The 51,216-nt window shown below is 53.4% G+C and carries 54 protein-coding genes, 1 tRNA gene and 1 pseudogene; 41 read left to right on the forward strand and 15 right to left on the reverse strand.

The features are described 5' to 3' along the window. From GX030_02860 to GX030_02940, 17 genes are all read left to right on the forward strand, one after another. Positions 1-1,379: tryptophanase (locus tag GX030_02860; GenBank protein NLV91321.1), on the forward strand; the 1,379-nt coding region annotated here is incomplete at its 5' end. Positions 1,380-1,694: 315 nt separating this feature from the next. Beyond that, positions 1,695-2,249 (forward strand): hypothetical protein, encoded by a 555-nt coding sequence (locus GX030_02865; protein NLV91322.1) that lies wholly within the window; start codon positions 1,695-1,697, stop codon positions 2,247-2,249. 22 nt (positions 2,250-2,271) lie between these two features. After that, positions 2,272-3,477, forward strand: a complete 1,206-nt coding sequence (locus GX030_02870) for a secretin (GenBank protein ID NLV91323.1) — start codon at positions 2,272-2,274, stop codon at positions 3,475-3,477. Between the two features lie 14 nt (positions 3,478-3,491). After that, positions 3,492-4,832, forward strand: a complete 1,341-nt coding sequence (locus GX030_02875) for a hypothetical protein (protein NLV91324.1) — start codon at positions 3,492-3,494, stop codon at positions 4,830-4,832. Positions 4,833-4,881: 49 nt separating this feature from the next. Further along, a complete protein-coding gene (locus GX030_02880) occupies positions 4,882-6,132 on the forward strand; it encodes a hypothetical protein (protein ID NLV91325.1) in 1,251 nt (416 codons plus the stop codon). Between the two features lie 17 nt (positions 6,133-6,149). Beyond that, on the forward strand, positions 6,150-6,701 hold the full coding sequence (locus tag GX030_02885) for a hypothetical protein (GenBank protein NLV91326.1): 552 nt from the start codon (positions 6,150-6,152) through the stop codon (positions 6,699-6,701). 34 nt (positions 6,702-6,735) lie between these two features. Next, entirely contained in the window at positions 6,736-8,292 is a 1,557-nt protein-coding gene (locus GX030_02890; protein NLV91327.1) for a hypothetical protein, read from the forward strand. A 78-nt stretch (positions 8,293-8,370) separates the two neighbouring features. Further along, positions 8,371-8,907, forward strand: a complete 537-nt coding sequence (locus GX030_02895) for a hypothetical protein (protein ID NLV91328.1) — start codon at positions 8,371-8,373, stop codon at positions 8,905-8,907. An 809-nt stretch (positions 8,908-9,716) separates the two neighbouring features. Continuing rightward, entirely contained in the window at positions 9,717-10,331 is a 615-nt protein-coding gene (locus GX030_02900) for a hypothetical protein (protein NLV91329.1), read from the forward strand. Positions 10,332-10,653: 322 nt separating this feature from the next. Beyond that, positions 10,654-11,187 carry a hypothetical protein gene (locus tag GX030_02905; protein ID NLV91330.1) on the forward strand — a complete coding sequence of 178 codons (534 nt, stop codon included), beginning with the start codon at positions 10,654-10,656 and terminating at the stop codon, positions 11,185-11,187. 487 nt (positions 11,188-11,674) lie between these two features. Continuing rightward, positions 11,675-12,175 carry a hypothetical protein gene (locus GX030_02910; GenBank protein ID NLV91331.1) on the forward strand — a complete coding sequence of 167 codons (501 nt, stop codon included), beginning with the start codon at positions 11,675-11,677 and terminating at the stop codon, positions 12,173-12,175. A gap of 366 nt (positions 12,176-12,541) precedes the next feature. Further along, on the forward strand, positions 12,542-12,877 hold the full coding sequence (locus GX030_02915; protein NLV91332.1) for a winged helix-turn-helix transcriptional regulator: 336 nt from the start codon (positions 12,542-12,544) through the stop codon (positions 12,875-12,877). A 15-nt stretch (positions 12,878-12,892) separates the two neighbouring features. Beyond that, positions 12,893-13,315, forward strand: a complete 423-nt coding sequence (gene arsC / locus GX030_02920; GenBank protein ID NLV91333.1) for an arsenate reductase (thioredoxin) — start codon at positions 12,893-12,895, stop codon at positions 13,313-13,315. 68 nt (positions 13,316-13,383) lie between these two features. Next, a complete protein-coding gene (locus GX030_02925; protein ID NLV91334.1) occupies positions 13,384-13,617 on the forward strand; it encodes a thioredoxin family protein in 234 nt (77 codons plus the stop codon). A 90-nt stretch (positions 13,618-13,707) separates the two neighbouring features. Beyond that, complete coding sequence (locus GX030_02930; GenBank protein NLV91335.1) at positions 13,708-14,727, forward strand: permease; 1,020 nt, start codon at positions 13,708-13,710, stop codon at positions 14,725-14,727. A 251-nt stretch (positions 14,728-14,978) separates the two neighbouring features. Continuing rightward, the gene (locus tag GX030_02935) at positions 14,979-16,184 is read left to right on the forward strand and encodes a glutamate--cysteine ligase (protein NLV91336.1); all 1,206 of its coding nucleotides are present in this window, start codon (positions 14,979-14,981) and stop codon (positions 16,182-16,184) included. Positions 16,185-16,300: 116 nt separating this feature from the next. After that, positions 16,301-17,662 carry a circularly permuted type 2 ATP-grasp protein gene (locus tag GX030_02940; protein ID NLV91337.1) on the forward strand — a complete coding sequence of 454 codons (1,362 nt, stop codon included), beginning with the start codon at positions 16,301-16,303 and terminating at the stop codon, positions 17,660-17,662. Positions 17,663-17,775: 113 nt separating this feature from the next. On the opposite strand, the gene GX030_02945 is transcribed toward GX030_02940, so the two are convergent. Then, positions 17,776-18,015, reverse strand: coding sequence for a hypothetical protein (locus GX030_02945; GenBank protein ID NLV91338.1), 240 nt, complete (start codon positions 18,013-18,015; stop codon positions 17,776-17,778). Positions 18,016-18,278: 263 nt separating this feature from the next. Between GX030_02945 and GX030_02950 the strand changes: the two genes are divergently transcribed. The 4 genes from GX030_02950 (at position 18,279) to GX030_02965 (ending at position 21,736) form a co-directional block, all read left to right on the forward strand. Next, a complete protein-coding gene (locus GX030_02950; GenBank protein ID NLV91339.1) occupies positions 18,279-19,277 on the forward strand; it encodes an ATP-binding cassette domain-containing protein in 999 nt (332 codons plus the stop codon). After that, positions 19,274-20,074: an ABC transporter permease gene (locus tag GX030_02955; protein NLV91340.1), complete on the forward strand. Its 801-nt coding sequence runs from the start codon at positions 19,274-19,276 to the stop codon at positions 20,072-20,074. Before GX030_02950 ends, GX030_02955 begins: the two co-directional genes overlap by 4 nt. Positions 20,075-20,077: 3 nt before the next feature. Next, positions 20,078-20,881: an ABC transporter permease gene (locus GX030_02960; protein ID NLV91341.1), complete on the forward strand. Its 804-nt coding sequence runs from the start codon at positions 20,078-20,080 to the stop codon at positions 20,879-20,881. Between the two features lie 150 nt (positions 20,882-21,031). Then, complete coding sequence (locus GX030_02965; GenBank protein NLV91342.1) at positions 21,032-21,736, forward strand: Crp/Fnr family transcriptional regulator; 705 nt, start codon at positions 21,032-21,034, stop codon at positions 21,734-21,736. Positions 21,737-21,806: 70 nt separating this feature from the next. On the opposite strand, the gene GX030_02970 is transcribed toward GX030_02965, so the two are convergent. From GX030_02970 to GX030_02995, 6 genes are all read right to left on the reverse strand, one after another. Then, positions 21,807-22,472, reverse strand: a complete 666-nt coding sequence (locus GX030_02970) for a hypothetical protein (protein ID NLV91343.1) — start codon at positions 22,470-22,472, stop codon at positions 21,807-21,809. An 80-nt stretch (positions 22,473-22,552) separates the two neighbouring features. Then, positions 22,553-23,026 (reverse strand): transcriptional regulator MntR, encoded by a 474-nt coding sequence (gene mntR / locus GX030_02975; GenBank protein ID NLV91344.1) that lies wholly within the window; start codon positions 23,024-23,026, stop codon positions 22,553-22,555. 17 nt (positions 23,027-23,043) lie between these two features. Then, positions 23,044-24,399, reverse strand: a complete 1,356-nt coding sequence (locus GX030_02980; protein NLV91345.1) for a ferrous iron transporter B — start codon at positions 24,397-24,399, stop codon at positions 23,044-23,046. A gap of 89 nt (positions 24,400-24,488) precedes the next feature. After that, positions 24,489-25,232 carry an iron transporter FeoB gene (locus GX030_02985; protein NLV91346.1) on the reverse strand — a complete coding sequence of 248 codons (744 nt, stop codon included), beginning with the start codon at positions 25,230-25,232 and terminating at the stop codon, positions 24,489-24,491. A 7-nt stretch (positions 25,233-25,239) separates the two neighbouring features. Further along, positions 25,240-25,485: a ferrous iron transport protein A gene (locus GX030_02990; GenBank protein NLV91347.1), complete on the reverse strand. Its 246-nt coding sequence runs from the start codon at positions 25,483-25,485 to the stop codon at positions 25,240-25,242. A gap of 171 nt (positions 25,486-25,656) precedes the next feature. Beyond that, positions 25,657-26,877: a GNAT family N-acetyltransferase gene (locus GX030_02995; GenBank protein ID NLV91348.1), complete on the reverse strand. Its 1,221-nt coding sequence runs from the start codon at positions 26,875-26,877 to the stop codon at positions 25,657-25,659. A 545-nt stretch (positions 26,878-27,422) separates the two neighbouring features. Between GX030_02995 and GX030_03000 the strand changes: the two are divergent. Then, a pseudogene (locus GX030_03000) lies at positions 27,423-29,236 on the forward strand (ABC transporter ATP-binding protein). A 38-nt stretch (positions 29,237-29,274) separates the two neighbouring features. On the opposite strand, the gene GX030_03005 reads toward GX030_03000, so the two are convergent. After that, a complete protein-coding gene (locus GX030_03005; GenBank protein ID NLV91349.1) occupies positions 29,275-29,868 on the reverse strand; it encodes a DUF2179 domain-containing protein in 594 nt (197 codons plus the stop codon). A 115-nt stretch (positions 29,869-29,983) separates the two neighbouring features. Here GX030_03005 and GX030_03010 point away from each other — a divergent pair, with 115 nt between their 5' ends. Both GX030_03010 and GX030_03015 read left to right on the forward strand, forming a co-directional pair. Then, complete coding sequence (locus GX030_03010; protein ID NLV91350.1) at positions 29,984-30,727, forward strand: ZIP family metal transporter; 744 nt, start codon at positions 29,984-29,986, stop codon at positions 30,725-30,727. A 123-nt stretch (positions 30,728-30,850) separates the two neighbouring features. After that, positions 30,851-32,041 carry a Gfo/Idh/MocA family oxidoreductase gene (locus tag GX030_03015; GenBank protein NLV91351.1) on the forward strand — a complete coding sequence of 397 codons (1,191 nt, stop codon included), beginning with the start codon at positions 30,851-30,853 and terminating at the stop codon, positions 32,039-32,041. A gap of 136 nt (positions 32,042-32,177) precedes the next feature. Here the strand turns inward: GX030_03015 and GX030_03020 are convergent, their stop codons facing one another. Continuing rightward, positions 32,178-32,948, reverse strand: a complete 771-nt coding sequence (locus GX030_03020) for a trehalose utilization protein ThuA (protein NLV91352.1) — start codon at positions 32,946-32,948, stop codon at positions 32,178-32,180. Between the two features lie 348 nt (positions 32,949-33,296). Between GX030_03020 and GX030_03025 the strand changes: the two genes are divergently transcribed. Then, the gene (locus GX030_03025) at positions 33,297-33,992 is read left to right on the forward strand and encodes a class I SAM-dependent methyltransferase (GenBank protein NLV91353.1); all 696 of its coding nucleotides are present in this window, start codon (positions 33,297-33,299) and stop codon (positions 33,990-33,992) included. Positions 33,993-33,998: 6 nt separating this feature from the next. Here the strand turns inward: GX030_03025 and GX030_03030 are convergent, their stop codons facing one another. After that, positions 33,999-34,175 (reverse strand): hypothetical protein, encoded by a 177-nt coding sequence (locus GX030_03030; protein ID NLV91354.1) that lies wholly within the window; start codon positions 34,173-34,175, stop codon positions 33,999-34,001. A 297-nt stretch (positions 34,176-34,472) separates the two neighbouring features. On the opposite strand from GX030_03030, the gene GX030_03035 reads away from it, so the two are divergent. The 10 genes from GX030_03035 to GX030_03080 all read left to right on the forward strand — a co-directional run bounded on the left by GX030_03035 (position 34,473) and on the right by GX030_03080 (position 39,690). Continuing rightward, positions 34,473-34,712: a winged helix-turn-helix transcriptional regulator gene (locus tag GX030_03035; protein ID NLV91355.1), complete on the forward strand. Its 240-nt coding sequence runs from the start codon at positions 34,473-34,475 to the stop codon at positions 34,710-34,712. A gap of 151 nt (positions 34,713-34,863) precedes the next feature. Then, positions 34,864-35,010 carry a hypothetical protein gene (locus GX030_03040; GenBank protein NLV91356.1) on the forward strand — a complete coding sequence of 49 codons (147 nt, stop codon included), beginning with the start codon at positions 34,864-34,866 and terminating at the stop codon, positions 35,008-35,010. 188 nt (positions 35,011-35,198) lie between these two features. Further along, on the forward strand, positions 35,199-35,342 hold the full coding sequence (locus GX030_03045; GenBank protein ID NLV91357.1) for a hypothetical protein: 144 nt from the start codon (positions 35,199-35,201) through the stop codon (positions 35,340-35,342). Between the two features lie 285 nt (positions 35,343-35,627). Next, entirely contained in the window at positions 35,628-36,500 is an 873-nt protein-coding gene (locus GX030_03050; GenBank protein NLV91358.1) for a zinc ABC transporter solute-binding protein, read from the forward strand. A gap of 20 nt (positions 36,501-36,520) precedes the next feature. Then, a complete protein-coding gene (locus GX030_03055) occupies positions 36,521-37,264 on the forward strand; it encodes an ABC transporter ATP-binding protein (GenBank protein ID NLV91359.1) in 744 nt (247 codons plus the stop codon). A 26-nt stretch (positions 37,265-37,290) separates the two neighbouring features. Further along, on the forward strand, positions 37,291-38,139 hold the full coding sequence (locus GX030_03060; protein ID NLV91360.1) for a metal ABC transporter permease: 849 nt from the start codon (positions 37,291-37,293) through the stop codon (positions 38,137-38,139). 371 nt (positions 38,140-38,510) lie between these two features. After that, complete coding sequence (locus tag GX030_03065) at positions 38,511-38,771, forward strand: hypothetical protein (GenBank protein ID NLV91361.1); 261 nt, start codon at positions 38,511-38,513, stop codon at positions 38,769-38,771. Continuing rightward, a complete protein-coding gene (locus tag GX030_03070; protein NLV91362.1) occupies positions 38,764-39,096 on the forward strand; it encodes a monovalent cation/H(+) antiporter subunit G in 333 nt (110 codons plus the stop codon). The genes GX030_03065 and GX030_03070 overlap by 8 nt, the downstream gene beginning before the upstream one ends. After that, the gene (locus tag GX030_03075) at positions 39,089-39,334 is read left to right on the forward strand and encodes a DUF4040 domain-containing protein (GenBank protein ID NLV91363.1); all 246 of its coding nucleotides are present in this window, start codon (positions 39,089-39,091) and stop codon (positions 39,332-39,334) included. Before GX030_03070 ends, GX030_03075 begins: the two co-directional genes overlap by 8 nt. A gap of 17 nt (positions 39,335-39,351) precedes the next feature. Next, entirely contained in the window at positions 39,352-39,690 is a 339-nt protein-coding gene (locus GX030_03080) for a cation:proton antiporter (GenBank protein NLV91364.1), read from the forward strand. 175 nt (positions 39,691-39,865) lie between these two features. Here the strand turns inward: GX030_03080 and GX030_03085 are convergent, their stop codons facing one another. Beyond that, positions 39,866-40,639 carry a LysM peptidoglycan-binding domain-containing protein gene (locus tag GX030_03085; protein ID NLV91365.1) on the reverse strand — a complete coding sequence of 258 codons (774 nt, stop codon included), beginning with the start codon at positions 40,637-40,639 and terminating at the stop codon, positions 39,866-39,868. A 221-nt stretch (positions 40,640-40,860) separates the two neighbouring features. On the opposite strand from GX030_03085, the gene GX030_03090 reads away from it, so the two are divergent. The 4 genes from GX030_03090 (at position 40,861) to GX030_03105 (ending at position 46,495) form a co-directional block, all read left to right on the forward strand. Next, positions 40,861-42,945 (forward strand): ribonucleoside triphosphate reductase, encoded by a 2,085-nt coding sequence (locus tag GX030_03090; GenBank protein NLV91366.1) that lies wholly within the window; start codon positions 40,861-40,863, stop codon positions 42,943-42,945. A 5-nt stretch (positions 42,946-42,950) separates the two neighbouring features. Continuing rightward, on the forward strand, positions 42,951-43,673 hold the full coding sequence (locus tag GX030_03095; GenBank protein ID NLV91367.1) for an anaerobic ribonucleoside-triphosphate reductase activating protein: 723 nt from the start codon (positions 42,951-42,953) through the stop codon (positions 43,671-43,673). A gap of 76 nt (positions 43,674-43,749) precedes the next feature. Further along, a complete protein-coding gene (locus GX030_03100; GenBank protein ID NLV91368.1) occupies positions 43,750-45,144 on the forward strand; it encodes a TldD/PmbA family protein in 1,395 nt (464 codons plus the stop codon). Position 45,145: 1 nt separating this feature from the next. Further along, entirely contained in the window at positions 45,146-46,495 is a 1,350-nt protein-coding gene (locus GX030_03105) for a TldD/PmbA family protein (protein ID NLV91369.1), read from the forward strand. Positions 46,496-46,587: 92 nt separating this feature from the next. Here the strand turns inward: GX030_03105 and GX030_03110 are convergent, their stop codons facing one another. Genes GX030_03110 through GX030_03120 form a run of 3 tightly spaced genes read right to left on the reverse strand, consistent with a single transcriptional unit; the run spans position 46,588 to position 48,197 of the window. Next, positions 46,588-46,926: a hypothetical protein gene (locus GX030_03110; protein ID NLV91370.1), complete on the reverse strand. Its 339-nt coding sequence runs from the start codon at positions 46,924-46,926 to the stop codon at positions 46,588-46,590. A 47-nt stretch (positions 46,927-46,973) separates the two neighbouring features. Beyond that, positions 46,974-47,453, reverse strand: a complete 480-nt coding sequence (locus GX030_03115; GenBank protein ID NLV91371.1) for a nitroreductase — start codon at positions 47,451-47,453, stop codon at positions 46,974-46,976. A 27-nt stretch (positions 47,454-47,480) separates the two neighbouring features. Then, entirely contained in the window at positions 47,481-48,197 is a 717-nt protein-coding gene (locus tag GX030_03120) for a phosphohydrolase (protein NLV91372.1), read from the reverse strand. A gap of 158 nt (positions 48,198-48,355) precedes the next feature. Between GX030_03120 and GX030_03125 the strand changes: the two genes are divergently transcribed. Then, a complete protein-coding gene (locus GX030_03125; protein ID NLV91373.1) occupies positions 48,356-49,561 on the forward strand; it encodes an adenylate kinase in 1,206 nt (401 codons plus the stop codon). 60 nt (positions 49,562-49,621) lie between these two features. On the opposite strand, the gene GX030_03130 is transcribed toward GX030_03125, so the two are convergent. Continuing rightward, the gene (locus tag GX030_03130) at positions 49,622-50,746 is read right to left on the reverse strand and encodes a hypothetical protein (GenBank protein NLV91374.1); all 1,125 of its coding nucleotides are present in this window, start codon (positions 50,744-50,746) and stop codon (positions 49,622-49,624) included. A 346-nt stretch (positions 50,747-51,092) separates the two neighbouring features. Between GX030_03130 and GX030_03135 the strand changes: the two genes are divergently transcribed. Further along, positions 51,093-51,168 (forward strand) — tRNA-Trp (locus tag GX030_03135). Positions 51,169-51,216: the final 48 nt, after the last annotated feature.

A 51,216-nucleotide genomic window follows, 5' to 3' on the forward strand; every position in this document is an offset into this window, starting at 1 on the left:
AGAAATTGAACCTTCCGCCCATCGAAAGGCGCTGGGAAGCTATTACCGAAGCTGGGAACAACACCTTTCTACTGAGGAACCGGGATATCTTCTTAGATATGCTGACCGACAGCGGTGTCAATGCCATGAGCGACAAGCAACTGGCAGCGATGATGGACGTGGACGACAGCTACGCCGGTTCAGAGACCTATACTGAGTTTGAAGAGAAGATCGAAGAAATCTTTGGGATGAAGTATGTACTCCCGGCTCACCAGGGCAGAGCCTGCGAGAACTTGCTGGCTCAGGCCTTTGTCCGTCCGGGAATGGTAGTGCCCATGAACTATCACTTTACCACCTCGAAGGCCCACATTACCTTAAATGGCGGACGGGTGGAGGAATTAATCATCGATGAAGGTCTCAAGGTCAACAGCGATCACCCCTTCAAGGGCAATATGGATATTGCCAAGCTGAAGGCAACAATCGACCACTACGGTGACCAGATTGCCTTCGTGCGGATGGAGGCAGGGACCAACCTCATCGGTGGCCAACCCTTCTCCCTCCAGAACCTCCGGGAAGTTTCGGAAGTCTGCCGGGAAGCGGGGATCCTATTGGTGATGGACGCCAGTCTCCTGGCCGACAATCTCTACTTTATTAAGACCCGGGAAGAAAGTTGTCGGTCCATGAGTATTCGGGAAATCACCAGGGCGATGGCCGAGCTGACTGATATCATTTACTTCTCCGCCCGGAAACTGGGCTGTGCCCGGGGGGGAGGGCTCTGCACCAATAACGAAGAGGCATATATTAAGTTGCGGGAACTGGTTACTTTATACGAAGGCTTTCTCACCTATGGCGGAATGTCCATGCGGGAAATCGGTGCCATTACCGTCGGGTTGGAGGAGACCATGGATGAAGAGATGATTAACCAGGGGCCGCAGTTTATCGCTTATATGACCGAGGAACTGCTGAAGAAGGGTGTGCCGGTGGTAACTCCTGCCGGTGGACTGGGCTGCCACATCAATGCCATGGATTTTGTGGATCACATCCCCCAAAGTCAGTACCCCGCCGGTGCCCTGGCCGCTGCCCTGTACCTGGTCAGTGGTGTGCGGGGAATGGAACGAGGAACGTTGTCGGAGCAGCGGGATGAAGAGGGTAATGAGGTTTTTGCTGATATGGAATTGGTCCGGCTGGCTATGCCTCGGCGGGTCTTTACCCTGTCTCAAGTCAATTACGCCGTCGATAGACTAGGCTGGCTGTATGAAAATCGTCACTTAATCGGTGGCCTTAAGTTTGTAGAAGAGCCCACCATCCTGCGATTCTTCTTCGGTAAGCTAGAGCCCGTTGGCGATTGGCAGCAGCGGTTAGTAGAGAAGTTTAAGCAAGACTTCGGCGACAGCCTCTAAGCTCCGAGCAAGACGGGAAAGCACCAGATGATAAAAGCACAGCTTCAATAAATACATTCCGATGAGGACATCTACTGAGATGGCCGCCCGATGAGGGCGGCTTTTTTTGTTTGTGCCCATTTCTCCTGTCAAAAAGAGCGAAAATTGCAAAAATTGTCAGTCGGAGGTGTATATTGGTCCAAAATTAGCCAACACTAGTCATGGATTCCACTGGAAAATTTTTGCTGACCTTTAGTCATATCTCAGCAGAGTCCAGATATATATTTACAGATATGTCTTTACAGCCGCGTAGTCTTGGTTATGGGGAGGGTGAAGGTGGAGAGACGGTTTTCCTGGAGGTTGGTCCTGTTTGTCCTTCTGGCTGGTCTTCTTGGCCAGGCAGGAACCGTAGCTGGAGCCAGGACCTTAGATAGCTCTACTGTTCAAATCATTGTGACGGTGCCGATGTGGGTGACCTTGGATACCGACACCGGGCTGCTACTCATCGAAGACCGAGACTTTGTCCTGACCGTGGATGATACGGAATCTGGTACCGAGGGAATTCTTGCCGTCAAGCCCGAGGCCCTGAAGTTAGTTGCTAGAGGCAACGTTGGTTACAGTGTCATGGTTTCCCTTGAGTCCGATGCCCTGGTCAGTGTTGACGGTGAGTATGAAATACCCGTTTGGGATCTGCGCTGGCGCCGGTCCGAAGGCGATGACGAGTGGTGGCCCCTCTCAACCGAGGATGAACCGGTGATTGTTCAAATGGAACCGGGAGAGAGCATCATCGACATCGACTTTTTGTTGCTGGCCGCCTGGGATGTACCGGCCACAACTTACACCGGAAAGGTGGTCTATACCATCATTGCTCATGAACCAGATCAGCGATAACTATGGAAAGTGGGGGGTTGTTGTGAACAGCCAAAGGATTAAGGTGCTGTTGGTGGTGTTAGTAGGGGTGCTGGTCCTTTGTGGAGGGACGAGCCTAGGCTTGGCCAGTGATGTTGATCCGGAGCCGACGGTTACCATGATGCTCTTTGAGACAGACATTCGGGAAGCCTTGAGTGAGATGGCGCTGCAAACTGGGGTCAACATCATTCCTGACCAGAGTGTTGGCGGAGTGATTACCGCGGACCTAGTGGATGTGCCCCTTGAGAAGGCCCTGAAGATGATCATTATCGGTGGCGGTTATACCTATCGCAAGATCGATGACTTCTATCTAGTGGGACTACCGGATCCCCGCAGCACCACCTTCGGTGAGTTGGTGGAAAGCGAAGTCTATGTCCTGCGGCATGTCGATGCGGCCAAGGTACTGGCGGTCCTGCCGAGCTTTCTGAGAACCTATGTCGCCGGTGGCGATGGTAACCTGTTAACCATCACTGCGCCGCCACTGGAGCTAGAGCGGATTAAGACGCTCCTCCGGCAGCTAGATACACCCAGCAAGCAGGTGGAGGTTAAGGTGGTGGTCACTGAGGTGTCCACCCAGGCGGCTAGGGAGCTGGGGAATACCTTGCTTCGGTACGTTCCCGACGAGGGTACGGAGTTTGCCGATATCAATCTTCCACCCCGTTCCTTTGAGTTCGATGGTGTCGGCAACCTGTTGACCATCAATGCCGATGTCTATGGCACTTTGCTTACTCGGCTGAAGTTATTGCAGGAACAGCGGGAGGCTGAAATCCATGCCGATCCCAAGGTACTGGTGGCCGATGGTGAGACGGCAGCGCTTTTTTCTGGAGAAGAGCAGATTCTGCTGATTCGTTCGGAAGATTCCGTGACCGACAGGGTGGAGCGGATTGAGGTTGGCGTTTCCCTCGATGTCACCGCGGCAGTGGTTGGCGAGGATGAAGTTGTCCTGCGGCTGTCCCCGCAGGTGAGTCACTTTGTAAATCAAGCCAGACCGGATCTGGTGGTGAAACAGAACTCCGTCGAGACCACCATTCGCCTCAAGAGTGGGCAAACGGCAATGCTGGCGGGATTAACGGTACAGGATGATTCCAGCTACAGCCGCAAGGTTCCGATTCTCGGCGACATTCCCCTGATTCGCTGGCTGTTTCGAACCGACAGCACGCAAAAGTCTGACAAAGAGTTACTTATGTTCGTGACCCCTGTCATCCAGTGAAGGTGGGATTCCCCGTGCGGAAACAACTAATGGCCTGGGCCTTGATGGGAATCTGGCTCCTCCTGTTTTCCAGTGTGGGATGGGCAGCGGAAGACTCCCATACCCAGGCGATGGCTTGGACCCCGAAGATAGCGCAGCAGTTGGTAGCTTCAGGCTGGGAGTACAACATCGCTTCGGCAGAGGAGCCAATGGTGGTGTACTCCCTGAGCTTTCTCGAGATTAACTCCCGATTCAGTCAAGTGCTAGATAGTCTCTTGCAGGTGTCGGAATCGGAATTGGAAGAACCGGCCAGATGGCGATTTTCCGCGGATCCCCAGGTGGTCGAGTTAGTGAAAAAATACCCCCTTAGTCTCGTCGCCCAGCTGCAAACGGGAGTTGAAGACCAAGCAGCAGAGACGATGATGGAATCCTGGTTAGTGACGGTGGGTGACAAACCGGTGCGCCTGCGGTTGGAGGACCTCAATTTGCAGCAGGAGCGGGCAGAAGAGCGGGTTCAGTCGCGACTGGAGATTCTCCTCCAGCCCCAGCAAATCGATTGGCAGCGGGAGCAAGTGTTGACCGCCATTGAACTGAGCTATCTTGGTCAGAGGGGTGAAATTGCCGATACGCAGACGACCATCTGGATTGGCCCAGAGCTTGGAGAACCTTTGGCCCTGGTCTCACAGCGGGGGGATGCTTCCCACCAGCAGTGGCGCCGATATTTCGCCATGTATCTGACGGCAACGGTCTTGATGCCCGAGCAGCTGCCCAAGGATGCCGCCTTTGTCAGTGTTGGCGACATCAAGGCTCTGCAGCGTCTGCTGGCAGACAAGGGAGAGGTAGAAGGAACCCCTTCAGAACTGATTCTTTCCCTAGGCATCGCGGGCGAACAATCGGGGGGTCAAGTATCCCTGACCCATTATCTGCCGGGAAACCACTGTCTGGAGCTGGCGGTGGACTTCTTTGGTGACAACTTCAGTTACCAGGGGGCCTTAGGCTGGTATCTAGCCGAGGGACTGCGCTTAGTCAGCAGCATCGAGGAGAGTTGGTTCCAGGATCAGGGACCGGTACTGCGGGTGGGACTATCCGATAGGACAACTATCGGTGAGCATCTATCCTTGGGACTGTCCTACCTGCCGCTGCAGTTGTCCCTAAGGGACAATGAACTGTCTGTCGTGGAGTGTGGTCAATTGCTGGTCAAAGTCCAGGGCGAGGGAGTTGAGGGATGGTATCAGGGTGAGTATTTGGCGGGAGAGTTAAATAATCAAATTGGAGTACGGTTGATGCTATCCTCGGCCTTCGGCATCCAAGGGGCTTGGGATGAACCCGCTACATCCAAGGAGCGAATTTCATTGGGTGTTGTCTATCGGTATTAAAAGGACTGGAGTTGAAGCAAAGGACTCTTGAGGTAGGATGTGAGCAAAAGTGAATGCTTCAATAAGCTTACCGAACAGCAATGCCGCCCAGGATACCAAGGAAAAGCTTCAGATCTCCTTGTTGGGTAATTTTCGCATGCAGATGGGGGATTACCCCATCTCCGTTGCCCGTTGGAAGTCCAAGAAGGCCCTCGCCTTACTGAAATACTTGGTTTCAAAGCATGGGGAAAAGGTTCCCCGGGATGTATTGATTGAGTTGCTGTGGCCCGAGGCCGAGACTGACAAGAGTGCCTTCCACAATCTCCATACAACGATCTATTACCTGCGTCGCAGTTTGAAACCTTACTTAGGCGAGGACCACGATTGCATCAAGTACTCCAACGGCCTCTATTGGATTGAGCTGGGGGATCGCATTTGGGTGGATATCGATGAGTTTGTCGGCAGCTACCGCCAGGGCCGAGAATTGATGGCCACCGATCCCGCCGCTAGCTGGCACCATTTTCAGCAGGCTCTCCTACTATATCGGGACGATTTTCTTGCGGAGGATCTCTATGAGGATTGGGCGGCTGCGGCCAGAGAGTACTATCGGGAGCGATACATCGAGACCACTTTGCTGGCTGCCCAGTTACTAGCCGAGTACAAGCAAGACTATACTTCTGCAGTGAGACTTTGTCGAGACGCATTAGCTCGGGATCCCTACCGGGAAGAACTCTATCAGGCAATTCTTCGGTACTTGATCCAGGCTGGCAGATACAGTGAAGCTGCGGTGCAGTATCAACAGTGTGCAAAAATGCTCCATGATGAATTTGGACTCAGTGTCAGTCCGGAAACCAAGGCGATTTACAACCAAATGAAACAGTTGAGTCCGGTAGAGGAATCGTTGGAGTCGTCGGGGACCGGTTCCTTTGTTTGCGAGCCCCAGATCTTTAATTCCATCGTTGAGCTAGATTTGCGCCGTCAAGGGGAACTGACCACATCTCCGGTGGTGATCCAGATGACCAGACCCGCGGGAGCCTTCACCTATGACCAGTCTCAGTTTCTCTTGACCGTGCTCAATACTGTGTTGGGCCGAGGGGACGTTGTCTGCCAGTGGGAATCTAACCAGATTGCCGTCTGGCTGGAAGACCCTAGAGAAGAGGTGGCTCGATCTGTGGTCCAAAGGATCCAACAGCGTCTGAAGGCCAAGCCAAGGATGATGGGTGAGCTCAGCTGGCGGCTGACTCCCGTTACTCAGCTGAAATGGCCCGCGGGAAACCACAGAGCTCCCCAGCAGAGAGCCTATCGAATTCGGAAAGTCTGAGTAGAGGAGGTATCGACATGAAACGAATTACAGCGGGTCTAGTCCTACTGCTGGTTCTGGTCCTCAGCGGATGGGTCTGGGCCGGAGAAAGAAGCATCAACGTTGATCTGAATATCAAGAGTTTCATGCAAGTGCGAAATCCCGAGGAGATAAGGCTAGAATTGGATTTCACCAAGGCTACCGATGGCAAGGCTCGGGATGAGGACTATGCCATGATCTGGTGGCAGTCCAATGTCCCGGTGGTGATCACTGAAGTCCGCTCGGAGGGGTTCAGACAGCTCAAAGGGGATCGGGCAACTAACGATGTCCTGAACAATTGGGTTAACTATCTTTTTGAGACTACTGGATACGATGTCACACTCCCGGCTGGAAATAGCAAACTCCTAGGCAAAGTCCCCTTGGGGCGATATTCGGGAAACAGCAGCAGAGAGTACGCAGAGTACTCAGAGTGGCACTGGCTGAAGGTCACCGCCCAGCTTGAGGCCCTATTAGAGCAAGCCCATTTAGTTCCTGCCGGGGAGTGGCGGGATGTCATCACTGTGACCTTTATCGATGCCGATGGTGCCTAGGATTACTCTGCAAACCAGAAAGGAAGGGTTGCCGATGCGAACCAAGATCCGGGCTGTCTCGTTACTGCTGGTGACGGCCGCGGTGTTTCTCTGGGCTCAGACCACTGGGGCCGTTGGGGTGCGGCCCCTAGTGGTTGACATCAGTGCTCGACCCGGGGATACCCAAGAATTTGAACTGACTCTAACTCCCAGCGGTGCCCCGGAAACCGTTGCTTTGTCCTTGTATCAGCCGGTGCAGCTGATCACCGGCAGTCTCAGCTTTCAAGAACCGGACTTAGATGCTTTTCCTGTAGTTAAATGGGTCACCTTGGAGGAGACCAGGGTTACCCTGTATCCGGGGCAGGAAAGGACGGTCAAGGGCAAGATTCAGGTTCCCTTTGACGCCGGTGGTTCCCACACTGTGATCGTGATGGTGGAATCGGAGCCGCCGGAGGGGCAAACGGGAATTGTGTTCAAGATCCGGTATGCAGTGCGGGTCAATATTCGGGTGGACCGACCGGGACTGCGGCAAACTGCTAAGCTAGAGGACTTTGGCTTGGTATCCGGCGAGAACAACGAAGCTTTGGTAAAGGCTACGCTGGCGAATACGTCGGCCTGGGACTATCGGGTGTCGGGAGAGGTGACCATCCGTGACTCAGAGCGTCGCCTGGTGGCAAGGCTGCCCTTAAGGAGCATTGCTAATGTAAACTCTAACTCCGATTCACTGCGGATGTATCCCGGAAGCAGGGTGGAGTACTTTGCTGAGGTCACCAAGAGATTGTCACCGGGGGATTATACATTACGGCTGTTCATGCGTTATGGCGATCATGGTCAAATCATCCAATCCCAAACAGTGACAATTGCCGAAGGGGATTTCAACTTCCCCAGCATTGCGGAAGTGGGAGCCTTCTCAGTGGAGCCGGCAGAGCTAGAACTGCAACTTCGTCCTGGACAGCAAAAGACGGAGGTTCTGCAGTTAATGAGTGAGGTTTCCGACACCGTCTATGTATTTATGTCTGGATCTGAAGTCGAACCGCAGTACATGTACTCTCCCCTGGAGTGGATACAACTGCGAACTCCGTCCCAATTTGAACTCTCTGGTCGAGGGCGAAGTCGGGTGATTATGACCATAGCCGCGCCTCGGGACGCAGAATCCGCCAGTTACCATGGGGACATTGTCCTCTCGGCTCTTTCTGAAGATGGGCAGTTGGTAAGTCAGAGGACGGTACCTATCTGCGTAACGGTAGGCGATGTCCAAACCCCTGATGCTGAGGTAAGAAGCTTGGCTGCGGTACCCTCGGATGGTGAGCTGAGCCTATCCCTTGACCTGTATAACTGCGGCAACGTTTTTCTCACTCCCCACGCTTCCATTATGCTAACCGATGCCGAGGGACTTTTTGCCGGTAGGGCCATGCTAACTCTGCCGGAAGGGGTGGACAAGGTTATCCCTCTGAAGAGTCAAGAACTCACGGGCACCATTGAGGATTTGGCTCCTGGAGTCTATACAGCGGGGATTGTCATCGAAAGCAACGGGACCGAGGTGTTAAGTACAGAGCTGCCGCTGGAGATAGGGGGTGTTGGTAACCGATCCGATGTTCCGGCTCTGGAGTGATTTTGGAGATTTGTCTTAGTTGCCTTTGACCGAAGGGGTTTATTCTCAAGGTAGTTAACTTCTAAAGGAGGATATCAGATGAGAAAAAGACGCTTCATGATTCTATCCTTGGCCGTGGTTCTAGTCCTAGGTACAGTGGGCATTGCGGTGGCTGCTAACCTGGACGAAGCGAAAACCAGGGTCCAGTTGATCCTCGAGCCCTATGCCGAAGTGGCCTTTGGTAGCACTGGTCTTCTCTTGCGTGCCAGTATTCCCGAGGGCGGTAGAGGCTCAACGGGGCTTGTGATTAAGACCAACACTCAACTGGATGTGACCATTAGCTCGGGTGGTTTCGGTACAGCAGCCAGCGATAATGACGAGGTGGATCCCTTTGTTAAGTATGAACTAACTCGAAGTGGTCATGACTGGTCTATCGGATTTGGTGCCGGTGAAGCTAGCAGCTTCGTTACTCCAACGGACTATCATCCCAACGGCAAGTACGGAAATGGACTGTTTGACTATGAGCTGCAGGCGGAGTTTGACGCAGCCAATGCCGATGAAGACTGGTGGAAATTCACCTCTGACCTCCACTATTTTGACGACATTGTTATCACAGTGACTAAGAAGGCAGACTAGGTATACAGACTTGAAGGCGGTTGGGTTGATCCAGCCGCCTTTTTGTGTGTCTGGCATGTCTGTTGCGCCGATGGGCTGAAAGAAGCCCTGTCGCCTAACCAGCGGGAAGACAACCCGTAAGCAGACGTTACCGGTGGCGGTAGGGTCTAGAGGAAGCTGAAGGGGTGGCGTGGAACGAAGCGAAAGCGAACCGAATATGGCTCATTAGGTGGATAACCTTGCGAAAAATGGGAAAGCCCAAAAGCTGGATAACCTAGTGAGTTTGAACGGTCGGATTCAAGCCAAGGCAGACTTACCCAGGGAGATACCCGTATCACCCTGGGTAAGTCCGATCAAGCGGAAACGCAAGTGAAAGATGAAGTGGTGCAGGAGGCAGATGAGTCCGTAGTAGTTATGAACCCCCAGCCAAAGAAGGCTGGTAACAGACCGGAGGGTAAGACTGCGGGGACAATAACCGAAGCGTTATTGGGCTGACAGGGCCGAAAGGAGCTGTCGATTGCGAAGGGACAAGGCTAAGGCTGCCCACCTAGCCTTGCTCTACTCGATGTGTGCTCCCAGGCTATTTCCTTCGAGAGAAAGTGAGCGGGGAAACCAGAACTTGAGTGGTGTTTGATATCTTTCTAATTGGTCTTTGAACGGGACTAGCTACTCTATACGTGAAACATCGATCTGAGAGAAGGGCTCGGTTTAACTCGAAGGAGGGACAGTTCGGTATCGTGAGCCCGTAGTGTGTTAGCCTCGAAAACTGAGGCCGACACAGTGAAAGATGTGTGTAATCTAGTCTCAAGAAGAGCAAGGAGGAATTTCCAGTGAGAAAGAGTTTAGTCTTAGCGTTGATGTTAATGATCGTCCTCAGCTTGAGCGTTCTAGCTGCTGCAAAGGAGCATGATTATCCAACTACACCATTGCTTCCCAACTCCCTTGAATCAGACTGGAGTGTTCGGGAAATCGAAGTAGATATCGATGTGTTCTCCTTTGTCTATGTCGCTGAATTCAGCACCGAGCCAATGTTCTTTGACCTAGACTCGCCGGCAGCGATGGGCGAAGCCTATAACATTACCAGACCCGTTGTATTTGGAACCAACACGCCTATTAGGATCACCTTGTCAGAGGACTTTACCGGGAAGTTCCCGGCAACCGAGGCTCTGAACACTGCGATTCTACTGCAGAGACCTAGGAATGGAGCCTTTAATCCGACTTCATCCTGGACGCGAACCGGCCAGCCTGGTACGAGCTCTGCACGAGCCGTATATACATTCGCCCCCGGAAAGCACGTGGGACAACTCAATGTAGGTATTGGATGGTACAACACAGGAGCGACGAGTCAGGATGCCGGTAACTGGGATGATCTTCCTTGGTGGGAAGTGTTAGCTGGAGAGTACAAAGGTACGATTACAATGACTATTGAGGATATGCGTCAATAGACCTTCCTATCCAGAAGGCAGGGCCTCACTCTATTGCGATGGAGTGAGGCCTTGCGTTGTATTACCCCTGAGCAGCGCGCAGCGGCAAATAAGGGGAATAAGCCAATAAAATTAACTTTTGACTCCCTTTTGAGTCCTGTTTGACTGAGATTTGACCGGGACTAGCTATCATATATTCGGCAAAATCGCGCAGTCCGAATAAAGGGGGAATGGCTCGTCTAGTGCGTTGGACAGATGCTTGAGTCGCGTTGATGCTCATATTATTGGCACGGAATTCGGCAGTTTAGAAATGGGCACAAAAAAGCTTGAAAGGAGTACTCAAATGAAAAAGAGTTTGGTTATGGTATTGATGTTGTTGCTGGCTCTCGGGACAACCGCTACGGCCGCCACCCGTGATACCGCTAAGGTAAAGCTTGCCGTAGACGTTCCTGGCCATGTCGAGATTGCAGGTTTGACGAGCGATAGCGTGTTATCCGTCTCCATGAAGGAGCCAGGGGATCAAAGTACAACGAGAATGGCTTCTCTTCGGTTCGAGGTATTGACAAATACCCGTGTGAAATTCGGTTTTGCCAATGACGATAAGTTCCCTCGGTTGACTCTAAGGGATGAGGAAGGCAATGTACTTGCAGGATTCAAAGATCCTGGTAATCCGGAGTGGAGCAATCCCCTAAAATCCGATATTCAAATCAGAGGCGGGGAAGTGTCAGGTACATACAAGTATGTAGATGCCGGGCGACATTACGAATGGCTGGATTTCAGAGTCCACTGGGATAGCAGGGATGAACTTCCCTGGTGGAAGGTTCTTAAAGGGGAGTATGAAGGCGAAATCACGCTGATAGTTCAAGAGGTAGATTAGTCCTTCCCCGTGAAGGGTTCATAGACAAGGTGTTTTGGCCTCACTCTATGCGATGAGTGAGGCTTTTCTTTTGCCTTTGACTAAGCTCTAAGATCTATCTGATTGGATTCTGAATGGGACAGAGTATGCTATGTCTGGTGAGTGAAAAGAGCCGGTTTACAAATAGACAATGGTTCGGTCTTGAAGGGGGGATTAGCCGATCTAGTAATGCGTTCTGCAGTTGCGTTGTGTTGGCTGTCAAAATACTCTGACGTCATGCTAGAAAACACGAAGTCAGAGTAGCATATGACTAGGAGATCAGCATAGGATCTAGAGTATCTGTGGTTTGGGAAATGTCGTAAGCCACGTTGTTGAGTCCAGTATTTACCTGGACCTTCGTAGTCCCGTCGATGTCGTTTCCTCTGGTAGTAAAAACCTAAACGGGCACCTATGGGAGTGGCGTTGAGCTATACGGGATCGCTTCACAAATCAATGAGGAGGAAATGAAATGAAAAAAGTGTTGTTTCTCACCCTAGTATTGGTAGTTGCCTTGGGAGCTGTTGCCATGGCCAAGTCAGCCAGTGATAGCTTTGATGTTAAGCTTAATATTCTACACTATGTTGAATTAGTGCTTCCCGACAGCTTGAATCTTGAGGATATCAACTTTGCGGACGGCTATGGCAGGACCCTGTCCACGACAATGAAGCTCTACACCAATGATGATGTCTATGTACGTTTAGAGTCTGCAGGATTTGTCGATGCTGAGGGCAACGAGAGCCCTACGCTTAATCAGTGGGTTCAATACAGCTGGACTCCTGGTACCGGCCATCCCTTCTTCCTCGGAGCCGGCAAGAGCGTAGGAGGTTGGGGACCCTACGGATACGACTTCACTGGCAGTGTTATTGACATGCCCCTCAAGGTGATTTTCAAGGCGCCCAAAGCCGATTGGTTTGCTGCACGTGCCGGTGACTACAGCGACGTGATCACGGTGACGGTTTTCGCGAAGTAGTCTAGGATAGAGTATAGGGCACCTTATTCTGCAAACCTATGGGGTTTCGTCTGCAGCTTGACAGGAACCCATTCCAATTAGAAATGTAAGACGGCAACTTGTTGGTTTCCGACGGACATTGCGGCGTTAGTGCTCAGCATCTGAGTACTAGCGCTTTTCTTATGCGTTACCTGCGGTGCGTAAAGCCGAGACGACGGCAGACTAGGTTGTCCATGGCTCTCAGTGCCTCTACACGGAAGGGAAAGCAGTTGAGTCAAGATTCGGTTGACCAGGAAAGATAAGCATGTTAGCATATAAGCGAATACTTAATCACAAGGGGTGGTAGTCATCACCGAACTGGTTGAACAGATGAAGGTATTAGGGAACATGACCAGGTTGAAGTTGTTGAAGCTTCTAGCCTATCAGGAGTACTGCGTATGTGAGTTGGCTGCCATCATCGGAATCAGTCAGCCGGGAGTGTCCCAGCATCTGCAAAGACTGAAACAAGTTGGGTTCGTGACGGAACGAAAGGATAGTCAGTGGGTGTACTACAAAGCCGATGAAGGGGCTCTGCATCGGTTTCAACGGGAGTTCGCTGAGTTCCTGGCTGCGGATGTAGGCACCATTCCGGAATTGGAAGCTGAGATGAACCAAGTAGCCGGTTTAGAGCAAAATCCCCTGGTAATTGCCTGTAAGCCTAGGCGTGGGGGAAAGCTAAACTAAGTGGAGGGATCGATGATGGAAAAGCGCCCCATTCGGATCATGTTCTTGTGTACCGGAAACTCTTGTCGCAGTCAGATGGCTGAGGGCTTGGCCAAGGCCTTGGGGGAAGGGAAAGCAGAGGTTTACAGCGCCGGACTGGAGCCCCACGGGATTAATCCCCGAGCTGTTGCGGTGATGAGGGAAATCGGCATCGATATCTCCGCTAACACCTCCGATGTCATCGACCAAGAACTACTTAGCAGCATGGACTATGCCATTACCCTTTGTTCCCATGCTGAGGAATACTGTCCGGTGACACCACCGTCGGTACAAAGACTCCATTGGGCTTTCGAAGATCCCGCCAAGGCTGCAGGTTCCGAGGAGGAAATTATGGAGAAATTCCGCGAAGTGCGGGATTCTATTGCCCGTCGGATCAAGCAGTGGCTTGCTTCAATCTAGCCGGTGAAGGGTCATCTTCCTGCTAGGATAGATCTGCATACTTTAGCCTATGGGAGGAGAAATCGCAGGTGAATATCAAGGTGTTGGGTTCCGGTTGTGCCAAATGTAATCAGTTAGAGGAGCTGGTGCGGGAAGTCGTCAAAGATGAGGGTCTGGATGCTGCCATCGAAAAGGTTACCGATGTGGCCAAGATCATTGGCTACGGGGTGATGAGCACGCCTGCCCTTGTCGTTGATGAAAAGGTGGTTTGCAGCGGCACACTGCCAAGTAAGGGCAAACTGAAAGAGCTGCTGATGCAGTAGGCAGCATTGTGCCTGGACGCAGAATAGTAAGGGGCGCTGCCAGTCGCAGTGCCCTATTGTTCTTGATGCCTTCGTGGGAAGGGGATTTTGATGATCGTACTTCGGTGGCTCAACGACCAAGTGCTCAAGATGGAGTGGTTGGCGGTCCTGGTTGAACGGTTGGTTGTTTCTGTATTTGGTCTTGATGTGACTAGTGGACTTGGGGGCAGTATCCACTTTTTCATCTATGACACGGTGAAGATCTTTCTCCTGTTGTCGGCACTAATCTTTGGAATTTCCTATATTCAAAGCTACTTCCCACCGGAACGAACTCGCAGGATTCTGGGAAGATTCGATGGAATCGGCGCTAACCTGCTTGGAGCCTTAATGGGAACAATTACTCCCTTTTGCTCCTGTTCATCGATTCCGATCTTCATCGGGTTTATCAATGCCGGCTTGCCCATCGGGGTCACCTTTTCTTTTCTCATCTCATCGCCCTTGGTTGACTTGGCCTCAATCCTGTTACTGGCCAGCATTCTCAACTGGAAGATTGCCTCAGCCTATGTGGTAGTTGGTATCCTGTTGGCCGTTACCGGGGGCAGTATCATCAGTAAGCTCAAGCTGGAGAAATATATCGAGCCCTTTGTCTACAACATTGAAGTGGCGGCCACCAGCCCGGCTGATTTCACTCTTTTCAGGATGACTTCCAGGGAACGGATTGAATTTGCCCATGCCCAGGTCAAGGACATTGTACACCGGGTGTGGCTCTACGTCCTCATCGGGGTGGGCGTTGGAGCAGCGATTCACAACTGGATCCCTGAGTCTGCGATCACAGCCCTGTTAGGAGAGAAGAATGCTTTCTCAGTAGTGCTCGCCACTGTGGCAGGGTTACCCATGTATGCAGATATCTTCGGTACTTTGCCAATTGCTGAAGCTTTAGTGGCTAAGGGTGTTGGGATCGGTACGGTTCTAACCTTCATGATGGCGGTGACGGCCACGTCATTGCCGTCGTTGATCCTGTTGAAGAAGGTGGTTAAAGCGAGGCTATTGGCGGTCTTTGTCGGAGTGGTTACCTTCGGGATTATCATCATTGGTTATATCTTTAACGCCCTTGGGTATCGGTTCATTTAGATTGACCCTTAAATTGCAATATTTAACTTCGGTTAGGAGAGCGACGGTCGCGGGCTGTCGCTCTTGTCGTCTCAGGGAACTTGCAGCATCTGGGAGCTGATGGAAAGGTACCGTTTGGGCCAGGTTTTGTTGGTTCCTAGGAAGCGGAGTTGCTCCCTAGCTCATATGCTGCGTGAGCCGATGGCTTTTGGGGTACAAATATGATGGTCGGTTGCGGCCGTAGTCTGAACAAAAGAGATGGGGAGGAAGCCATGGAACGGGCAGCCCAATTGAAGCGGTTCGTTGAGCACTTTAGAGCCGGTGAGAAAGCGCCGGAGGAACAGGCGATAGGGATAGAGCTGGAATACCTAGTCCTTGACGGTGAGAGCCTGGCGGCGGTTCCCTATAGCGGTCAACAGGGGATTGCAGACCTCCTGGGCTGTCTAGTCGCCAAGGGCTGGTCCCCGGTGTGGGAAGAGGGGCACCTGATCGGGGCAGAGAAGGACGGGGTCTCCATTGCCTTGGAACCGGGAGCGCAGTTGGAGGTTAATTTTGCCCCCGAAGAGAGCATCGGGCAGATTGAGGACATCTACCGCAGGGTCCTGGCTGAAATAGTGGAGATCCTAGAGGAGCGGGGTCAAATCCTAGTGGCCTTGGGGTATCAACCGGTGACACCCATTGAGCAGATATCGCTGCTTCCCAGACAGAGATATCGCTGGATGTATACCTATTTGGGGACCAGGGGCCAATCTGCCCATCGGATGATGAAGGGTACCGCAGCAACCCAGGTCTGTGTCGATTATACCGACGAAGAGGATTTCAGGATCAAAAGCCGGGTCATCAGCTTTCTGACGCCCTTTATGTATGCTGTCTTTGACAACGCTTCCCTCTATGAAGGTGAGGTCAACCACCCGGTGGCCCTTCGGTATAGGATCTGGAGTGACTGTGACGATGACCGCTGCGGCTATCCTAAAGGGATTTTCACCGAAGACTACTCCTACGAAAAATACGCGGCGTATATTCTCGATTCCCCGGCCCTGATTGTCCTCAAGGACGGGCAGTTATCCTACGCTGGGGGAGAAAAGCCAGTGAAGGAATATTTTGACCCAGAGACCTTCACTGACGATGAACTAGACTACCTCCTGTCGATGTGTTTTCCCGATGTGAGGGTGCGCAGATACCTAGAGATTCGCATGGCAGACAGTCTACCCTATCCCCTTAACTTCGGCTATGTGGCCCTGTGGAAGGGCTTATTGTACGACCAATTCAATCTGCAGCGGTTGTACACCGAGGCCAGGGAATTTGGCGAGACAGCCCTAGTGGGCCTAAGGGAGCGGGTGCTCCGGGATGGAACTCAGGCAGCTGCGGGAGCCTTCACCGTCCTGGAAAGATTTCAAAACTACCTGGAACTGGCCAAGGGTGCTCTGTCGGCGGCGGAACTACACTATCTGGCCCCCATAGAGGAAATGGTCAGTTAGGGACTGACTCCCCGGGAATTAACGCTGTCTCGGTTGAGTCAGGGTACCCGCACCGCAATTCAATGGTGTGTGCTTTCCCCGGAAACCCTTAATCTCAATCTGCGAGGGCGGGTGTAATGGATTATCGGACAACAAGTGCGCTGGACTTATTCAAGGCCTTTGAGCAGCAGGTGATGGCCGATCCGAAGGCCTTTTACCAAGACTATCTTACCGTTAAGAACCACGTGGAGAACTCCACCGCCATCTACATGGGAAAGCCGGTGGACTTTATCTATCAACCGATGTTCTTTTCCCAGGACGACATCGCGAGATTCCAGCAGCTCACCGATACCCTGACGGGAATCCTCCGCAAAGTGATTGCCCAGTACCGGAAAAGTCCCGATTTTCGCCGGCTGTTTGGTTTTTCACCCCTAGCCGAGGAACTGATCCTCCTGGATCCCGGCTACCGATACAGCTTTCCCGTGGCTCGGTTTGATGTTTTTTACTCCTATGACGGCAGCTTCCAATTCTGTGAACTCAATGCCGATGGCTCCTCGGGGATGAACGAAATCTCGGTACTTCATGACATTTTCTGGAGTGCCAAGGCTTTGGCGGGTTTCCTGGAGCAGTATCACCTGGTGGATTTCGAACTCTTCAATTCCTGGGTTGACAGTATGCTGGAGATTTACCAAGAGTTTGCTGGAAGCAGCGCCGGCAAGCCCAACATTGCCATTGTGGACTTTGATCGGGAAGGGACCATCAGCGAGTTTCAGGTCTTTCAAAACTACTTCCGGGCCCGGGGGTATCAGACGGTGATCTGCGATCCCCGAGATTTTAAGTACCGCTCCGGTCAGCTGTCGGTCAGGGGGATGAAAATCGATCTGGTATACCGTAGAGCCACCACCGCTCGGATTATCGAAGAAGCCGAGGAAATCCAGGATTTTCTCCAGGCCTACCGAGATGGCGCCGTCTGTGTGGTCGGAGGCTTTGTCTCCCAGATTATCCATAACAAAATGATCTTTGCCGTTTTGCACAGCAAGGAGTGCCAGGCCCTTCTCACCCAAGAGGAGATCGCCTTTATCAAGGCCCATGTTCCGGAGACTTTGGTCATTGACGACGATGGTTCCAACCTGCGCCGGCGGATAATCGATGACAAGGATTCTTGGGTGCTGAAACCTCTGGATCTTTACGCCGGGCAGGGTGTCTTTATCGGCAAGAACCACAGTCAGTCAGAGTGGCAAGAGATTGTGGCCGGGATTGCGCCCCAGACCTATTTGGTGCAGGAGTTCTGCCAGGTTCCCCAGCTGAGAATGGCCACCGTTGAGAAGGATGGCTTTCGCTTTGAACCCTACAACTACCTCATCGGACTCTTTATGTACAAAGAGAAGTTCAGCGGCATCTTTACCCGGGCAGGAAGAAAGGCCTTGATTGCCACTGGTGGCGAAAGCGTCAGCCTGCCCACCTTTGTTCTAGGCGGGGCTGCTGGAACGGGCCGCTAAAAACTGTCACCGCCTGATCGCTGTCACGACCCACGGTGGGAACGGCTGCCCTTTCAGGGTTCCCACCGGCCGGTGATAGGATCAGGCGGTAAGGTATGTCGCTGGGGTTGTCGCTAATCGGGATTTTCCTCCTTTGCCTCTCTTTCCTCTTGGCCAGTGGGGAGCGAGATGGAGATGATTTCTCCCTGGCCTGAGGCCAATTGGCTGAGAAGCTGTCCCAGGAAGCTAGTAGACGTGCCCGTTGAAGTGGAGGCTGTGCGCTCCTCCAGCAGATCGACGATCCGTTGGAGAAGTTCAATCATCTTGTCGAGTTTCTGCTCCAACTCTTGGAGTTTTCCGTCAAACCACATCACAGTTTCTACTCCTCCTTCCACGACACCTTAGTATATGTGCTATCCCTTCATCTGGTGCCAGACTTTTGCTGGAAGGTAAAGAGTTTGCTCCAGACATTCTTGCTAGTCCCAGGAAGGCAGGCGAAGAACTATGATGTTCTTCGCCTGCCTTTGCCTTTCCCACCATTGCTGTTCTTGATCAAAACTGGTAAGATAAGAAGGTTCGCCGTAAATATTGAGTAAAATTGTACCGGTCAAGAGGAGAGTGGGAAGGGAGGAGGACAATGGCCCAAATCGTGGTGGAAAACCTAGTAAAAACCTTTAAGGTAGCCATAAGACAAGCCGGCCTTTGGCAGGCCTTTCGGGGATTGGCGAAAAGGGACCACGTCCTGGTTCCGGCCCTCGATGGGATTTCCTTCACCATCGAGGAGGGAGAGTTGGTGGGGTATCTCGGTCCCAACGGTGCCGGGAAGTCAACAACGGTGAAGATCCTCAGTGGGATTCTAGTTCCCGATTCCGGTTTGTGTCAGGTGATGGGAAGGGTGCCGTGGCAGGAACGCATTGCCCACGTCAGGGAGATTGGTGTCGTCTTTGGCCAACGCTCCCAACTTTGGTGGGACCTACCGGTGATTGACTCCTTTGAGCTGCTGCGGGATATCTACCGGCTCTCACCGGGGGACTATCGCCAGGCCAAGGAGGAGTTGGTGGAGATCCTGCAGCTGGAGCCCCTGTTGGAGACTCCGGTGCGACAATTGAGCCTTGGGCAGCGGATGCGCTGTGAACTGGCGGCCTCCTTGCTCCATCGGCCCAAGCTGCTTTTCCTCGATGAGCCTACCATCGGTTTAGATGCAGTCTCCAAGCTGGTGGTGAGGGATTTTGTCAAGAAGATCAATCGAGAACGGGGTACCACAGTTATTTTGACCACCCACGACATGGATGATGTAGAAGCTCTTTGCAGTAGAGTGATGATTATCGGGCGAGGGAAGATCCTATTGCAGGGAAATCTCAAGGACATCCGCCATCAAGTGACCCGGGAAAGGCGTCTCATCGTCGAGCTGGGTCAAGCCTACCCGGAGGAGTACATAGCCGCCAATGTCCAGGGAGCACAACTGGTGAGACTGGAGGGAAACCAGGCTCACTTCAACTTCATCCCAGGGCAGATCACCCCTTCAGAACTGATCACAGAGGTGTCGAAGAAGTTGTCAGTGAGGGATTTGCTCATCGAGGATCCCCCCATCGATGAAGTGATTTCCCGCCTCTATGAGGAGCTGCATATCACATGAAGGTGTATCAGGCGATAATACGGCTGCGGTTCATGTTGTTGGTGCAGTATCGAGTGGCAGCCTTGGCGGGAATGGCTACCCAATTCATGTGGGGATTGGTAATGATTATGGTATTGGAGGCCTTTTACCTGTCAACCTCCCAGCCTCAACCCCTGTCCTTTGCCCAGGCTGTGGGATACACTTGGCTGGGGCAGGCGATGTTGGGGATGCTGCCTTGGAATGGCGATGGAGACATCCAGGAGTTAATTCGCTCCGGTAACGTGGCCTATGAGCTTTGTCGTCCCGTGGATCTTTACAACCAATGGTATGCCCGGGCCATTGCCCTACGGGTTGCCCCTACGTTGCTGCGGGCGGTACCCTTGTTTGCGGTCAGCATTTTCCTCTTGCCGGAGCGGTACTCACTGGCGCTGCCAACCCTGGGCGGCTTCGGCGCTTGGCTGGCGGCTACCTTAGGAGCACTGTTCCTAGGCTGTGCTATAACCAATCTGATGAATATTTCGCTGCTGTGGACCATCTCCGGTGAGGGGATAACCCGCTTACTGCCCGCAGTAGTGACGATTTTTTCCGGGATGGTGATTCCCCTGCCCCTCTTTCCCCCATGGGCACTGAGGATAATGGAGCTTCTTCCCTTTGCGGGATTGGTGGACACTCCGGCGCGGTTCTTCACCGGTCAGCTTCCCCCCAGCCAGCTCTGGGTGTTCTTGGCTCGCCAAGGAGTGTGGACGATTATTCTCGTGCTTTGGGGCCGAAGGCTTTTGACCCGGGGTCTCAGGCGCATCGTGGTCCAGGGAGGGTAGAGGATGAGAGATGGATTGAAGTTATACCTACGCTATGTCGGAGTATCCCTGCGCAGCCAACTGCAGTATCCCGCGTCCTTTGTGATGATGATCCTGGGCAATCTGGTGACTACCGTGATTGATTTCCTGGGAATCTTGGCACTGTTTTCCCGATTTGGCAGCTTAGGGGAGTGGACTCTGCCCCAGGTGGCTGTGTTCTATGGAATGGTGCACGTTGCCTTTGCTTTAGCAGAAGCCGGTGCCCGGGGCTTTGACATCCTGCACCGCCATGTTAGGGCCGGAACCTTTGATCGGATGCTCCTGAGACCGAGGAGTACCGTTCTGCAGGTCATCGGTCTGGAGTTTCAGCTGATGCGCATTGGCCGATTCACCCAAGGATTGATTGTGTTGGGTTGGGGAATGGCCAATTTGGAGTTGACGTTGACCTTGGCGCAAATTCTCCTGGTTATCGCCTCCATTGCCGGTGGAGCCTTTCTCTTTTCCGGCCTGTTTGTGCTCCAGGCTACCCTGTCCTTCTGGTCGGTGGAAAGCCTAGAGGTGGTTAACTTGACTACCTATGGGGGAGTGCAGACCGCTCAGATGCCGATTACCATTTATCAGAAGTGGTTTCGCCGCTTCTTCACGTGGATCATTCCCCTGGCTGCCATCAACTACTTTCCCTTGATGGCCATCCTTGACCATCCCGCCGGTGGAGAGTTCCCTGTCTGGGTATCTTGGGTGTCGCCGGTGGTTGGCCCAGTGTTTTTTCTCCTCTGTCTGCAGGTCTGGAACTTTGGCGTAAGACACTATCACTCGACGGGCAGTTAGGGCAGGGAGCGGTAATAGGAGATAATTAACGCGGTGCGCTTAATCGGATATAATGGGGGAGAGCCAGAGGCAGTAAGGAAACCGGTGCCGGCGAGGGTGCTTAACTAACGGGTAGTTGCTTCTGGCGCCGGCCGGTGGGAGGGAAAGCAAGTGACAAGTAACCGATGCTGTCATTGTACCGAAGGCGAACACCAGGTTCAAATAAGCTGTCTGTCCCTAGTTCCCATCTTTAACCATCTGAGTCCGGAAGAGCTGTGGGAGATTTCTCAGGCTCTTAAAGCAGAAAGCTACCAGCGGGGCGAGATGATTTATCGGGCAGGGGACCCTTCTCAACGTCTTTATATCGTCCATAAGGGGCGGGTGAAGATTTATCGGCTGGCCACATCGGGTAAGGAACAGCTGATTCGAGTGCTGGAGCCCGGGGACTTTACCGGAGAACTGGCACTCTTTAGCGAATCCACCCATGATGCCTTTGCTGAGGCTCTGGAACCCACGGAACTGTGCACCATGGATCGGGAGGTGCTGCAGGAGTTTCTGCTGCAATTTCCGACGATTTCCCTGCGGATCCTGGAGGAGTTCTCGGAACGGCTGGCCAAGAGTGAGCGGCAGACCACCAGCTTGGCAACGGAAAGCGTGGATCGCCGCATCGCCGATTACCTCTTGGAACTGTCGGAGGACAGTGGGTCATTGACGGTAACTTTGCCGGTGTCCCGTAAAGATCTGGCCTCTTATTTGGGAACATCGCCGGAGACTATTAGCCGGCGCCTGGCAGAGTTTGAAGATTCCGGTTGGATTAGTCAAAGGGAACAGCGCCGGATTCAGATCCTGGATCCCGATGCACTGCGTTGGTGGTAAGAGATAGTAGATTATCTAGCGGGAGGGCGCCCTGGGTAATACCGGGACGCCCTCTCTTGGTCTGATCGGATTAGATGGTCCATTGGTTGTGAATCACGCCGACGAGATACCAGGTTCCCTGGTGTTCTTCAAAGGCCAGGCGCAGACTCTGCCAATCTAAGCCTTCGTATTGAGGATCAAATCCGGAGAAGTGATACTCAACGATAATCGCATTGGGGTACACCTCAAATTGATTCTCCAGGGTATTGCCGCTGTGGGCAATCTCGTTATAGCTAACGGTCTCGGCATTGACGAAGTCAGCAGTATAGACAAATTCATCAAAGTATTCCCGGGGAGTAAGTTCAATGGGAAACCCCGTGCCATCGTAGCTGCCCCAGGTGTACCTGGTTTCGTCGGTGCCGAAGACGGCAATCTGCTCCGGCGAAAAGACCAGATCTCCCCCTTCCCCGGTATTGACATGGCCATAGGGAGAAAAGCGGACGCCGGAGGGATGAGCCACTTCTGCTAAAGCTGCAAAATCTCGGTTCTTGATAATTTCCAGAGTTGCCATGGCCCGGTCGGCGATGATTTCCTCGGCTTCCTCCGGGGTGGGCTGAACCTGGGTCGGCGGTGCTTCCACCCTTTGCCGGACAAGGGGCTCCTCTGTGTCCTCTGGGGGTTTAGCCGTTGTGCAAGAGGCTAAGGTGATGGCCAACAGGACGGTAAGTAACAACCAAAGGGGTCTGTGACGCTGCATCGAAACCCTCCTTGCCTTAGTGCAGATGTGTAGCTATCCCTAGTGTAACCGAAAAGAGCACCGGTGAGTACCGGTGCTCTTTAGTCCTGGGCATGGCGAAATTCCCAGGCCCGCAGGTATCTTAGGTCCTCCCCTTCGGGATAGGACTCATTGGGCTGTAGGTTGCGGTATTCTGCCAGGGCTGTGGGATGGGTGCGAAAGTACTGGATCAGGTTGCGAATCAAGGCCATGGTTGTTGGGGTAATGTAATGTTCGATCCCTTCCACCTGCTCGTCGATGCCTGTTTGGGAATTGAGCAGATGCAGGAAGGTTTTCAAGGTGGCATCTCTCCAGACCAGGAATTTACCGTAATGCTCGCCCAGGGGTGTGAGGGCGACGTTGCGGTATTTCTCATAGGAGATGAACCCCGCTTCGTCCAGCTTCTGAATCATCCGAGTGACACTGGAGGATTGCACCTTCAACCGCTCTGCCAGATCAACGGCTCGCACATATCCCTGTTCCTGGACCAAGCGATAGATCATTTCCAGGTAATCCTCCATGCTTTCCGTTAGCATTGGTTCGCCCCCTCCCTTTAAACAAGACCAAGGAATCCAGCTGCCTGGGCGATGACAAAACAGACTGTACTAGCAATGCCCGTTGTGATGGCAAAGGTGAGTGCCGGCCACTTGATGTGACCCGTTTCCCTGCCGATAACCAGCAGCGTTGTGCCGCAGGGAAAGTGGAGCAGGGAAAACAACATGGTGTTCAGCGCGGTGAGCCAGGTCCACCCGTTGGCCAAGAATAGCTGTCGCATCGCTTCAATACTGTCTAGTTCCAACATTGCCCCCGCTCCCAGATAACTCATAATCAGGATGGGGATGACGATCTCATTGGCCGGCAACCCCAACAGGAAGGCCAGAATGATGTAACCATCAAGGCCCAGGGCACGGCCGAAGGGCTCCAGCCAACGGGCTGCATGGGCCAGGACGCTCAGCTCTCCCACATAGGAGTTGGCCAGAATCCAGGTGATGGCCCCCGCGGGTGCCGCGACCATGATCGCCCGCCTAAGGACAAACAACGTGCGATCAAAGATGGAGCGAACCAGCACCCGGCCAATCTGCGGCGGTCGATAGGGTGGCAGTTCCAGGGAAAAGGAGGACGGTACCCCCCGCAGCAGAGTTTTGGACAGTGCCCAGGAAACCAGCAGGGTCACGGTAATTCCCACCAGGACCAGAGCCACTACCACCAAAGAGGCCAGGGCATTGCCGTAGGCCCCAACCACTTGACCGCCCAAAAAGATGGCTGAAAGGGAAATCAGTAGGGGAAATCGGCCGTTACAGGGAACGAAGTTGTTGGTAATGATGGCAATCATTCGCTCCCTCGGAGAGTCGATGATTCTCGCGGCAACCACGCCCGCGGCATTGCAGCCAAACCCCATGGCCATGGTCAAGGCCTGTTTCCCGTGGGTTCCCGCTCGCTTGAAGAAACCATCGAGATTAAAGGCTACCCGAGGCAGATACCCCAAGTCCTCCAGTAAGGTAAAAAGAGGAAAGAAAATGGCCATGGGAGGAAGCATAACCGACACCACCCAGGCCAAACCCCGATAGGTGCCGGAAAGAAGCAGCCCCTGGAGCCATTCCGGCGCGGACAGAGCTCGAAAGACTAGGCTTAGTCTTGCTTCAATGGCAAAGAGGAAGTCCGACAGCAGCTGGGAGGGATAGTTGGCTCCGGTGATGGTCAGCCAGAAGATCCCACCAAGCAATGCTAACATCAAGGGATAGCCAAAGGTGCGGGAAGTGAGGATGTCGTCGATCCGATCATCCCAGCTGGGGCCCTCCTCCTTCGATTGGCTGACTACCTCGGCGGCAATGCTCTCCGCCTGCTGATAGATAGTGGAGACAATTTCGTCTCGGAACTGGTCACCTCTGCTCTTGACGGCACCTTGCATTTGTTCAAGGGTTTCCTGCAAAGTTCGTGGCTCAACGTATGTGGTACCCATATCAACTACCTCCGTAGGGCTCCCTTCGCCAGGACGGCTTAGTTTGCAGCGAGAGAGAGCAAGTTGGGAACAATGGATTCATCTCCCTCCATGATCCGCAGGGCGACCCACCGGGCATTGAGCTCCTGGGGCAGCACCCGCTGCAGATAGGGGACCAGTTGGGCAATCTCTCCCTCCAGTTGATCGGAATAGCGCCAGCGCAGGGGCTGGGGTCTAATCCTACCGGATGCCACTTCATCGATGACAGCCTTGAGCTGGTCGAGGCCTTCGCCTTTGCGGGCTGCACAGGGTACTACGGGAATCCCTAACCTAGTGGCCAGTTTATCGACATCGATGGAAATGTGCTTGCGCTGGGCTTCGTCCACGAGATTGAGGCATAGCACCACCCGTGGGGTAATTTCCAATACCTGAAGGACCAAGTTAAGATTTCGTTCTAAACAGGTGGCATCGGCCACCACCACCGTTGCGTCGGGCTGACCAAAGCAGATGAAGTCCCGGGCGATTTCCTCCTCAACGGAATTGGCCAGTAAGGAATAGGTGCCCGGTAGATCCACCAGCACCACATCCCGATCTCGATACCGATAGATCCCCCGGGCCGAGGTCACCGTTTTGCCGGGCCAGTTACCGGTATGTTGGTTTAGTCCCGTTAAGGCGTTAAAAACGGTGCTCTTGCCCACATTGGGGTTTCCTGCCAGAGCAACAACATAATCTCCCGACACCCCTTGCTCTAACTCTCGGCGCAGGCTAGGCACTGGGTTCGTCGATGTATTGCTCGATTCCATCATCCCCTCACTCCCTTGCAGGTTGGACTAAGATTTTTTCCGTTTCCCGTTGCCGCAGGGCGATGACAGCGCCGCGTATCCTGTAAGCTGTAGGATCTCCGGAGGGACTGTAACGCAGGGTTTTGACCTGTGTTCCCGGTACCAGTCCCAGATCCAACAGTCGGCGGCGGGTGGAACCTTGAGCAGCGATGGATACCACCCTGGCTTGGGCGCCTACAGGCAGCAGATCCAAGGATATGCTGTTTGTCATCAATTTCAGTCACGTCTCCTTCTGGTTCGATAAAATTTACTTGAGGGTAGGAAGGTTTCCCGCAAGCAAACTTTCAGTGTTAAGCTATGATCCGGTGGCGGCAGCGGTGACATAAAAAAACCGGAAGCTGCACTAGATACCGGCAGCTTCCGGTTGAAACAGTGGGAAATGGGGTTAGAAACGATCCCAGATGTGGGAGGACAAATTGCCAAAGGCCTGATCCCACAGAGCAAGGTCGTCGATGGTTCCCTTTGCCTGGGCTTTCCCTAGGGACAGGGCCTGGGAGGGGGATATTGTTCCCGTATAGATCTGGCTCAGGGTCTCGATGCTCAAGGCCAGAGATGAGTGATGCTCCCCGGTGGTCTGGGTGACGGAACCTTGACCATCGGCAATGGTGAGCAGAAAACTCCCCTGGTTCCAGGGACAAAGGGGATCTGAGATCTCTATCCCCAGGGTGGCACTGGCAACGCCAAAGGGCCGGCCCTCCAGAGCCGGGATCACATCGACGATCCGGAACATGGCCGAGGGCTCTAGGGAGCACCGGATGACCTTGGGATTGGCCATCACGTACGTCAGGGGGTCATCCTCTGGAAGGGAGATCTCGATCCTTTCCGCTTGGGAATCGTGGTTTGCCAAGAGTCCCCACAACCCCCGATAGGCCTCAAGACTTAGGGCGCAAAATTCCTGGACCTGCAGCCTCCGTCCCGATTGAGTTGAGATAGTAAAGACGATGTATCCCTCAGGCTGGGGGCAGTCGGCCGTGGGATACCACAGATAAAGGTAGCGATAGTCCTCTTGTCCCGGGTTCGATGGACACAATTGCTTTTCCCAGTCCCTTCGGTTTCGCCGCAGGGGACCGATGTAGGCACGAGCCCACTGGTCATATAGGGCACTGACAGCATCGATGTCCTCCTTTGTTCCTCGGCGGGTATGACCCTGGGCCGGGAGGAACTCCTTCAGATCCGAAAGGGCGATGGAGTAATGTCGCTGTACAGTCCCCAGCTCCCAACCGTACCTGCGATAGAACTGATAATTAAAGGGATAGAGCATCGAGATCGCCTGGCCCTGAGAGTGCATTCGATGCAGAGACTCCGTCAGCAGGCGGGAGGTAGCGCCCTTGCGGCGATGCTCCGGAGGACAGGCTACCGCGGCGATGCCTCCCATGGGAATTGCATTCTGACCAACATAGACTGCTTTGTCTAAGATCAGTAAGCCTGCCAGTAACTCCTGACCAGCGAAAACCGCCAGGGTTTCATCGTAGTTGGTCTTGTTGGCTTCCGCAATCACCTGTCGCTGTGCAGAAGGGATATTGAAGGCTTGAAAGGTGATATCCAAGAATCTTTCTCTTTCCTCCGGTCGGTTTGGATCTAAGGGTCGAACCACTAAGTCCGCCAATCTACTCACATCCTCTTCCGGTTTGGTTATCTGCTTCAAGGCATAATCTTGAAGCATAATGTGTATAGTTCTCTGCGAAGGGGCGGTTCTCCGTCTTCTGTAATAGTTTTTGCCGGGACACACCAAAAGGACCGGAGAATGTGAGTTCCTGGGGAGAGATAAAAAGGGAATTACTTTTTGATCGAGAATTAGTATCAATTGCTGGAACATTTCAGTCAGTGGTAGAAAGGGGCATAGAATCTCGCCGATGGGTTCGGCAGGCTGTTGTCTAGGGGCAAGCCCAGGGCATCTGGGTGCTATCACGGGCTCTGTCCGGTGCATTGTCAAATTCTTGGAAACCAAGGGTTTGACATCATGCAGAATCGGGTAAAGGTGTCTGGGTTGTAGCCGTTAGGAGAGAATTATCACAAGATGGGGCCTTGGCGCAGGGTGGAGTGATCCGTCCTGCGTTTAGCGTGCAAGAATGAAGGTCTGCAACTGAAGGATTTGGTGCGTGCCTCCAAAGAAGGAGATTGCCTATGTTTAATTAGAGAAGGAGATTGCCCATGTACAAACTAAGAAGATTTGTTTCCTACTATCGTCCTGAGTGGAAACTTTTCCTCATCGACATGCTCTGCGCCGCTGCCGTTGCCGGGTTGGATCTGATTTTCCCGATAGTTACCCGTCTATTCGTCTATTTATGAAGGACTTCATTCCTAACTTACGGATTCGCCCAATGTTTATCTTTGGCGGGGTCCTGGTGGGATTGTATCTACTGCGGATGCTGGGGCAGTATGTGTTGAACTACTGGGGACACGTCGTTGGTGTGCGGATGGAGTACCACATGCGCAAGGATCTCTTTACCCACCTGCAGACCATGGACTTTCGCTTTTTTGATGACAACAAAGTTGGGCACTTGATGTCTCGGCTGGTTAACGACCTGCGAGATATCACGGAACTAGCCCACCACGGGCCAGAAGACTTACTAATCGCTACCCTGATGTTTATTGGCTCCTTCACATATTTGATTCGCATTAACGTCCCGATGACTTTGATTGCCTTTGCCTTTGTACCGGTGTTGGCCTGGTACGCAATTTCCCGGCGGCGTTCAATGCGAGATGCCTTTCTGGAAGAGCGACGCAAGGTCGCCGATGTTAACTCCGAAGTGGAGAACAGCTTGTCGGGAATTCGAGTGGCCAAGAGTTTCACCAACGAAGAGTATGAAATGGAAAGGTTCGACGGGGCCAACTCGAGGTTTAGGGAAGCTCGGCAACAGGCCTTCAAAGCCATGGCCGAGTACTCCTCAGGTATGACCTTTCTCACCAACCTGCTGGATGTCACCGTGCTGGTGGCCGGTGGAGTTTATGCTTACCTGGGGCATATTGACCTAGCTGACTTGACGGCCTATCTGATGTTTGTGCGGTTCTTCCTGGTGCCCATCCATCGGTTGACGGCCTTTACTCAACAGTTTGAGCAGGGAATGTCCGGATTTACCCGGTTCCTCGACTTGATGGAGCAGAAGCCCTCGATTGTCGAAAGCCCCAATGCCCAGGAGCTGCGAGATGTTCAGGGCAAGATTGAAATCAAGAACGTCTCCTTCGGTTACGAAGAAGGTACCGATGTGCTCAAGGACATCAACCTTACCATCGAGGCAGGAAAGACCGTGGCTTTGGTGGGTTCCTCCGGTGGAGGAAAGACCACTCTGTGCCACTTGATTCCTCGTTTCTACGATGTCGATGAGGGCCAGATTCTTGTCGACGGCCACGACGTCCGGGATCTCACATTGCAATCTCTGCGGGCAAGTATTGGTCTAGTGCAGCAGGATGTGTTCCTGTTCACTGGCACCATCAAGGAGAATATCCTCTACGGGCGGCCAACGGCTACCGACGAGGAGATTGTCGAGGCTGCGAAGAACGCGAGGATCCACGACTTCATCATGTCCTTGCCCGATAAATATGACACCTATGTGGGAGAACGGGGAGTTAAGCTTTCCGGTGGACAGAAGCAGAGGATTTCCATTGCCCGAGTCTTCTTGAAGAACCCGCCGATTCTACTTCTCGATGAGGCTACTTCGGCTCTGGATACCACTACGGAAATGGAGATTCAGGAGGCCCTGGAGCGGCTGTCCCAGGATCGTACCACGGTGATTATTGCGCACCGGCTATCCACGGTGAAGAATGCCGATGAGATTGTGGTCATCGATGGAGGTAGAATTGAGGAGCAAGGCTCCCATACGGAGCTGATGGAGCGACGGGGCATCTACCACAGCCTGTATCGGGCTCAGTTCAACCGCGATGCCTTGGAAGAGCTCTTCGAAAAGCGAGGTTTGCGTCAGGCCGACAGTGATGAGGAAGCGGAAGAGGAGATTAAGACCGCTTAGCGGCAATGGCCGGGACTTGTCCCGGCCATTGTTGTTGCCTATTGCTTGCGAAGGCGCAGGAGTTGGGAGCGGATCTTCGTTGACCGCGTTGTTGGGGTAGGGAATATCCCTTCCCGGGCACTGCGGCTGTCTTCGATGGAGTAAAAGGCCTTGGGCGAAACTTCATGGATGATTTCCAACACCTGGGGCAGATCCTTGCGGCGAATCACTGAGTAAATCAAGGTGGCTGGGCCCCGGGCACCGCTGGCTTCCACCTTGGTGGCGCCAAAACCCGCCTGCGTTAGGCGGTTAAAGAGTGTGTCGGAGGACTTGGTGGTAATGATGTGAACAATCACTAGCCCCATGGCCAGTCTTTCTTCAATACTAATGCCGACAAAGTTTCCCATGGCAAAGCCACCGGCATAGGCGATATAGGCGAGGACATTGCTGAGGTTATTCATCACTTGGGTAATGGCCATCAGCCAGATAAGGATTTCGACAAATCCCAGGAGCGGAGCCAGGAATTTTTGCCCTTTGGAGACAAATATGATTCGAATGGTACCGAAGGATACGTCCAGGACCCGAGCCAGGAAGATCAGTAAAGGCAGCACTACCCATTGGAAGAGGGTGGAATCAAACCAGGTTTGGTCCACAACCGCATCGCTCCTTTGCAAGAAAATACAGACAAGAACCTAATATCAAAGGATATACTTTGAGGCAAAACCCTTGGTCTTGAGGGAAACTTTCTGCAGGAGGAATCAGTCAGTGATCGATGTCTATCGGATAGCTTGGATCGGATTGGTAGCCGGGGCTATCGGTACCGGATTAGGGGGAGCCATCACCGTGCTCTTGGGTCGGCCGGGAAATCGGGTGTTAAGCTTTGTCCTGGGCTTCTCCGGTGGGATTATGTTGGCCATCATCTTTTCTGATCTAATACCGGAGGGGTTTGCTATTTCTGGCCCCGGGATCCCCTTTATCGGCTTGGTCCTGGGGGTGGTGCTGATTCTTGGTCTGGATATAGTATTGCCCCATTTTCACCTTTTCTCCGAGGAGACAGAACGGAGCCGCTATTTGAAAACTGGACTTGTGTTGGGATTGGGGATCACGATGCACAACTTACCGGAAGGTCTGGCCATCGGTACCGGATACGTCGTTTCGGAACTGACGGGAGCCAGTCTGGTACTGGCAATGGTGGTGCAAAACATTCCCGAGGGAATGGCCATGGCCGCTCCCCTGGTGGTAGCTGCGGTCCCCGCGGGCAAGTGCGTTCTGATGACAGTCTTGGCCGGAGTGCCCATGGGACTGGGGGCCTTCTTAGGTGCGAAGTTTGGCGCTATATCCCCTCTATCCCTGTCGTTGTCCCTAGGTTTTGCTGCCGGTGCCATGTTATACATAGTCTTCGATGAGCTCCTACCGGCGGCCCAGGACCTGTCTGAGGGTAGACAGGAGGGAACCTTTGGTGCCGTTGCCGGTGTCATTGTCGGCTTAGCACTACTGAATTTTCTCGGTTAAGAAGGAAACAGAGATATTTCAGAAAACTAAAAATCCGCAAAGGAACCCTGGAATTGGTAGCGAAGTATAGCCATGTCTAAATCACAGGGCAAAGGCTTCTTGAAAGGGGTTGTGGTAAGAAGTATGGAACAAGTTCGATTCGGTATCATCGGTCTAGGAAACATGGGTAAGGGACACTTGGGGTATTTTCACCGGCTGGAAGGAGCTAAGCTAACCGCAGTCTGTGATATCGACGAGTCACGGTTTAATATCGAGTTTCCGGCTGATTTTGACCATGATGTAGAACCCATCAAGTTAGATGATTCTATCGCCCGATTCACTGACTACAAGGATCTGTTGGACAGCGGCTTGGTGGATGCGGTAATTATTGCCGTACCCCACTACTTCCATCCCGAGATGACTATCGAAGCTTTCAAGCGCGGTATTCATGTCATCTGCGAAAAGCCCGTTGCCATTACCGCTCGCGAAGCTCGGATGATGAATGAGGCTTGGGAGAAGTCCGATGTTGTCTTTGCTGCGATGTTCCAGCAGCGGACCAGTCCCATTTATCAGAAGATCAAGGAACTCCTTGAGGATGGAACTTTGGGCGAAGTGCGCCGAGTTAGCTGGATCATTACCAACTGGTTCAGAACTCAGACTTACTATGATTCCGGTGGTTGGCGTGGCAACTGGAACGGCGAAGGCGGCGGTGTCTTGATGAATCAGTGCCCCCACAACCTCGACCTGTTCCAATGGTTCTTTGGTCTGCCTACCAAGCTGACGGCCCAAGCCTATTTGGGTAAGTGGCATGACATTACCGTTGAAGATGATATTTCTGTCTTGATGGAGTTTGAGAACGGGGCAACGGGAAGCTTTATTACCTCCACCGGTGACTTCCCAGGCACTAACCGCCTTGAGATCACCACGGAAAACGGGAAGCTGGTGTGTGAGAACAACAAGCTGGTCTTCTACAAGACCGAGGCTCCGGTGCAGGAGCTCCTGGACACCAGCCCACAGGGCTTCTACCATGCTCGACCAGAAGTCGTGGAGATCGAGGTTCCCGAGGCTCCTCAGGGACATATGGTAGTGACCCAGAACGTCATTAACACCATCCTGGGTAAGGAAGAGCTCTTGACTCCGGCCATCGAGGGCATCAAGTCCGTTCAGTTGGCCAACGGGATGCTGCTGTCTGGCCTGCGCAACAAGACTGTGGAGTTGCCGGTGGCCGAGGATGAGTTCGACGCTTTGCTGGAAGAGCTCCGGGCCGATGAGCGGGAGAACAGTCCAGACAAGGCCTTCATCTGGGAGGACTATCTGGCCAGCTTGGGCAAGTAAGCTTCATGATTGCAGACAAGACCCGGCAAAGACCACTGGGTGCTTTGCATCGGGTCTTGTTTTTTGGCTAATAACAAAGCCGCCTTCCCATCGGGAAGGCGGCTTTAGTCCTTGGGCTGTGATTTGCCCGCGGAGACTAGGAGTCGATGACTACGTCCTCTAGAGGCTTGACATTACCGAAGCTCCGGGCAGGACCGCCGGAGGGAGCTGCCCAGCGGACAGCGTTGGTCAGTACCTGCTGGACTTCCGGCTGCTTGTAAATCGGGAAGGACTCATGTCCAGGGCTGAAGTAGAAGATCTTCCCGTTTCCTCGGTAGTAGCAGCAGCCACTGCGGAAGACTTCTCCACCCTGATACCAGCTGATAAAGACTAGATTATCCGGTGCTGGGATGTCAAAGCGCTCTCCGTACATCTCCGTCTGGGGGACTACGAAGCTCTCTGGCAAGCCCTTGGCAATGGGATGGCCCGGTTCGATTACCCATACCCGCTCCCGCTCGCCGAGCTCACGCCACTTCAGGTTACAGGTGGTGCCCATCAAAGAGATAAAGATCTTGGAGAAGTGTCCGGAGTGGAGGACAATCAGACCCATTCCATCCAAGACCCGTTCCTTGACCTTGGCGACGATTTCATCGCTGACTTCATGGTGCGCAATATGTCCCCACCACAAAAGCACGTCGGTGTTGTTTAAGACCTCATCGGTGAGGCCATGCTCCGGCTCATCCAAGGTAGCAGTTCTGACGGTCATATCTGCGTTCTTGCCGAGAAACTCAGCGATCACCGAGTGAATACCATCGGGATAGATTTCAGCAATGGTCTTGCTGTTGGCTGCCCATTCCTCGCCCCGTTGGTAAATCAGCTCTGGGTTATTTTTGTACTTGTCTTGGCTGGCCAGCCACTTCAGCCACATGGGCGCTCCATTGGGGTAGGCCTCAGTTACTTCTTCCCCCGTCTCTAGGTAGGTGTCAACGGCTGCCTTGAGGCCCTGGGGAAGGTCTTGCTTCATCCGCTCATACTCGGTCTCGTGACGGTTCTCATTCCACACCGTTACGCGAATAATATCACTCAAAGTATAAACCTCCCTATACATAAATTGTCTATCCTGGTCATGTTCTTTTTCTTCAACTTAATGTAAATCTCCTGTGAAGGTTGTAAAAACCTCCCTCCGACACTTACAGAAGGAAAGGGACCCTGGGTCCAGAAATTGGACTAAAGGCGCGAGGGAGTTTTTGGATATGCAGAAAGGTTGCTGATAGCCTTGTCCCCCAAAGAAAGTTCCCGCCGGTGCCCCCTTTGTACCGCCCAGGCCCAGTGGGAGATGACCCAAGAGGGCCGGGATTTTTATCGCTGTGACACATGTGCTCTCACCTTTGTTCCCAGGGAGCAGCACCTGGACGCCGCGGAGGAAAAGCGCCGGTACAGTCAGCATCAGAACACCATCGATAACCCAGGGTATGTGAAGATGTTTACCGATAAGTTTCCCCTGCTACGCAAGTATTGCTCCGATGTGAAGCGCATTTTGGACTATGGGTGTGGGCCCGGTCCCGTATTGGTGGAGCTGTTGCGACGGGAAGGGTACGAGGCCATTGGCTATGACCCCTACTTTGCTCCGGAGGTGGATTTGAGTCGACCCTTTGATTTAATCATCTCCACCGAAGCCTTTGAGCACTTTGCCGATCCTCGCAAAGAGATGGAGCGAATCGCTGGATTGGTGACATCCCATGGGTATTTGGCCATCATGACTCGCCAACGCAGTGAGGCCGTTGATTTGCAGTCCTGGTGGTATGTGCGGGATCCTACCCACGTAACCTTTTACGCTCCCCGCACCTTTGATTGGATGGCCCAGTATTTTGGGTACCGGGTCTTGTACCAGGATCGTACTAATTTTGTGATCCTGCAGAAGGTCCCGTCAGTGGGGGGCAGCATCAGTGAGAACGCCATTTTCGGAGGTTAGCTAGAGCTATCCTTCGGAGGTGGCGTTACTGTTTTTTAGTGCCATAATCTTGCGGACCACTGCATCGAGGGCTTCGGAAACTGCTATGACCTCATCGCTGGATAGTCTATAGCCCTTGTCCCATAGTTCCCCTAGCTTTGCGATCAATTTCAGTCGCTCTTGCTCCAAGTCCTTTTTTGACAAACTGAACCTTCACTCCTTGCCGGTATTGTCCCCCGAACCCTGGGATTGTAGGAATGGTCTCCGCCATCTCCTTCGCCCATCTATTACCAGGCACCTTCCCAGTGTTCCCAGATTCACCGGCCAACTTTAGCCTCGGTGGGGAAGGGCAAGGAGAAGGACTCTGCCCCCGTAGGTGGAATGTCAAATTTGACAAATGTATATAAAATGTATTGGAAATGTACAAAAATTGTCCACAGGTTATCCACAGTCTGTTGATAACTCAGGATAGAACTCAAGACTATTGGCGGCGGTGGCGCGATGAAGATTGAAATCAGGGGAGTAGAAAAGCTGAGCTTTCGAGAAAGGCAAGTAGTAGCCCTGAAGGAAATGGGGGTCAACAATCGCCAGGTGGCCCAGCGCCTGGGGCTAACGGAAGGTACCGTCAGTACATTGCTCAATCGGGCCAAGAAGAAGGGGTATGAGGTAGTCATCGTCTTAAAGGGCGACCCCCTGGCTTTGTTTGGCAGCGATGACGAAGAAGATACGGAGCTGGACTAGGGGTTGCCTTTGTGGACCTCTGAGCCTGTGACGGCAAAGACCAGAATTGCAAAGAATTGTAGTCTAGGTATTGACAAAACCGTAACAATGATCCATAATATGTATACAGAATACAAAATACAACAAGGGCTCCCCAAAGGAGGGTGTCAATATGTTGATTTTGTTTGGTCTGCTGTTAGCAGGTTTGATGCTGTTTCGCCGTGACTCCTTGGAGGAAGCACTGCTTAGGGAAGAGGATCGGGCTCTACTCCTCAGTCTGATGGGTTACGCCCACGATCCAAAACAACCGAATTACTAGACGTAACAGGGACAGTATCATCAAGCTATACAAGTACTATCCGCCTCCAGTTGGGGGCGTTTTTTTATTTATTGCAGAAGGGTGAAAACTCCGTTATAAAGCTGTTAATTGTGCTCTCGAGGTGTTCAAATTGGTGTGATACCTGGGTATAATAAACTCGCAAGGAAAAAACAGAAGGAGGAAAACCAATGAGAGACTACAGGAATCTGTACATCGAGAGGCTGAAGAAGTACGTTCGGGAAGAGAGGGCCGATCGGCGGGGTGACATCAACGATAGGCTCAACTTTGCCAAGAATGCCATGCTAGATAAGTTGGTGGGAAGTTATCTATAATGGGTAGTTTAGCTAGTTGTGTAGGTAATCGAAGAGGTCGGCACTCACGGGGTAAAGATGGATAGAGGACGGGATATTTCAATCCTGTCCTCTTGTTTTTTATTTGTGTCTAATTCCTTCGTGGAAGGGGTAAGGGGCTGGTAGTTTCCTCCTTTGTTGCAGGATCCCCGAGGTTCCAGGAGATAATACAATAGACAGGGGCTGTATTCTAAAAGTCTCTGAACATGAAGATGATGGGAGGTTTAGCCGATGATGATAACAAGCCTTTGCCGTCCCAGCCACAGATTGCTCTTGTTGGTGGTGTTTATCACCCTGCTTCTTCCGGCAGTTGCTGCCGCCGAGGAGCGGTTATCGGTTTTTGTCAGCATCCTGCCGCAAAAGTACTTTGTGGAGAGGGTAGGCGGTGAGCGAGTTACCGTCGGGGTGATGGTGGGACCGGGAGAAAGTCCCCATACCTACGACCCAACTCCTCGCCAATTGGCCAATCTCAGTGTTGCCGACCTCTATTTTCGCATCGGCGTTGGCTTTGAGCATGTGTGGATGGATAAGTTGGCAGCCATCAACCCGAAGATGACGGTGGTGGATACTCGCCGGCAGGTGCCCTTGCGGGCCATCGAAGGACACAGCCACCACCATGGGGAGAGCTCTGGTCACCACCATGGCGAGGGTGAAGCCGATCCCCACATCTGGTTGAGTCCCCCATTGGTGAAAAGGCAGGCAACTACCATTTATGAGGCTTTGAGCCAAATCGATCCTGCCGGAGCCGACTATTATCGCGCTAACCTAGAAGGGTTCTGTCAAGATCTCGATGCCCTGGATCAGTGGATTCGTCATACCCTAGGGGATCTAAAGACCCGAAGCTTCATGGTCTTTCATCCCTCCTGGGGGTATTATGCCGACGCCTATGATTTGGTACAGATTCCCATCGAAATCGGGGGCTCCGAACCCAGCGCCCGGCAGTTGGCGGAGTTAATTGGCGTGGCCAGGAAAAAAAGGGTCAAAGCCATCTTTGTGCAGTCTCAAATCAATGCCAAGAGTGCTGCCGCCGTGGCCAGGGCGGTGGGGGCAAAGGTGGTGCAGCTCGATCCCTTGGCCGAGGACTACTTAGAGAATCTCCGGCAGATTACTCTCAGCCTGTACCAAGCCTTGGCTGAGTGACCAGAAGGGGAGAAGATACTATGGGAAAATCCCAGCAACCGGTGCTGGAATTTGACAGAGTTAGTTTCGACTATGGTGCCGTACCTGTGCTGAGGGATGTCAGCTTTTCGGTGGAACCCCGGGATTTCATCGGGATCATTGGCCCCAACGGGGGAGGAAAGACGACCTTAATCAAGCTGGCCCTGGGCCTGTTGACTCCTGCCCAAGGCAGTATTCGGGTGTTGGGTACCAGACCGGACCTGGCTCGGTCTCGAATCGGATATGTGCCCCAGGCGATGGACTTTGATCGGGACTTTCCCATCAGCGTGCTGGATCTGGTGTTAATGGGGCGTCTTTCCCGTCGCTCCTTGATCGGACGCTATCGGCCCGAAGACAAGGATGCAGCTTGGCGGGCCCTGGAGTCCGTTGAGGTCGCGGATCTAGCCCACCGTCCCTTAAGCGACCTGTCGGGAGGGCAGCGGCAGCGGGTGTTTATCGCTCGCGCCTTGGCCACGGAACCGGAGATTCTGATGCTGGACGAACCTACGGCCAGCGTCGACAGTCAGGCTGAGCGGGATATTTATGAGCTGCTGCGGAAGCTCAATCGACAGATGACCATTATCTTGGTGACCCATGATTTGGGGTTTATCTCTTCCTACGTAAACAAAGTAGCCTGTGTCAACAGGGAAGTAGCTTTGCATCCGACGGAGGACATTACCGGTGAAACCATCTTGATGACCTATAACCGTTCGGTCAACATGATCCAGCATCGCTGTCATCTCTAGTCGGACCCTGAGAGAAAGGTGAGCATATGACGGAGTTTCTGCAAGCAGTGGTTAGCTTTCCCTTCCTCCAGAACGCTCTGCTGGCCGGGGGATTAGCTAGTTTGGCCTTTGGCATCACCGGTACCTATGTGGTGGTGAAGCGGATTGGGTTTATCGGCGGCGGAATTGCCCACACCGTCTTGGGCGGAATGGGGGTAGCCTACTATCTCGGTGCCGACCCCATGGCTGGAGCCTTGGTGGCTGCGGTGATTTCCGCGGGCATCATCAGCATCGTCAGACTCAGAGCGCGGCAGCACGAAGATACCTTGATCGGTGCCATGTGGGCTGTGGGTATGGCCATCGGCTTGATCTTTCTCGCCAAGACCCCGGGATACAGTGTTGACTTGACCAGCTTCTTGTTTGGCAACATTTTGATGGTAACCCCTCGGGACTTGGCCTTGATCGCTGGAATGGATCTGGTGATTGTCCTCTTGGTGGGGCTGTTTTATCGCCCCTTGCTGGCCGTTGTCTTTGACGAGGAGTACGCTCGCCTGCGGGGAGTTCCCGTAGAGGTGATGTATTTTCTCCTGCTTTGTTTGGTTTCCTTGACGGTAGTGGTGTTGATCCGGATTGTAGGTTTGCTGCTGGTGATTGCCCTTCTCACCTTGCCCGCGGCCATCGCGGGACAGTATACCCGGCGGATGGGTCCGATGATGGTCTTGGCCTTTCTGTTGGGCTTGGCCTTCACCACCGGTGGCTTGGCCCTTTCCTATGGTCCCGATTTGCCCGCAGGAGCCACCATAGTTCTGCTAGCTGGAGTGGCCTATGTGGTCTCTTTAGCTGGGAAGTCCTGGCAGAGCCGAAGGCTCCGGGTCCCGTTTAGCGGTGAAAACTAGCAGGCGATAATAGCAGAACTTGGCCTCTTTGCGGTATTTTGACGAATTTTGCAGGGGAGGCCCCAGAGAAAAGCGAAAACTGAAGGTGCAATTGCCAACGGGGTTCTAAGTGAGAATTATTTCTCTCAGCTCTTCAGATGGCGAGGTTGATCCTGTGTGGGAGACAGACCGCTCCTCAGGTAGCTCCTTTGACCTATCCCAACAATCTCCCTTACGGGTCAACCTTTTCTCCAGCCTAATCATGCTAACCTCTGATGTACTATCTATCGATATGATCCCGGCACAATTGGTAGCATACATTCATTGCTTCACCGCTATTTTCCCTTGATCTATATCCGGAAATTGGAAGAGCTGGTAAGGAAGGTGACTGAATGCTAGGTCTACCGATACTTATGGTTCTTATGGCCGCTGGCATCGGTGTTTATCGGATTGCTTGTGGTCCCACCAGTATCCATCGATTGATGGGAGGTGACAGCTTCGGCTTAAGTCTTGCTTTGGCAATGATGTTAGCCGCCCTAGCCTTGGCCCGTCCAATGATCTTGGATGTGGTGATGGTCTACGGCGTGGTGCTCTTTGCCGACATTCTCCTTTTGGCTAAGTTCTTGGAAAGGGGTGATATTCACCTTGAGTAACTGGATCAAAGTGTTGGGACTGAGCTTGATCTACCTTGGTTCCGCCTTTGCGCTGGTGGCGGCCCTTGGAGTGCTCCGTCTTGATGCTTGCGCCAGATTTCACGCCTGCACCAAGACAACGACTCTGGGTATTCTATGTGTTGCCCTTGGGGGCACGTTGTACATGGGTACCTGGGATTATGGTGTGCGTTTCTTACTCATTGCCCTATTATTCTTGATCCTCAATCCCACCGGGACCCGTGCCGTGGTTAGGGCAGGACACCGCATGGGGTTAAAGTCCCAGGGTGACACCGCCTCGCAAAGGGGGGTCGAACTCTGTGACTGAAGTGGTCTTGGGTATTCTAGGTATTCTGCTGTTGATCCTGAGCATCATCGTGGTGCGGAGCAGCAGCGCCCTTGCCGCGGTGACCTTAATGTCTGCTATTAGCCTCACCGCGAGTTTATGTTTTGTGCTAGTGGCCGCCTTAGATGTGGCTTTAACGGAGGTAATCTTAGGAGCGGGATTCGTCACGGCCTTCTATCTCAGAGCAATTGGGGAAACAAGGGGGTCTGGGAATGACTAAGAAGGAAGCTGACAACATTGACGGTAAAGTTCTTTGAAGGGTTGCTTATTCTGGTATTTGGCGTGGGACTGTACTCGGTGTTTACCGAAAGAAACTTGGTTAAGATCGTGATGGGCAGTAACATCATGAAAACAGCGGTGATATTATTGTTGGCATCCCGGGAGTATGCCTCGGAGCTACAGCCGGCGGCTTCTCTACCCAATGGAGCCTATGTCGAGCCGGTACCCCAAGGATTACTGCAGCTGGCCCTGGTGATCGCCGCTGCTACGTCCGCGATGGCCTTGTCAGTAGTTGGTAAGGTCGGTAGGTACTACGGTACCTTAGATGTCCGGGAGATTAGAAGACTAAGGGAGTAGGTCTCGGTCTGCTTTAGTAAAGATTTGATTGGGTGCGGCTTTAGTTTTCCGTTACTTAGTTCAAAACCCGGTTAGGCCCAAGAGCATTTCAGCTATTCCTAGATGATTTCGACAGGAAGACAGCCGATAGGAAGGGGACCCACATTGTGATCCGCACATCGGCTGTCTTTGGTGTTTAACGGTCGGAGATGCGAATAACCTGACCTTCATAGATGATGTTGGGGTTATTCATTCCGTTGAACTGGATAATGCGAGACAGGGGTATGCCAAAGCGGCGGCTGATACCCCATAGGGTGTCACCGCGACGAATGATATAGGTGCGGGTTCCGCCTTGACCGGGACGCTGGTCCCGATCGGGTCTTTCCGGTTCTGGACGCTCAGGCTCCGGCGGCCGGGGAGTGGGCTCCTCGGGACGGGGAGTTGGTTCCGGCTCAGGTTCCGGTGTCGGTGTCGGGGGCTGCGGGGTATACTCTTTGCCGGCATTGGTTTGCCGGGCAAAGTGTTGGGCCACCCGCAGGGTGCCGCCCTGCTCGATGATCCCGATACCTACATGGGTAAAACTGTTGCTGAGGATGTTGGCCCGGTGCCCGGAACTGTTCATTAGAGCTCGGTGCAGGCTTTCCACAGAGCCGCCCCGGGCAATGTTTTCCCCGGCAGTTGTGAACTGCGCCCCGGCAGCCCGCATGAGGTCAAAGGGAGTTTCCCCGGTGGGACTGGTGTGGGCGAAGTAGTTGTTTCGGGTCATGTCCAGAGCCTTGGCCTCGGCACTTTGCATCAGCTGGTGACTGATCAGGTAGGGTACTCTGCCTTGCTTTTGTCGTTCTTGGTTAATGAGCTCGATCATCTCCAGTTCCATTGCGTTTTCGTCAAAGGCAAGGGCGGTGCTGGTTAGGATAAGGCCGATGACGAGAAGTAATACCGTCTGCTGCATTATTACTGTTCGTTTCATTGTCTACACCTCCGCTAGTAGTATGGCTGGAAACGAGGTTTTTTTTCATCGGCGAAATGTTGTGTTTTACGGACTTAGCCCATTTTGCCCATCAGCGGGGGGATATGGATATGAAGGTTTTGTCTCCTTTGATGCCGAAATCTTACCAGAGCCACCGAAGAAACGTTGGCGGCTCTTATTTCTTTATTCTGTCTAAACAGCACATTTGGAGGTCGGTGCCGGTGCTGACTAAAGTTATTAAACGAGATGGACGGGTTGTAGATTTTGACCAGGAGCGGATCATCAACGCTATCTTCAAAGCCGCTAAGGCCGTGGGCGGGGAAGATCGCCGCCGGGCCGGTGAGTTGTCCAATCAGGTGGTGGAGATCCTGGCGGAGCGGTTTGTCGACGGGATGCCCACCGTCGAGGATGTCCAGGATGTTGTGGAAAAGGTCCTGATTGAAAATGGCCACGCGCAAACTGCGAAGGCCTATATCCTTTACCGCAAGCAGCACCAGGAGCTTCGGGAGTTTCATCACCTGTTGATCAACACCGAAAAGATGGTGGACGAGTATGTCTCAGGGAACGACTGGAGGGTCAACGAGAACAGCAATATGAACTATTCCCTCCAAGGGTTGAACAATCACCTGATTTCCGCGGTCACCTCGAAGTACTGGCTGGAAAAGGTTTACCCTGAGCCGGTGAGACAGGCTCATCAGGAGGGAGATTTGCACATTCATGACCTGAGTTTGCTGGCTCCCTATTGTTGCGGTTGGGATCTGCCGGATCTGCTGCTTCGGGGCTTTGGCGGAGTACCCCAGAAGATTGAGAGTGCTCCGGCTCGGCACTTTCGCACTGCCCTGGGACAAGTTGTCAATTTCTTCTACACCATGCAGGGAGAAGCCGCGGGAGCCCAAGCCTTTGCCAACTTTGACACCTACTTGGCGCCCTTTATTGCCTACGATAACTTGTCCTACGATGAGGTCAAGCAGTCGATTCAAGAGTTCATCTTTAACCTGAACGTCCCTACTCGGGTAGGCTTTCAGACTCCCTTTGTTAATATCACCATGGATGTGGTGGTGCCCCGGAACCTAGCCGATGAACCGGCGATTATCGGTGGACAACCCCAGGATCGCACGCTGAAGGAATTCCAGGCTGAGATGGACATGCTCAACACCGCCTTCTGCGAAGTGATGATGGAGGGCGACGCCAAGGGACGGATTTTCAGCTTCCCGATTCCGACTTACAACATCTACGAGGGCTTTGACTGGGATAGCCCCGTGGTTGAAAAGATCATGGAGATGACGGCCAAGTACGGGATTCCTTACTTTGCCAACTTTATCAACTCTGACCTCTCCCCGGAGGATGTTCGGAGCATGTGTTGTCGCCTGCGGTTGAACAATAAGGAACTACTGAAGCGAGGCGGCGGCCTCTTCGGTGCCAATCCCCTGACGGGATCCATCGGGGTAGTTACCTTGAATATGCCGCGAATTGGGTATCTGGCCAAGAGCAAGGAAGACTTTTTAGGTAGAGTTCGCTACCTAATGGACCTAGCCAAGGAAAGCTTACTGCTGAAACGGCGGGTGCTGGAAAACTTAATGGATACCGGTCTGTATCCCTATTCCCGTCACTACTTGGCCAGTGTCAAGGAACGTTTTGGCGACTCCTGGCATAATCACTTTAATACTATCGGTTTGGTGGGGATGCACGAGGCTCTGCTCAACTACTGCGGCAAGGGTATCGATACCCCCGAAGGCCAAGCCATCGCCAACGAGGTCCTTGATTACATGCGGGATATTCTGGTGGAGTATCAAGAAGAGACGGATCAATTGTTTAATTTGGAGGCTACACCGGCAGAAGGTACAGCCTATCGGTTGGCTCGCATCGACAAGCGCAAGTATCCCGATATTATTACCTCGGGGCAGGACGAGCCCTATTACACCAACTCCACGCAGTTGCCCGTCGGGTTCACCGATGACATTTTCCATGCCTTGGATCTGCAGGAAGAGCTGCAGACCAAGTATACCGGTGGAACAGTATTCCATGGCTTCTTAGGGGAGCGAATCGAGGAGCCCAAGGTGGCTGCCAAGCTCCTGCGCCGAGTGATGGAGAACTATCAAATTCCCTATTTCACCATCACCCCTACCTTTAGTATCTGTCCGGAACACGGGTACATCACCGGCGAACATCCCCAGTGTCCCAGCTGTGGTGCCGAGGCGGAGATTTGGAGCCGGGTGGTTGGTTTCTACCGACCGGTACAGAACTGGAATAAGGGCAAGAAAGAGGAGTTCAAGGATAGGGAAGAGTTTGCCCTAGCGAGTAGGTAAGGTAGATGTATATAGGCGGCATCCAAAAAACCAGTTTGGTGGACTTTCCCGGTAACATCTGCGATACTCTTTTCTTCGCTGGGTGCAATCTGCGGTGTCCCTACTGTCACAATCCTGAATTGGTGAGGGGCGACGCTTCCTTGACGGCCATTGGCTGTGGAGAGGTTCTGGCCGCTTTGGAGCGTCGCAAGCACCTTCTGGACGGGGTATGTATTTCCGGAGGAGAACCGACGCTGCAGCCCGTCGCTGACCTGGTGAAGCTGCTGTCTGCGATTAAGTCCCTGGGCCTGCAGGTCAAACTGGACACCAATGGCACTAAGCCCGAAGTTTTGGAACAGCTTTTGGAACGGGATCTCATCGATTATGTAGCCATGGATATTAAGGCGCCCCTGGAGCGGTATCAAGAGGTCTGTCGGGTTGCCGTTGACACCGATGCCATCAAGAGGTCCGTTGAGATTCTACGGAGGGGTTTGGTGGCATATGAGTTTCGGACGACAGTCCCCCGTAGTCTGTTGTCGGAAGATGACCTGCTGCAGATGGGGCAGTGGCTGCAGGGAGCAGTCCGCTTTGTCCTCCAGGCCTATCAACCGGGAGTGCACTTAGAACCCGGCTTTGTCAGCGACGAAGCGGGAGTAGAGGAATGGTTACCGGCGATGGGAGAGAAGTTGCAGGACTTTTTTGCCGAGGTGCAAGTGCGAGGTCTGAAGGTGGCAGTCACCGTGGGTTAGGAAGGCAGGCTGGCAGGCCCTTGGGTCTTGGCGCAGGCGCCTTCTTGGATAGTCTGGGAAGGAGTGTGGTTACCCGTTGTTACAGCGAGACGTGATTTGCGGGGTTTTGCGAGAGGCATTGTCGACGGGGGGAGACTTTGCCGAGATTTTCGTTGAGGACACACTGCGTTCCGTCCTGAGGATGGTAAACGGACGGGTGGAAGAGGGCCTGTCGGGTCGAGAACACGGGGTAGGGATTCGGATTTACCAGGGACTGTCCAGCGTCTACGCCTACACCAGTGACTCCAGCCGCAGTGGTCTGTTGGCGGCAGCCCGGCAGGCGGCGGCAGCCATTGATGGAGTCCGGGGCGAGGTGGATATTGTCTTGACCCCCAGGTCCGTCCCCAATGGACATCCCGTGGCGGTGATGCCCCACACCGTTACCGCAGCCCGCAAGGCAGAGCTCTTGCATCGAGCCCATCGGGCGGCAAGCACCTATGACCCGTTTATTACCCAGGTGCGGACGGGCATCATGGATGAGGAGCAGAACATTCTAGTGGCCAATTCCCACGGGCTGCTGGTGGAGGATCAGCGAGTTCGCACCCGGTTTACCGTGCAGGCGGTGGCCAGCAAGGGCGGCGAAAAGCAAACGGGTAGTTCCTCGCCGGGACGGCACATGGGCTTTGAACTCTTTGAGCAAGTGGTGGACGTGGAAAAGGCAGCCCAGGAGGCAGCCCGCAGTGCGGTGACGATGGTCAACGCCGACCTGTGCCCCAGTGGGCAGATGCCCGTGGTAATTGCCAATGAGTTCGGCGGGGTAATTTTCCATGAAGCCTGTGGTCATGGTCTCGAGGCTACCTCCGTGGCCAAGGGCCATTCGGTGTTTGCCAACAAATTGGGCGAGAGGATCGCCTCGGAATGGGTTACCGCCATCGACGATGGGACTATCCCCAACGCCTGGGGCTCTGCCAACATCGACGATGAAGGCACACCCACTCGCCGGAATGTATTAATCGAGAAGGGGATTTTGACGGGATATCTAGTCGACCGACTCAATGGCCGCCGGATGAACATGGAACCCACGGGCTCGGGCCGGCGTCAATCCTACAAGTTTGCTCCCACCTCTCGGATGAGTAACACCTACATCGCCGCCGGTCCCTTGACACCGGAGGAGATTATCGCGGATACGGAGACGGGCTTGTATGCCCGCTACATGGGTGGGGGCTCGGTGAATCCGGCTACCGGTGAGTTCAATTTTGCCGTGCAGGAGGGTTATCTCATCAAGGATGGCGAGATTGCCCAACCGGTACGGGGAGCTACGTTAATTGGGAAAGGTTCTGAAGTCTTGTTGAGAATCGACAGAGTGGCCAACGATCTGGGATTTGGTCAAGGAATGTGTGGCTCCGCCAGTGGCTCGATTCCCGCCGATGTGGGCCAGCCCACCATTCGGGTGTCGTCCCTCACCGTCGGGGGCAGAAAGGAGGCGCGGTAGGATGGAGTTTACCGCCTTTGTCGACGCTCTCTTTGCCCAGGGCAAGGAACTGGGCTTTACCGATATGGAGGTCTATCAGCAGACCGGCAGCGACTTTGCCATCAGGATTTTCCAACAGGAAGTCGACGATTACTCCGTTAGTACCAGTGGAGGTTTGGGTTTTCGCGGGCGCTTTGCCGGCAAGTTTGGCTATGCCTATACGGAAAAACTAGATCCTTCCCTCATTGAGTGGCTTCTAACCAGTGCCAAGAACAACGCCCTGGTGGTTGAGGCCGAGGATGAGGTTGAGCTCTTTGCCGGCAGTGAGGAGTATCCCCAGGTAGAGATGTCCAGTGGCAGAGACATTGACCCTCAGGCTAAGATTCGATTTGCCAAGGAGCTAGAGTCCCTGGCTCTCCAGATGGATTCCCGAGTACAGGGAGTGAACTACTGCCTCTACCAGGATCAGGCTCAGTCGGTGCGCATTAGAAACACCGAGGGGCTAGACTTGACCTGTGACAGCAGCATTGCCTTTGCTTATCTGTCGGTGGTAGTGAAGGAGGGGGAGGAGACCAAGACCGCGTCTCGGTTTCAAGTGGCTCCCGATTTGGCCGGCCTAAATCACCGGCGCCTGGCGGAAGAGGCGGTGGCGGAGGCCATCAGTTTTCTCGGGGCTAAGACTCTGCCCTCCAATCAGTATCCAGTGATCCTTCGGGCCGATGCCGCGGTGGACCTCTTGGCCACCTTCGCTGGGGTGTTTTCCGCTGAGAACGCCCAAAGGGGCCTGTCGCTATTGGGGGAACGCATCGGTGAGGGGGTGGCCGCGGATGTGGTTACCCTGGTGGATGATCCCCATTTGCCCCAAGGAGGGTCCTCGGCGCCCTTTGACGCCGAGGGAGTGGCCACGGAGCAAACCACTGTGATTGATTCCGGAGTTTTGACTACGCTGCTTCACAACCTGAAAACGGCAGCTAAAGATGGAGTACGCTCCACGGGAAATGGGGCTAAGGCCTCCTACAAAGGGGTTGTTACCGTCGCTCCTTCCAACTTGTATATCCAGCGGGGAACTTTGGACCTAGCAGGGCTTATGGAGACTATGCAGGATGGATTGGTGATTACCGACCTGCAGGGGCTGCACTCTGGAGCTAACCCCGTCTCTGGGGACTTTTCCCTGGCAGCCCGGGGGTATTTGGTCCAGTCCGGGCAAATAACCCGTCCAGTGGAGCAGATTACCGTGGCGGGCAACTGGTTCTCCCTGTTAAAGGACATCCGTGCCGTGGGAGCGGACCTTGAGTTTGGTTTGCCCTCATCCTTGGGTACCTACGGCGCTCCATCCTTACTGATAGAAGGGTTAACGGTTTCCGGTGAATGATTTCCGAAGAACCGGCAAGAAAAAGGGGCCTGGGAAGCGGCACCGTGCCCAACCCAGGCCCTTGGCTTTTTTGATTTTTCCCAAACCGCTGCTTAAAATCCTACAGCATCGGCGGGCATTTCGTAACCGGTAATGGTGATAGTGATCGGAAGTTGATCAGACACATCGATGGTAATGGATTCTCCGGGCTGACCGATAATCGGGCGAGGCAGCTTGACGTCAATTTGTTTGTGGTTGCTGACCAGGTCTCCTCGGCCCAAATAGGCAAGGAATCTAGTCCTAGAGCCGATATCGATGCGAAGACAGAACTGACACTCATTGCTGTTGTCGATCCTCACCTGGGTCATCGCTAAGCGACATCCCTCAGGTGGCGCAAAGCTGGTGAACTTGGTGTTGGCTGACCGGAAAATCCGGGGCTTTGGTTGTTTCAATCCCATCCCTCCCCTTCCTACCATATGAGGGGAGGTAGGGAGCTGTGCTACCAGCGATCGTAGTGGATTAGTTCTGCCAATTCCAGGCGCTCTGTGGGTTCCGGCTGTTCAGCGGCATAGCCTACGGGAACGATAACTGCCACTTCCATCCCTTCGGGAAGTCCCAATACCTGGGCGGCAATGTCCTTTTCGAACCATCGAATCCAGCAGGTTCCTAACCCCTCTTCTGTGGCCTGCAGGGTTAGGTGATCCACCGTGATGGCGGCGTTGATGTCATTGCCCGGAGGACAACAAACCGCGATTACAACCGGTGCCTGGGCAATGAAATCCTGGTGACAAGCCTTGGTTACCAGTTCCGATTTGATTTTCTCGTCCTGGATGACAACGTAGCGGCAGGGCTGTTTGTTGTTGCCGGAAGGGGCCAGCCGCATGGCCGTCAAGAGCTTGTCCAAGATTTCCTTGGGTATCGGTTTGTCCAAGTAACTGCGGATCGCTCGTCGAGATGCAATGGCGTCAAATACATTCATCGGTATGACCTCCTTGAACTAAAGAATTCATGTACCTGAAAAGCTGCCCACTAGCTTTGGGGTGAACCTTAAGGCATCCGCAGACGTCAAATGATAGGTGACGCCGTTGACGGTGCCCGTGACCGCGGAGTGAATCGAGTGCCCATGCAAATGCCCGTAAACACAGACGGGAACCCGATAGGCTTCCAACAGTTCGGTAAAGCCCGAGGGACTGCCATCGCCGGCAAAGGGTGGGTAGTGGAGCATCACAAATGCGATTTTGCGACGGGCCCGCACCGCTGAATCTAAGGACAGCTGCAGCCGGTTGAGCTCCCGCTGGTAGATCTTCTCGTCGGTCTCGGGGGAAAAGTCCTGTGATTGCGGTAAAATCCATCCCCTTGTTCCGCAGACGGCAAGGTCTCCCGGCAGGGGGACAAAGTCGTTTTGGATAGCTTGGACATTAGGGGGAAGAGCTGTCCGCAACTGGGAGATACTCTGCCACCAGTAGTCGTGGTTCCCCTTACTGAGTATAATGCGGCCCGGCAGCTGGCCAAGCCAATCTAAGTCCCCTGCCACCTCGGCCAGATTCATCGCCCAGGAGATGTCCCCGGCGCAGAGGACGAAGTCCTGGGGGGCAACGGTGTTGATCCAATGCCGCCGGATCACCTCGGGGTGGTTCTCCCACAAAGGCCCAAAGATGTCCATAGTTTTGTCGTCGGCTCCGGGAAGGTGAAGGTCGGCTAAGGCAAAAACCCGATACTGCATCACTGCCAGTCTCCTCTCTGTCTACAAACCAGTATTTGCCGCTGCTTGGAGGTAAATCCTGCTAGAGAGATCAAATCCCAGGAGAAGGGCAGGATAACGGTTTGGCAACGAGGAAGGTTTTAGAGCAATAATGAGATTACAAATATGGAGTGGACACTATGCTTTCTCTTGAGAAGTTGGCTCAAGCCAGAGAAAAAACCATTGAGATATTGGAAAGGGCGCAGATAGTCCTATCCCCCAATGAAGTGGATAGGATTGAAATTATCGATTTTGGGTTAGGCGATCTGCAAACCTTTGGCATTCAGCAGCTGACTTACGTCGATACTGACATATATTCCGCTGCGGAAGTGGTGGTATTCCCGGGACAAATCTGCCCTGAACATCGGCACCCTTCCTTTGGCGATCAACCTGGCAAGGAACAGACCTTTCGCTGCCGGTTTGGAACCCTGTATCTGTATGTCACCGGCAGTCCCGTCGCCGATCGGGAACTCAAGGCTGAGATCCCTGCCGACAAGGCCCAGTACTTTACGGCACGGCGGGAGATAATTCTTGAGCCGGGAGACCAATACACCATTCCTGCCAATACTCTGCATTGGTTTCAGGCTGGGCCGGAGGGAGCGGTGATTACAGAGTTTTCCAGCGGACCTCGGGCCCAGCCTGAGGTATTCACCGACCCAGAGATTCAGAAGATTCCCCAGGTGGCCTCTCGGGGATTGAAGATGATTTTGCTTGGGGCACCGGGTTCTGGCAAGGGCACCCAGGCTCGTTTGCTGGCAACAAAATACGGCACCGCCCATCTGTCCATGGGCAACTTGCTGCGAGAAGAGATCAGTACCGGTTCTGAATTAGGCAGCCGAGTGGCACCGATGATGAGTAAGGGAGAAATGGTTCCCGACTCCATCGTTTATGAGATCATCGATGATAAAATCGCCCAGTACAACAGCTATATCCTCGATGGATTTCCCCGGACCTTACAGCAGGCGGAACACCTGGAGCGGTCCTTGAAGGCGCTGCGCAATCAGATCGATGTGGTCTTCCTATTGGACCTTCCCGTGGAGGTTGTGATCCGACGGTTGTCGGGGCGGCGGGTGTGCGAAAAGTGCTCCCAGACGTATCATGTGGATTTCTATCAGTCCGATGTCTGCAACTGTGGAGGGAACCTGGTCCAACGACCCGACGACCATCCCGATGCCATTCGGCGGCGGATGGAGGTATACCGGGGACAAATCGGTCCTCTGCAGAATTACTACGAGGAAAAGGGACTATTGTGGACCATCGATGCCAGTGAAGAGATGGAACTTACCTTCGGGGCCATCAGCCGGGTGTTGGATAATGAGATTATCCCCAACCGACGAAGAAAGTAGGAAATTAAAGGGAAAGGGCGCTCCTTCTCAAGGGTTCTTGAGAGGGCGCCTCTTTTTCTTTTAGTGTTCGGTCTTGGCAGCGGTAGTTTCTTCGGCGATGGCTAAGATTTTGTGGAGGATTTCTTCCCGGGCTTCATTGAGCCGAGAGAAGTCCATCGTGGGAACGTACAGACCCTCTAGCCTGCCGTGCCCCTCCTTAGCCTGCCTGACGTAGGCAATGGCCCGCTGGAGCATGGTAAAGAACAGGTCTTTGTCTGCGGCAATGTTGTCTCGGTGGGGGGCCAATTTTGCCTGGTCCAGTCCGTCATCGAGATTAATGACATCCAGTACATCGGTGGCTTCATAGGGGAAGATCTCGCCGGAGGTAGCGATCACTGTATCCAGTTGGGGTAGGATCAAGTGGTCGACATTGGTGGGAACCAGGGGACTGTGGTAGTACTCCACATCGAGACCCCGTTCCTTGGCCCACTGCCCAATTTTCTTCAGCAGCGTTGACTTACCGGTGCCGGGGGACCCTTTGACCAAGAACTTTTTCTCCACGGGGTCCAACAGATAGGCAAAGTGTTCCGTCGGTCCTGCCGGAGTAAAGGCAGCTCCAAAGAGATGCCGCTCCTTTCCGGGAACGGGATTGACGGAATGACCGTTGAGAATCATGGCGGCCAGACGTTGCGTCACCTGATTGACCCAGCCAAAATCCTGGGCTTGGGTGTAGGGGGCTTCCCAATTGGCGTGGACTATCTTCGCTGCCATTAAGGCACGGTACGCGCTCTGAAAGGAGCGACTGGCGGCCTGGGAAGCCGCGATGATTTCCTCCCGTCGGTTCCGCAATTCCTGCCCATTCCAGTACTGGCCCAGATCGACGATTTCATCGACGGCCCCGGGATACTTCGGATCCCTGCTGTGGGGTGCCGTTCCATCCATCAGCGCCACCCCGATTTGGGGAAAGACCACGGCATCTAAGGACTCCAAATCCGAGGAGCAATAGTGCAGTTCCACATCATAGCCCCGCTGGAGCATGTTATCGCTAAGATAACGCATCAAGGTGGACTTGCCTCCACCGGGTCCGCCCTTCAAGATGAAAATGCGGTTGGCCTGCTCAGGGGGTAGTACATAGTGATAATATGAATAAAAGCCTTCTCCGGTATTTCCCCCGGGATAGACTCTTTTCTCCCTTGCCCGTGACATGCAACCTCTCCTTTCAGAACTGCCAGTGAAATCCCGTGCATATTTCTTAGTATACGCGAGACAGCTTGGCTTGTAGGGTTAGTTCTTTTGTCCTTGCTTCGCTTAGTAGTCTATTCTTTTTTAGTGCGAAAGGTGCTTATCAATTGGGACTGGACTAGGCCCGCAAGACTTACACAGGATTTCCACACAGTTGTCCACAAAATTATCCACAGCCTGTGGATTGTTGGGGAACTTGTTTGTGTGTCCGGATAATTTGGCAGCCAATCTGCATTATCCCATTGTCTTTTACCCCGATGTTGCGGTATAATACCTCATGCGACGATCCTCTTGGGTCGTTGCCGATTGCAGGGGAGTAGCTCAATTGGCAGAGCATCGGTCTCCAAAACCGAGGGTTGCGGGTTCAAGTCCTGTCTCCCCTGCCACACCTTTTTCAATAGTGCCGATGTAGCTCAGCAGGTAGAGCACTTCCA

The sequence above is a fragment of the Bacillota bacterium genome (assembly GCA_012727955.1).
In the GTDB taxonomy this organism is placed as follows: domain Bacteria; phylum Bacillota; class Limnochordia; order DTU087; family JAAYGB01; genus JAAYGB01.

What these genes read in the sequence shown, in the direction of transcription:
- GX030_02960 (NLV91341.1), top strand. Translation starts at nt 20,078, where the DNA reads ATGAGAGATGGATTGAAGTTATACCTACGCTATGTCGGAGTATCCCTG.
- GX030_03115 (NLV91371.1), bottom strand. Translation starts at nt 47,453, where the DNA reads ATGAATGTATTTGACGCCATTGCATCTCGACGAGCGATCCGCAGTTAC.
- GX030_03035 (NLV91355.1), top strand. Translation starts at nt 34,473, where the DNA reads ATGAAGATTGAAATCAGGGGAGTAGAAAAGCTGAGCTTTCGAGAAAGG.
- GX030_03055 (NLV91359.1), top strand. Translation starts at nt 36,521, where the DNA reads ATGGGAAAATCCCAGCAACCGGTGCTGGAATTTGACAGAGTTAGTTTC.
- GX030_02910 (NLV91331.1), top strand. Translation starts at nt 11,675, where the DNA reads ATGAAAAAAGTGTTGTTTCTCACCCTAGTATTGGTAGTTGCCTTGGGA.
- GX030_03060 (NLV91360.1), top strand. Translation starts at nt 37,291, where the DNA reads ATGACGGAGTTTCTGCAAGCAGTGGTTAGCTTTCCCTTCCTCCAGAAC.
- GX030_02905 (NLV91330.1), top strand. Translation starts at nt 10,654, where the DNA reads ATGAAAAAGAGTTTGGTTATGGTATTGATGTTGTTGCTGGCTCTCGGG.
- GX030_02895 (NLV91328.1), top strand. Translation starts at nt 8,371, where the DNA reads ATGAGAAAAAGACGCTTCATGATTCTATCCTTGGCCGTGGTTCTAGTC.
- GX030_02885 (NLV91326.1), top strand. Translation starts at nt 6,150, where the DNA reads ATGAAACGAATTACAGCGGGTCTAGTCCTACTGCTGGTTCTGGTCCTC.
- GX030_03045 (NLV91357.1), top strand. Translation starts at nt 35,199, where the DNA reads ATGAGAGACTACAGGAATCTGTACATCGAGAGGCTGAAGAAGTACGTT.
- GX030_03015 (NLV91351.1), top strand. Translation starts at nt 30,851, where the DNA reads ATGGAACAAGTTCGATTCGGTATCATCGGTCTAGGAAACATGGGTAAG.
- GX030_03040 (NLV91356.1), top strand. Translation starts at nt 34,864, where the DNA reads ATGTTGATTTTGTTTGGTCTGCTGTTAGCAGGTTTGATGCTGTTTCGC.
- GX030_03125 (NLV91373.1), top strand. Translation starts at nt 48,356, where the DNA reads ATGCTTTCTCTTGAGAAGTTGGCTCAAGCCAGAGAAAAAACCATTGAG.
- GX030_03105 (NLV91369.1), top strand. Translation starts at nt 45,146, where the DNA reads ATGGAGTTTACCGCCTTTGTCGACGCTCTCTTTGCCCAGGGCAAGGAA.
- GX030_02985 (NLV91346.1), bottom strand. Translation starts at nt 25,232, where the DNA reads ATGGAATCGAGCAATACATCGACGAACCCAGTGCCTAGCCTGCGCCGA.
- GX030_03130 (NLV91374.1), bottom strand. Translation starts at nt 50,746, where the DNA reads ATGTCACGGGCAAGGGAGAAAAGAGTCTATCCCGGGGGAAATACCGGA.
- GX030_02955 (NLV91340.1), top strand. Translation starts at nt 19,274, where the DNA reads ATGAAGGTGTATCAGGCGATAATACGGCTGCGGTTCATGTTGTTGGTG.
- arsC (NLV91333.1), top strand. Translation starts at nt 12,893, where the DNA reads ATGGAAAAGCGCCCCATTCGGATCATGTTCTTGTGTACCGGAAACTCT.
- GX030_03085 (NLV91365.1), bottom strand. Translation starts at nt 40,639, where the DNA reads ATGAAACGAACAGTAATAATGCAGCAGACGGTATTACTTCTCGTCATC.
- GX030_03065 (NLV91361.1), top strand. Translation starts at nt 38,511, where the DNA reads ATGCTAGGTCTACCGATACTTATGGTTCTTATGGCCGCTGGCATCGGT.
- GX030_02940 (NLV91337.1), top strand. Translation starts at nt 16,301, where the DNA reads ATGGATTATCGGACAACAAGTGCGCTGGACTTATTCAAGGCCTTTGAG.
- GX030_02950 (NLV91339.1), top strand. Translation starts at nt 18,279, where the DNA reads ATGGCCCAAATCGTGGTGGAAAACCTAGTAAAAACCTTTAAGGTAGCC.
- GX030_02970 (NLV91343.1), bottom strand. Translation starts at nt 22,472, where the DNA reads ATGCAGCGTCACAGACCCCTTTGGTTGTTACTTACCGTCCTGTTGGCC.
- GX030_02890 (NLV91327.1), top strand. Translation starts at nt 6,736, where the DNA reads ATGCGAACCAAGATCCGGGCTGTCTCGTTACTGCTGGTGACGGCCGCG.
- GX030_02935 (NLV91336.1), top strand. Translation starts at nt 14,979, where the DNA reads ATGGAACGGGCAGCCCAATTGAAGCGGTTCGTTGAGCACTTTAGAGCC.
- GX030_03095 (NLV91367.1), top strand. Translation starts at nt 42,951, where the DNA reads ATGTATATAGGCGGCATCCAAAAAACCAGTTTGGTGGACTTTCCCGGT.
- GX030_03020 (NLV91352.1), bottom strand. Translation starts at nt 32,948, where the DNA reads ATGTGGCTGAAGTGGCTGGCCAGCCAAGACAAGTACAAAAATAACCCA.
- GX030_02980 (NLV91345.1), bottom strand. Translation starts at nt 24,399, where the DNA reads ATGCAAGGTGCCGTCAAGAGCAGAGGTGACCAGTTCCGAGACGAAATT.
- mntR (NLV91344.1), bottom strand. Translation starts at nt 23,026, where the DNA reads ATGCTAACGGAAAGCATGGAGGATTACCTGGAAATGATCTATCGCTTG.
- GX030_02930 (NLV91335.1), top strand. Translation starts at nt 13,708, where the DNA reads ATGATCGTACTTCGGTGGCTCAACGACCAAGTGCTCAAGATGGAGTGG.
- GX030_03120 (NLV91372.1), bottom strand. Translation starts at nt 48,197, where the DNA reads ATGCAGTATCGGGTTTTTGCCTTAGCCGACCTTCACCTTCCCGGAGCC.
- GX030_02915 (NLV91332.1), top strand. Translation starts at nt 12,542, where the DNA reads ATGACCAGGTTGAAGTTGTTGAAGCTTCTAGCCTATCAGGAGTACTGC.